A 55880-nucleotide genomic window follows, 5' to 3' on the forward strand; every position below is an offset into this window, starting at 1 on the left:
ATGGTGTGCAGGGTGCGCAGTCGCGTATCGATCTGAACGATGAGCAGGTGGCGAACACGAAGGCGATCATCGCCGCCACGAAGAAGGCCGGCATGGACGAGCGTGCCGCGGTCGTCTCCATCGCCACCGCGTTGCAGGAGTCGAAGTTGGAGAACCTCGGCCACCTGGGTGACCGTAACGACCACGACTCGCAGGGCTTGTTCCAGCAGCGTCCGTCCAGTGGTTGGGGCACGGTGGAGCAGATCACCGATCCCGAGTACTCGACCACCGCGTTCCTGAAGGGTCTGAAGCAGGTTGATGGTTGGCAGGACATGCCGTTGACCAGGGCCGCGCAGACGGTGCAGGTGTCGGCGTACCCGGATCACTACGCCCAGTGGGAGCAGCAGGCCGCTGACCTGGTCGCCAAGTACTGGAACAGCTGACCCCAAAGACATTCCTCCACAGGGGGAGCAAGAAACCATGTGGCCGGCACCCGAACCTGGGTGCCGGCCAAACGGCGTCTACCCACCCACCCCGACAACACCCACGGGGTCCGACGGGATGGACGAAGGTCGACCGGGTCGGGCTGGGGCGACCGTGCCCGGCGTACGGATCAAGCCTGACCGCCCGAAGCCGGGCACAGCCGCCCCAACCCTCCACCGCAACCACCCAAGAACCCGGAAAACCAGTGGGAGTGAGCCGACGGCAAGTGGGAACAAGAACGGGCGTGGGTCGGTTGTACCGAGCGTCGGTGTGATCCAGTGTCCCCGGGCCTCACCTAATTTGCCGTCGCGGAATACCGTCCGGCTGGAGCCGCGTCGCGCCACTCGCCGAGAGGCGACCTGCACACCGACACCCACGCGCCGCCCCCGGCCCCGTCAACGGGCCGGGGGCGGTGTGCTGTTTCCCGAGTTCTGTCGGCCCGGCTGTCCGACTGCGCCCGGCTGCCCTAAGGTCAGAGGCGAAGGATCAAGGGCGGAGGTTGACGAGCGTGGGGCTGCGGGACGTGTTGCTGGGCTGGCCGGTGTACCGGCAGCTCACGGGCACCGATCCGCTGGGCCGGGGCGCGGCGGCGCAGTCCGCTCGTTCGGCCGGGCTCACTGCGCGCACCGAGGACGCCGACCGGGTGGCCCGGTCCGTCTGCCCGTACTGTGCGGTCGGTTGTGGGCAGCGGGTCTTCGTCTCCGACAACCGGGTGACCCAGATCGAGGGCGACCCGGACAGCCCCATCTCCCGTGGTCGGCTCTGCCCGAAGGGGTCGGCGAGCAAGAGTCTGGTTACCAGTCCGCTGCGGCAGACGACGGTGCGGTACCGGCGGCCGTACGCCACCGAGTGGGAGGACCTGGACCTCGACACGGCGCTGGACATGATCGCCGACCGGATTCTCGCCGCGCGTGCCGAGACCTGGGAGGACGTCGACGCCGAGGGTCGTCCGCTGAACCGTACGTTGGGCATCTCCAGCCTCGGCGGGGCGACGCTGGACAACGAGGAGAACTACCTCATCAAGAAGTTGTTCACCGCGATGGGGGCACTTCAGATCGAGAACCAGGCGCGGATTTGACACTCCGCCACCGTCCCCGGTCTGGGGGCCAGCTTCGGTCGCGGCGGCGCGACGGTTTTCCAACAGGACGTGGCGAACGCTGACGTCATCGTCATCCAGGGGTCGAACATGGCCGAGGCCCACCCGGTGGGCTTCCAGTGGGTGATGGAGGCGCGTAAGCGTGGGGCGAAGGTGTTCCATGTCGATCCCCGGTTCACCCGGACCAGCGCGTCGGCTGACACGTACCTGCCGATCCGGGCGGGCTCGGACATCGCGTTGCTCGGTGGGGTGGTCAACTACATCCTGAGCAACGAGTTGGACTTCCGGGAGTACGTGCTGGCGTACACCAACGCGGCGACGATCGTCAGCGAGGATTATGTCGACGCCGAGGACGCCGACGGGCTGTTCTCCGGGTTCGATCCGGCGACCGGCAGCTACGTGCAGGACAGTTGGCAGTACGCCGGGCACGAGCGGGATTCCGGCAGCGGTCACACGGCGATGGAGCGGGAGACGGCCGCCGGGTTGCGGCACGAGTCGCATGGTGCGCCGATCGCCGGGCAGGTCGAGCGGGACGAGACGTTGCAGCATCCGCGCTGCGTGTACCAGATCCTCAAGCGGCACTTCGCCCGCTACACGCCGGAGATGGTGGAGCGGGTCTGTGGTCTGCCGCGGGAGAAGTTCCTGGAGTTGGCCCGCGCGTGGACGCAGAATTCGGGTCGGGAGCGGACCGGTTGCCTGATCTACTCGGTGGGGTGGACGCAGCACAGCGTCGGGGTGCAGTACATCCGTACCGGCGCGATCATCCAGTTGTTGCTGGGTAACGTGGGTCGCCCCGGTGGTGGGGTGTTGGCGCTGCGTGGGCATGCCAGCATCCAGGGGTCCACCGACATTCCGACGCTGTTCAACCTGCTGCCGGGCTATCTGCCGATGCCGCATCACGCCCAGCATCCGACCTTCGACGACTGGGTGGACGCGATCCGGCACCCGGGGCAGAAGGGTTTCTGGGGCAACGCGCGGGCGTACGCGGCGAGTCTGCTCAAGGCGTACTGGGGGGACGCGGCGACCCCGGACAACGACTTCTGTTACGGCTATCTGCCTCGGATGACCGGTGACCACGGGACCTATCAGCAGGTCCTCGACATGATCGACGGGAAGATCAAGGGCTATTTCCTGCTCGGTCAGAACCCGGCGGTCGGTTCGGCGCACGGTCGGGCGCAGCGGCTCGGCATGGCGAACCTGGACTGGCTGGTGGTCCGGGACCTGTTCATGATCGAAAGCGCGACGTTCTGGCAGCGTGGCCCCGAGGTGGCCACCGGGGAGATCGTGCCGCAGGAGTGTCGTACCGAGGTGTTCTTCCTGCCGGCGGCCTCGCATGTGGAGAAGGAGGGCACCTTCACCCAGACGCAGCGGTTGGTGCAGTGGCGGGAGAAGGCCGTCGACCCGCCGGGTGACGCCCGTTCGGAGTTGTGGTTCTTCTACCACCTGGGCCGCAGGCTGCGGGAGAAGTTGGCCGGGTCGTCGTTGCCGCGCGACCGGGCGCTGCTGGACCTGGCCTGGGACTATCCCACGCACGGTCCGCACGACGAGCCGGACGCCGAGGCGGTGCTGCGGGAGATCAACGGGTACGAGGTGGCGACCGGCCGTCCGCTCGCCGGTTTCGCCGAGGCCCGTGACGACGGTACGACCGCGGTGGGCTGTTGGATCTACGCCGGGGTGTACGCCGACGGGGTGAACCAGGCGGCGCGTCGGCGGCCCGGTCGCGAGCAGGACTGGGTGGCGGCCGAGTGGGGTTGGGCGTGGCCGGCGAACCGGCGCATGCTCTACAACCGGGCGTCGGCCGATCCACAGGGCCGGCCGTGGAGCGAACGCAAACGGTACGTGTGGTGGGACGAGTCGGCGGGCCGGTGGACCGGTTACGACGTGCCGGATTTCGAGGTGACGAAGGCGCCGACGTACCGGCCGCCGGAGGGCGCCACGGGTCCGGCCGCGTTGGCCGGCGACGACCCGTTCGTCATGCAGTCCGACGGCAAGGGCTGGTTGTTCGCGCCCAGTGGCGTGGTCGACGGCCCGCTGCCCACGCACTACGAGCCGGCCGAGTCGCCGGTGCGCAACTCGTTCTACGGTCAGCAGGACAACCCGACCCGTAAGACGTACCGGCATCCGGTGAACTCGATCAATCCGAGTCCGCCGCAGGAACACAGCCAGGTGTTCCCGTACGTGTTCACGGTCAGCCGGTTGACCGAGCATCACACCGCCGGCGGGATGAGCCGTACGGTGGCGCCGTTGGCGGAGTTGCAGCCGGAGATGTTCGTCGAGGTGTCCCCGGCGTTGGCGGCGGTGGCCGGGCTGACTCATCTCGGCTGGGCGCACCTGATCAGCGCCCGCGCGGTGATCGAGGCGAAGGTGCTGGTCACCGACCGGCTGGTGCCGTTGCGGGTGGACGGTCGGGTGATTCACCAGCTGTGGTTGCCGTACCACTTCGGATTCGAGGGGTTGGTCACCGGCGACTCGGCCAACGACCTGTTCGGCATCACCCTGGATCCGAACGTGCTGATCCAGGAAAGCAAGATCGGCACCTGTGACGTGCGGCCGGGTCGCCGCCCCACCGGGCCGGCGTTGCGGGACCTGGTGGACGATTACCGCACCCGGGCCGGCATCGTGGCGGGTGCGGTGCCGCCGGCGGTCACCCCCGGTGTGCCGGTCGACCAACCTGGCGAGGCAACGGGCGAGCGGGAGACCGGCGCTGACGAAAGAGGGGACCGGTGATGGTCGACACGGATGACCGGTCGACGCCACGGGACCCGGCGACGGGTGCCGGTTGGGTCGACGCGCCGCCACGGATGGGGTTCTTCACCGACACCAGCGTCTGCATCGGCTGCAAGGCGTGCGAGGTGGCCTGCAAGGAGTGGAACGGGGTACCCACCTCCGGGCTGGACCTGCTCGGCATGTCGTACGACAACACCGGGGCGTTGACCGCGAACTCGTGGCGGCACGTCGCGTTCATCGAGCAACCCCGGCCGGCCGCCGCACCGGAGCAGACCGACACCACCCAGTTCCTGGGGATGCCGCAGTCCGGGCCGCCGGGGCGTACCGGCACGGCCGAGGGGCGCAGCGATTTCCGCTGGCTGATGATGTCGGACGTGTGCAAGCACTGCACCCGGGCCGGTTGCCTGGACGTCTGCCCGACCGGGGCGCTGTTCCGCACCGAGTTCGGCACGGTGGTGGTGCAGGAGGACATCTGCAACGGCTGCGGCTACTGCGTGTCGGCCTGCCCGTACGGGGTCATCGACCGGCGGGTCGACGACGGCCGGGTGTGGAAGTGCACCCTGTGCTACGACCGGATCGGCGCGGGCCTGACGCCGGCCTGCGCGCAGGCCTGCCCCACCGAGTCGATCCAGTACGGCCCCCTCGACGAGTTGCGGGAGCGGGCCGCCGCCCGGGTCGCCACCCTGCACGAGCGGGGGGTGCCCGAGGCCCGGCTCTACGGCCACGACCCCAGCGACGGCGTCGGTGGTGACGGCGCGTTCTTCCTCCTGCTCGACGAGCCGGAGGTGTACGGTCTGCCGCCCGACCCGCAGGTGCCCACCCACGACCTGCCGAAGATGTGGAAACGCGCGGGGGTGGCGGCGCTGGCCATGGCGGCGGGCGCGGTCGTCGCGTTCCTCGGAGGAAAACGGTGAACAGTCAGCAACCGCCGGTGGGGGAGCGGTTCCGCCGGTCCCGCCAGCGGCGGGACGCCGGGTTGACGGTGCCGCCGGCCGAGTTCAGCTCCTACTACGGGCGGCCCATCCTCAAACCGCCGGTGTGGACCTGGGAGATCGCCGCCTACCTGTTCACCGGCGGGGTGGCTGCCGGTTCGTCGCTGCTGGCCGCCGGTGGGCAGTTGACCGGCCGGCCGGCGATGCGGCGCGCCGGGCGGGTCGCCGCGCTGGCTGCCGTCACCGCCAGCGCCGGGCTGCTGGTGAAGGATCTGGGCCGGCCGGAGCGGTTCCACCACATGCTGCGGGTGGCCAAGCCGACCTCCCCGATGTCGGTGGGCACCTGGATCCTCGCCGCCTACGGGCCGGCCGCCGGACTGGCTGCCGTCGCCGAGGCGGCGCCCCTGCTGCCGCGCCGGGGTCCGCTGGGGCTGGCCCGCCGGGTGTTGCCGCCGGTCGGGCGGGTGGCCGGGCTGGCGGCGGCGGTGACCGCACCGGCCCTGGGCACGTACACGGGGGTGCTGCTGGCCGACACGGCCGTGCCGTCGTGGCATGAGGCGTACCCCTATCTGCCTGTGGTGTTCGCGGGCAGCGCGTTGGCCAGCGGCGCCGGGGTGGGTCTGATCGGCGTGCCACCGGCGCAGGCGGGGCCGGCCCGGCGGATGGCGGTGGCGGGTGCCGCGCTGGAGTTGTACGGCGCGCATCAGGTGGAGAGCCGGCTCGGGTTGCTCAGCGAGCCGTACCGGACCGGTCGCGCCGGTCAGTTGTTGCGGGCCGGGCGGGCGTTGACCGCCGTCGGGGTGGCCGGTGCGGTGCTGGGTGGTCGCAGCCGGGTGGTGGCGGCGTTGTCCGGTGCGGCGTTGCTGGCGGCGTCGGTGGCCACCCGGTTCGGGGTGTTCCGCGCCGGGGTCGCGTCCGCCCGTGACCCCCGGTACACGGTGCTGCCGCAGCGGGAGCGGCTCGCGCGGCGGCGTGCCGCCGACATCCCGTAGCGTCAGCGTTCGGCCACCTCCCGGCCTGGTCGCGGCCAGGCTGTGATCAAATGCTGGGTGGAGGCGTTCAGGTGGCTGGTGCCCCTCCCGGTCTTCAAAACCGGTGTGGTCCGGGACCCGGGCCAGGCGGGTTCGATTCCCGTCCGTCTCCGCCAACGCTGCCGAGGAGATGACCCGATGGGCGACGGTTGCGCCGATCCGCGGCGTCGGGTGCCGCGCACCGACGCGCTGCTGGCCGAGCCCCGGTTGGCCGCGGCCGTCGTCGGCCTGGGCCGGGACCGGGTGAAGGCCGCCGTGCGGCAGGCCCAGGACCGGGCCCGCCGCGGCGAGATCGACCCCGATCAGGTACGCGACGCCGCCCTCGCCGCGTTGCCGCCGGCGGCGCCACGTGCCGTGCTCAACGCCACCGGGGTGGTGCTGCACACCAACCTGGGTCGGGCCGCGTTGTCGGACGCGGCGGTGACCGCGATGGTCGCTGCCGCCGGGCACACCGACGTCGAACTGGACCTTCAGACCGGGCGGCGGGCTCGCCGTGGCCGTGACGCGTTGGACGCCCTCGCCGCCGCCGTGCCGCAGGCCGAGGCGGTGCACGTGGTCAACAACGGTGCCGCCGCCCTGGTCCTGGCGGCCACCGCGTTGGCCGCCGGCGCCGAGATCGTGGTCAGCCGAGGTGAACTGGTGGAGATCGGTGACGGGTTCCGGCTACCCGACCTGATCGTCAGCACCGGGGCCCGGCTGCGGGAGGTCGGCACCACCAACCGGAGCACCCTTGCCGACTACGCCGACGCGATCGGCCCGGACACCGGGTTCGTGCTGAAGGTGCATCCGTCGAACTTCCAGGTCAGCGGCTTCACCTCGGCGGTGCCGGTGCGACGGTTGGCCGACCTCGGGGTGCCGGTGGTCGTCGACATCGGCTCCGGGCTGCTTGCTCCCGATGCGTTGCTGCCCGACGAGCCGGACGCGGCGAGCACCCTGACCGCCGGGGCGGCGCTGGTCACCGCCAGCGGCGACAAGCTGCTCGGTGGGCCGCAGGCCGGGCTGCTGCTCGGCCGCGCCGAGCTGGTGGATCGGCTGCGTCGCCATCCGCTGGCCCGGGCGTTGCGGGTGGACAAACTGACCCTGGCCGCGCTGGCGGCGACCCTCGGTGATCCGGCCACACCCACCCGGACCGCGCTGCACACCGACCCGGCGAGTCTGCGGGAGCGCACCGAGCGGCTGCGCGAGGCCATCGCGGCGGACGGGCACAAGGTCGAGGTGGTGCCGTCGGTGGCGGTCGTCGGTGGCGGCGGCGCTCCGGGGGTGGAGTTGGACTCGTGGGCGTTGAGCCTGCCGGAGCACTACGCCCGTCCGCTGCGCACCGGTGAACCGCCGGTGCTGGGTCGGGTCACGCACGGGCGGCTGCTGCTGGATCTGCGGTGCGTGCCGCCGCACGCCGACGACACCGTACGGGCCGCCGTGCTGGCTGTGCCGGGAGAGCACTGATCATGCTGGTGGTGGCCACCGCCGGGCACGTCGACCACGGCAAGTCCACCCTGGTGCGGGCGCTGACCGGAATGGAACCGGACCGGTGGGCGGAGGAACGCCGCCGAGGCATGACCATCGACCTCGGGTTCGCCTGGACGACACTGCCCTCCGGCGCCACTGTCGCGTTCGTCGACGTGCCGGGACACGAACGGTTCGTACCGAACATGCTCGCCGGTGTCGGTCCGGTGCCCGCCGCCATCGTGGTGGTCGCCGCCGACGAGGGGTGGATGCCGCAGTCCGCGGAGCACCTGGCCGCGTTGGACGCGCTGGGGGTCGCGTACGGGCTGCTGGTGGTGACCCGCGCGGACCTGGCCGATCCGGGCCCGGTCCTGGAGCACGCCGGTGCGTACCTGGCGGCGACCTCGCTGCGCGACGTGGAGGCGGTGGCGGTCAGCGCGGTCACCGGCGTCGGGCTGCCGCAGCTGCGGCTCGCGCTGGACCGGCTGGCCGCCCGGCTGCCCACCGCATCGACCGACGGCCCGGTACGGCTCTGGGTGGACCGCAGCTTCACCATGCGCGGCAGCGGCACCGTGGTCACCGGCACCCTGGGCGCCGGTGAACTGCGGGTCGGCACCGAACTGGTGGTGGCCGGCAGCGGCGAGCCGGTGCGGGTACGGGGTCTGCACCGGCTCGGTCAGCCGTGCGAGCAGGTCGGGCCGGTCGCCCGGGTGGCGGTCAACCTGCGCGGGGTGGCCCGGGACCGGATCGCCCGGGGCGACGCTCTGCTCACCCCCGACGGGTTCGCCAGCACCGACCTGATCGACGTGCGGCTGGCCGGTGACCCGGCGGCCGACCTGCCGGCCACACTGACCCTGCACGTCGGGTCGGCGGCGGTGCCGGTGCGGGTACGCCCGCTGGGAGTCGACACCCTCCGGCTGCGGCTGGCCCGGCCGTTGCCGTTGCTCATCGGTGACCGGGCGTTGCTGCGTGACCCCGGACGCCATCACGTCGCCGGTGGGGTCACCGTGCTGGACGTCGCGCCGCCGCCGCTGCGTCGCCGTGGTGCCGCGGCGGCCCGGGCGGCCGTGTTGGCGAGCATGGACGGCCGTCCCGACCTGGCCGGCGAGCTCCGCCGCCGGGGCCTGGTGCGCGCCGCCGACCTGCGTCGGGCGGGGGTGCCGGTGACCGGAGCACCGGTGTGTGGGGACTGGTTGGCCGATCCGGAGCACTGGCGGCAGTTGGGTCGCCGGCTCGCCGACGCGGTCGCCGACCATGCCCGCCGGCATCCGCTGGAGCCCGGGGCGCCGGTGGAGGTGCTGCGTCAGCGTCTGGACCTGCCGGACCGGGCGCTGGTGGAGGCGCTGGTGCGGGCGCCGCTGCGGTTGGCGGCGGGCCGGGTCGGCACCGCCGACGCCGACGCGCTGCCCGAGCCGGTGGCCCGCGCGTTGGCGCTGCTGCGCGAGGAGTTGACGACCCGGCCGTTCCGCGCCCCGGAAGCCGACCGGCTCGCCGCCGTCGGGCTGGGCACCCGTGAGATCGGTGCCGCGGTACGCGCCGGTGTGCTGCTGCGGCTGACCGGCAACGTGCTGCTGCCCTCGGGTGCGCCGCAGCAGGCCGTACGGGTGCTGGCCACCCTGCCGCAACCGTTCACGCTCAGCGCGGCCCGGCAGGCCCTGGACACCACCCGTCGGGTGGCGGTGCCGCTGCTGGAGCTGCTGGACCGGCAGGGCGCCACCCGTCGGCTGCCCGACGACACTCGGATGGTGGTGGGCCGCTGAGTTGGTGGCATCCGTCGGTCGGCGGGCCGGTGCAGCGCCTACCGTGACGGCATGGACCCGAGCGCGGTCTGGCGGGACCGGCAGCACCGGTGGCGGATCGAGGCGTACCGGGCACCGGATCTGCGGTTCGCCATCTTCGCCACCAACGGCACCACCGAGTCGGCGCCGCTGTGGCTGTTCGGCATGTCGGCGTTGGCCCGCTGGCTGATGAGTCACAAGATATCCCTCGATGACCTGGAGACCGACTGAGTTCGTCGCCCGGTCGAGGGATCTGCCGACAAGTGCCGGAAACAGCCCGGTCTGTGCCTTTACCGTGCGAGGCGTGAAGGACCGAGGTATCCGCAAGCTGTTCGCGGTGCTGGCCGGCCTGGCGGTGATCTACTTCGGGACGACCGGCCGCTCCCCGGAGGAGGGAAGTGGGCTCTCCGGCGGGTTGGTGGTGCTGGCGTTGCTCGCGTCGCTGCTGGTGTGGCACCTGACCAAACCCGGCGGCGACGCCGCCAAGTGACGTTGGGCTCAGCCGGCGGCGACGCCGCCACGTGACGGGCTCAGCCGGCGGCGACGCCGCCACGTGACGGGCTCAGCCGGCGGCGACGCTGCGGGTGATCTGCCCCGCCGACTCCTCGCCGAGCGCCACTCGCACCAGGGCCGAGGCCAACCGGCCGAACTCGCCCTCGTCGACCAGACCGGCCAGCCGGTCGGTGGCGGCCGGCAGACCGAGCCGCTTGGCCCCGGCGACCGCGCGCCGGTCGGCGTACGGTCGCAGTTCCGGCCAGACCGTCTGCACCTCGCGCAGGAAGATGTCCGCGCCGGTGGGGCCGATGCCGGGGAACTCGACAAGCAGGCGGCGCAGCTGATCCTGGTCGCCGTCGGCCTGCCGGCGCAGTCGCCGCAGGTCACCGTGCCAGCGGTCCAGGCAGAGCCGGGCGCCGGTGCCGAGCATCGTCGCGGTCCGCTCGTCGTAGCGGCGGTAGTGGCCCCGCCCGAGCGCATCGACCCGCTGCTGCCAGCTCGCCGCCTCCATCGCCGCTGCGGTGCGGTATCCGGCGGCGAACAGTTCCCGGGCGGCGGCCACCGCCACCTGTGCCCTGATCCGGGTACTGAGCAGCGTCACCAGCACCAGCAGCTGGTACAGCGGTGCGGGCCGGTCGGCGAGGGAGATCCCCGCCTCCTCGGCGTACGTGTGGCGGGTCAGCAGGGCCCGCGCGACAGCCCGTTGGTCACCCATCGTCGGGACATACCCGCTGTACGCCCGAGCAGTCCCGGGCCGCAGGCCCGGCTACGGAATGCGGTCGACGGCGATGGGTAAGCCGGTCGTGGACGTGGTCGACTGTCGCGTCCCGCCACTTGGCGAAGGGAGACGACCATGACGAACCCGCAGCAGCAGGAGTTGCGCCGCAACGCCCTGGGCGCCACCAGTCAGGACAGCAAGGGACCGGGTCCGACCGGTCATCCGCGTAACCGTGGCACCTCGCGGGCCGACGCCGGACGCCCGGTGCCTCGGGGACAGGTGTCGCCGTACGGGCCGACCGGGCAGCCGGTCGCGCAGGACGAGAGCGACCGGGACTAACCTCCGGTCACCGTTGACGGCCGCAGCCGGTTCCAGGTGGCTGCGGCCGTCAGCCCGTACGCGAGGTGCGGCAGCAGGTCGGCGAGCCAGTCGCTGCGCCGCCAGGTACGCGGGTCGGTGACACCGAGCAGGGTCAGCGTCCCGTCGGACAGTGTCATCGCCCCGCCGCCGAGCAGCGCCGCGGCCCGCAGCACCGGTTGCCGCCGGCCCCGGGTCAACGCCGCGAAGCCGACGGCGGCGGCCACGCCGAGCCCGTACCCCATCAACGCGCCGAGCCCGGAGAGCCGGTTCTCGGCCCGTTGTGGTGACCCGAGGTCCAGATGGGCCACGTCGGCCACCCGACCGGCGCTCTCCTGCGGGCTATGGCTGGCCGGTCGGGCCCGTACCGTCATGTCCAGGTAGGTGGCGACGTTGAGGGCGGTGGTGCCCACCGCCCCCGCGATCAGCCCGTCGGTGAGCGCGCTGCGCCTCACTTCGGATCACCCGGTTCACGGTTGCCCTTCGGGCCGTAGGTGCGCTCGCCCCGGGCGATGCCCCGCTGACCCCGTTCGTCCTGCAGGATCCGGTTGGCGGCCTCGTCGGCCCGTTCGTCCGTGACGCCCCGACCGGAGTTGTCGAGGGCGTTGCGCAGGCGGGCGCGTTGCTTGTCGTAGGCGTTACTACCAGGCCTCGGTCCAGGCATCGCTGTCTCCTCTGGTGCTCGCCGGTCACGTACGCGCCCCGTCTACCCGCCTGGAGGGGGGCCAACCCCGTCCCCCCGGACCACCGCGACCGGGCAGTGGCTGTGGTGCAGCATCGACCGGCTCACCGACCCCAGCAGCAAACCGGTCAGCTCGCCACGCCCCTGACCGCCCACCACCAGCAGCTGCGCCGTACGGGAGGCCTCGGTGAGCACCTTCGGGGCGCGTCCCCGCACCGATTCACGGCGAATCGTCACCTCCGGGTAGCGGTCGGTCAGCCCGGTGATGGACTCCGCGAGTGCCCGCTCCTCCTCGGCCTGCAGCTGCGACTCGTCGTACACCAGGGGTTGCATGTCGCCCGGGCCGGTCGAGGCGGGATGCCGGTAGGCGTGGGTCGCCACCACCGTGGCGCCGCGGAACGCCGCGGTCTGCACCGCGAACTCCACGGCCCGCCGCGACACGTCGGAGCCGTCGACCCCGACCACGATCGGTCCCTGCGGGTCGGCGGTACCGCGGGCCACCAGGACCGGGCAGCGGGCATGCGCGGCGACGGTCACCGCGACCGAGCCGACCACCAGGGCGGTGAAGCCACCCAGCCCACGGTCGCCGAGGACCACCAGCGCGGCGTCGTCGGAGGCCTGCAGCAGGACGGCTGTCGGCGCACCGTCGACGATCTCACCGGTCACCCGTAGGCCCGGCGCGGTGGTCTGCGCCTCGTCGACGGCGGCGGTGACGAGTTGGTGGGCCTGACCGCGCAGCCCTCCGTCGGCCGGGCCCTCGGTGCCCGGGGTGAAGGGGGAGTGCAGCGACGGCCAGATGAAGGCGTGCACCACCCGCAACGGTCGATGCCTGCGCGCCGCCTCCGCCGCGGCGAGCCGTACCGCGGCGAGTGCCGCCTCGGAGCCGTCCACGCCGACCACCACCGCCGAGTCCACCGCCACCCCCGTCTGCCGGTTTGCGTCAGTATCGCGGGCCGCCGCAGGTCAGCGGGGCTATACCGGCCAGGGGACCGATGTCGGTACGCTGACCCCGACCGCCGGGGGAGGGAGCGTCGTCGATGGTGGAGCCCGACCAGCCGAGTACGGCACGGATGATCGACTTCTGGCTCGGTGGGACGCACCACTACCCGGTCGACGTGGCGGCGGCGCATGCCTTCGAGCAGGCGTACGGGCCGTGCGCGCCGGTTTTCCGGGCGCTGCGGGCCTTCCTCGGCCGGGCCGTCCGCGCGATCGCCGCGACCGGTGTGGACAGCTTCCTGGTCTTCGGCGCCGGGGTGCCGACGATGGGCAACGTGCACGAGGTGGCCCCGGAGGCGACAGTCCTCTACACCGACGTGGACCCGGTCACCATCCGCCTCGGGCAACGCCTGCTGGCCGGCAGCGACCGGGCCGGTTACGGCTACGGTGACGCCACCGACATCGGCACGATCGATCCGGCGTTGCTGCACCGTTTCGTGCCGGGCTGGGGTCGACGGCCGGTGGGTGTGGTGTTCCTCGGTCTGGCCGCCTTCCTCGACGACGAGACCCTCGCCCGCACGCTCGACGAGTTGTACCGGGCGTCTGCTGTGGGCAGTCACCTGGCCATCGACTTCGACACCGAGGAGTTGGCCGGCCACCCCGAGGCGCTGGCCATGATGGGGCCGGCGTTCCGGATGCGCACGCCGGCGGCATTCGCGCCGCTGCTGGGGCGGTGGACGCCCACATCGGAGGGGATCGTCGCGGTGCCGCACTGGCGGCCGGACGGTGCGCCGGAGCAGGTGCCGGACGCCTTCCACGGCGCGGTGGCGGTGCGGTCGGCCGGGTGACCGGGGGTCGCCCCACCTCCGTATGATGCTTGCCCCAGGGCAAGTAATTTTCGGAGGATGGTCATGGCGGATGCGCTCACGGGGATTTCCCGCGCCCTGCGCGAGGCGCCGCCCGACCGGGTGGTCGAGGCCGCCGACCAGGCCATTCGTTCCGTACTCGGTGCCGTGGGCACCGCCGTGTTCGTCGCCGACTACCGGATCAACGGTCTGTGGCCGGTGCTCGACTCCCGCCAGCCGCAGGTCGCCGGTCAGGCGGTGCAGAGCATGGTGCAGCGGTGCTTCAGCAGTCAGCAGTGGGTGCGGGGCGGTGAACCACAGGGCCGCTGCCGGCTCTACCTGCCGCTGACGGTGTGGGGGGAGCGGCTGGGTGTGCTGATGGTCGAGTTGCCGCAGGCGCCGTCGGAGGAGGTCGTCGCCGCGGCAACGGACATCGCCGGCGAGGTGGCCATGGCGTTGCGCGCCGCCGACCGGGAGACCGACAGGTATCGGCGGGCCCGCCGCCGGGAGCGGCTGAGCATGGCGGCCGAGTTGCAGTGGGAGCTGCTGCCCGGGCGCGGCATCAGCCACGAGGCCTTCCAGCTGGCGGGCCAGCTCGAACCGGCGTACACGGTCAGCGGTGACCATTTCGACTGGTCGTTGAATGACGACCGGCTGACCGTCACCGTGCTCAACGGCGACACCATCGGGCTCGCCGCGGCGTTGCTGACCGCGGTGACGGTCAACGCGATGCGCAACGCCCGCCGCTCCGGCGGCGGACTTGTGGAACAGGCCGAACTGGCCTCCGACACGGTCTACTACCAGCATCGGGGGCACCGGCACGTGGCCACCGTGCTGCTCGAACTGGACTGTACGACCGGGCGGGTGCGGGCGGTCGACGCGGGCTCGCCGCATCTGATGCGGTTGCGGGGTGGCGCGGTCACCCGCCTGGTGCTGGAGCAGCAGCTGCCGTTGGGCATGTTCGCCGAGACCCGTTACAACCTGCAGGAGTTCGACCTGGATCCGGGGGACCGATTGTTCGTCGTCTCCGACGGTGTGTGGGGTGCGGACCCGAGCGGCCGGGAGGCGTACGGCCAGCGGGCGATGGCCCGGTCCATGCGGGCCACGCGGTTGCAGCCGCCGAGCGAGGCGGTGGGGACGGTGATGCGCGAGTTGCAGGCCTTCCACGCCGACGCCGACCTGCGCGACGACGCGGTGGTGGTGTGCCTGGACTGGCACGGCGGGGGCGAGCGCGCGGACCGTTGACGAGTACGCACCTGCCCACCCCGACAGCATTCATCCTAGGACGCTTTACGCGTGGTGACCACCGTCACCTCGACACCACGCATCCCACCCGGCACCGCTACAAGGCGAGGCCTGCACCAGGGCCCGATATAGTGGCAGCGCATTCCGCCGGTTCGCGATCTTCGACAGCGGACGGCAGGGCCAGGGACGATCCCGGATCGGGATCACAGGGGGAGTCGGCGTCAGCCGACGGGACAGCACGCACGACCGCCGGCGGACCAGAGGCCCGCGATGGACCGGCGTGCCGCGAAGGAGGTTCGGTGTCGCGTCGGCCCGCTCGAACGGAGCCACCCCAGGCCGCCGACGCCGGTGGAGAGCACCGGGTGCTGACCGTGCCGAACGTGATCAGCTTCGTACGGCTGGCCGGTGTCCCGTTGTTCCTCTACCTGTTCCTGGTCGCGCGCGCGGACGTGGCCGCGGTCGTGGTGCTGGCCGTCGGGGGCACCAGCGACTGGGTCGACGGTTGGATCGCCCGCCGCCTGCGCCAGGTCAGCCGCCTCGGTGAGCTGCTCGACCCGCTCGCCGACCGGCTGTACATCCTCGCCGTCCTGATCGCCTTCACCGCCCGGGACGTGGTGCCCTGGCAGTTCACCGCAGCCCTGCTGGCCCGGGAGGCGCTGCTGCTGGTGTCGTTGGCGGTGCTGCGCCGGCACGGCTACGGTCCGCCGCCGGTGCACTATGTCGGTAAGACCGCCACGTTCCTGCTGCTCGCGGCCTTCCCGCTGCTGCTGCTGGCCGCGACGGTGTCGGCCACCACGGCGGTCGCGCACCCGATGGGCTGGGCCCTGGCCTGGTGGGGTCTGGTGCTCTACTGGGTGGCCGGCGCGTTCTACGTGATCCAGGCCCGCCAGCTGGTGCGGGCGGTACGGGGACGGGGAGAGGCATGAGCGAGCGGGTGGGTGACGACGACGAGCGTCGCGGCGTACGGACCTTCACCCCGGACTTCCTGACCGAGTTGTTCCGTAACCCGTTGGATCCGGGTTACGAAGACGCGGCGCAGGCGCGGGCGCGTCGCGGGGGATCGCCTCGACCCGGCTGGACGGTGAGTCCGGTCAGCCTGGTGTTGATCGTGCTGCTGGGTTTTCTCTGCGCGGTGGCGTACCGGCAGACCACGGCCGAGGAGTCGGGGCGGGCGCAGGCCCGTTCGGGTCTGGTGGCGCAGATCAAGCAGCGGCAGGCCGACACGGACGCGATGTCGGAGCGGGCCGACCAGCTGCGCGATGAGGTGAACCGGCAGCGGGAGGCGCAGCTGAGCGGTTCGCAGGCGTCGCGGCTGCGCAATCTTGCGGCAAGCACCGGTCTCGGTCGGGTGCGTGGCGACGGTGTGGTGGTCCGGTTGGAGGACGGCCCGAGTGGTCAGGATGGCCTCGGTGGGGCCAACGTCGGCCCGTCGCAGGTGCTCTACAGCGACCTTCAGGGGGTGGCCAATGACCTGTGGGGTGCGGGGGCGGAGGCGATCGCGATCAACGGGCAGCGGTTGACGGCGACCTCGACGATCCGGAACGCGGGTCAGGCGATCCTGGTGGACTTCCGGCCGGTGACCGGGCCGTACGAGGTGTCGGCGATCGGTCCGAGGTCGATGCGTGAGCGGTACGAGGCCAGCCGGAGCGCATTGACGATGCGCAAGGTGGCGCAGGACACCGGGTTGTCGTTCGGTGTGCGGCAGGTCGATGACCTCACGTTGCCGGCGGCGCCGGAGCCGCGGCTACGCTACGCGGAGCCTGCGGTGAGTCCGAGTGTGTCGCCGTCGGGTGGCGGGTCCCCCAGTCCCTCCGGAGGTGGTCGATGATCGCGGTGCTGGCTCTGCTGGCCGGTGTGGTGCTCGGTCTGTGGTTGGATCCCACGGTGCCGGCGGCGTTGCAGCCGTACCTGCCGATCGCGGTGGTGGCGGCGCTGGACGCGGTGTTCGGTGGGGTTCGGGCGAAGTTGGACCGCATCTTCGACGACAAGCAGTTCGTGGTGTCGTTCATCTCGAACGTGTTGGTGGCGGCGTTGATCGTGTATCTGGGTGATCAGTTGGGTGTGGGTGGGCAGTTGTCCACCGGTGTGGTGGTCGTGTTGGGTGTGCGCATCTTCGGAAACGTGGCGGCGATCCGCCGGCACCTGTTCCGGGCGTAGGTTTGTGGCGTGACTGACGAGCACACCGAGACGGGTACGGGGTGGCCGCAGCCGGCGGGTCCGGTGCGGCCGGATGGTCCGGCGGGTGAGCCGGATCCGCGGCCGGAGGCGCCGGATCCGGACGAGCTGAGTCCGTTGTCGCCGCAGGGGCGCCCGCCGGAGGACGATGCGCCGGCCAACGGCGGGGACGAGTCGGCGGCGGGGTCGTTCGCGGCGGCGGTGGCGGCGGGTTGGCGGCGGTTCGGTTCCGCGACGGTGATGATCAGCGTGTTGCTGGTGTTGCTGGGGTTCACGCTGGCGGTGCAGTTGAAGACCACGTCGACGGATTCGTCGTTGGCGGCGGCGCGCCAGGAGGACCTGGTGCGGATTCTGTACGACCTGGAGGCGCGGGACGTTCGGCTGCGGCAGGACATCTCGGCGTTGGAGGAGAGTCAGCGGCAGTTGCGTTCGGGTGAGCAGGGGCGTCAGGCGGCGTTGCAGGAGGCGACCCGGCGGGCGGACGAGTTGGGGATTCTGGCGGGTACGTTGCCGGCGCGGGGTCCGGGTCTGGCGGTGCGGTTCCAGGCGGGTGCGAAGCCGATCTCGGCGATCCGGGTGTTGGATGCGGTGCAGGAGTTGCGGGGTGCGGGCGCGGAGGCGATGCAGATTTCCGGTGGTGACCGGGCGTCGGTGCGGATCGTGGCGTCGACGTACTTCCTGGACGGGGAGAACGGCTCGTTGATCGTGGATGGGCGTCCGTTGTCGGGTCCGTTCACGATCACGGTGATCGGTGATCCGGCGACGATGCGTACGGGGCTGAACATTCCCGGTGGGGTGGTGGCGTCGGTTGCGCAGGACGGCGGTAACGTGATCGTTGAGGATCGTGAGGTTGCCGAGGTTTCGGCGCTGCACGTGCCCAGAACACTGGAACACGCCCGTCCGGTCGGTTAGGCCTGGTGGGCCGGCATCGGTGAGGTCCGGTGTCGCGATGGATGAGGACGCTGGTGATTCCTGAGGATCTGCGTTACACCGCTGAGCATGAGTGGGTGGCGGCCGCTGACGGCGGGGCCGTGCGGGTCGGTATCACTCATTTCGCGCAGGATGCTCTCGGCGACATCGTGTACGTGCAGTTGCCGGAGGCCGGTGCGGTGGTGGCGGCCGGTGAGCCGTTGGGTGAGATCGAGTCGACCAAGAGCGTGTCGGAGTTGTACGCCCCGGTGGGGGGTACGGTGTCGGCGCGTAATGAGGTGTTGGCCGACACGCCCGAGGTGATCAACACGGATCCGTACGGGTCGGGTTGGTTGGTGGAGATCGCTGTGGCGGATCCGGCGGCGGTCGACGGGCTGCTCACCGCGGACGCGTATCGCGAGTTGACGGAGAGCTGAGCGTTTTGCTGTGTCGGCGCGTTGGTGTCTGTGCCGCGCGTCCGGTTGCCCTGTTTTTCGGCGCTGGCTAGGCTCGCCCAGTCGACCGAGAACCCATTTGTTGAGCGTCGCGGACAGCCTTTCGGGGCACGGAGAGCCAGCCGCCGGGGGGATGTGCGCCCGGCGGCCAGACCCGCCGTCACCCGACGCCGACCGAAACAGATCCGTGAGGTGGTCCCATGACTCGCCCAGGCGACGAGTTCCCCCCGCTCGACGTCACGTCGACGCTCAATCTCGGTTCGCTCGAAGAAGCGTTGGAGGGGCCGGACACCGATGTGGTGCCGAGCCGGATGTCCGGTTCGTTGCCGCCGGGGATGGCGCTGCTGGTGGTTCGTCGGGGTCCGAACGCGGGTGCGCGGTTCCTGCTGGATCACGATGTGACGACCAGTGGGCGGCACCCGGACAGTGACATTTTTCTCGACGATGTGACGGTGTCGCGTCGGCATGCGGAGTTCCACCGTGATGGTGGGACGTTCACGGTGCGGGACGTGGGCAGTTTGAACGGCACGTACGTGAACCGGGAGCGGGTCGAGGCGGCGACGTTGACCAACGGTGACGAGGTGCAGATCGGCAAGTTCCGGGTGGTGTTCATCGCCGGTCCGCGCCCTGAGGGCGAGGCCGGCCGGGGGTGAACGAGCCTGCGGCCTCGACGCCGTCCGGGGCGGGTCGCGCCCAGCCGTTGATGAGTATCGGCGAGGTGCTGGCCCAGCTGCGGGTGGATTTTCCCGACGTGACCATTTCGAAGTTGCGGTTCCTGGAGGCCGAGGGCCTGGTGGAGCCGCAGCGGACGGCGGCGGGTTACCGGAAGTACGGCTGGGACGATGTTGCGCGGTTGCGGTTCGTGTTGACCGCGCAGCGGGATCAGTATCTGCCGTTGCGGGTGATCCGTGAGCAGTTGGCGGGGTGGGAAGCCACGGGTGAGGTGCCGGAGCGGTCCCGGCCGGCGTTGGTGGCGGTGGGTCCCGATGGTGAGGTTCCGGGGCGGGGTGCTGGTCCGGAGTCGGCTCAGGTGCGGTTGGGCCGCTCGGAGTTGGTGTCGCGCAGCGGGATCGACGAGTCGACGTTGGGGGAGTTGGAGCGGCTGGGGCTGGTGGTGTCGGATCCGCCGGGTTGGTACGACGGCGATGCGTTGATCATCGCGAAGGCGGTGGCGGGGCTTTCGGCGTACGGGTTCCAGCCGCGGCATCTGCGGGGTTATCGGACGGCGGCGGACCGGGAGGTCGGTTTGTTCGCGCAGTTGGTGGCGCCGTTGGTGCGGCAGAGTGATCCGGCGGCGCGGGCTCGGGCGGCGGAGACGGCGCGGGAGCTGGTGGGGTTGTCGCAGCAGTTGCATGCGGCGCTGGTGCGGGTGGGGTTGCGTTCGACGTTGGGGCGCTGAGGCGGCTGTGTGTGGCCGGATCTGCCCGTCGTGCGTGGCGTAGGCTTGCGGGGGTAACCCCTCTTCTGGCGCGGTTGTTGGTGCGGGAAGCGCATGGGACGGCCGTGTCGCGGTCCGTGTACCGTGCAGAGAAGGGCGCGGTGCGGCGTAGGTGACAACGACACGGAGGCGGCGGTGCGCGAGCTGAGCGTGGTCGGGGTTCGGGTGGAGTTGCCCAGTAACCAGCCGATCGTCCTGCTCAGGGAGGTCGAGGGGGACCGCTATCTGCCGATCTGGATCGGCGCGGTGGAGGCGACGGCGATCGCTTACGAGCAGCAGGGTGTCAAGCCGGCCCGGCCGTTGACTCACGATCTTCTGCGGGATGTGTTGGCGGCGTTGAAGGCGCCGTTGCGGGCGGTGGAGATCACTGAGCTGAAGGAGAACGTGTTCTTCGCTGATCTGTTGATCGGTGACGGGGTGCGGGTCTCGGCGCGGCCCAGTGATTCGATCGCTCTGGCGTTGCGGGTCGGTGCGCCGATTCGTTGTGCCGAGCAGGTCCTCAGTGAGGCGGGGATCGTGATCCCTGATGAGCAGGAGGACGAGGTGGAGAAGTTCCGGGAGTTCCTGGAGCAGGTGCGTCCGGAGGATTTCGCCGGCTGAGCTGGTGGACCCGGGTCGCTGCTTGTCCTCACTTCGCCGGTTACTGTCGGTGATGGTGATGCTCGTCGCTGTCGATGCGCGGCGTGTCGCGATGGTTTCTCCGTGGTAACGCGGGCCGGTCGCTATAGGGTTGCCCGTGTCGAGGGGTGCGCGTCTCAGAGACGACGTGTCACCGCACTGACGGGGAGGTTGTCCGGATGCACGAGCCGCGAGATTCCGATCCGGTCACCGGGCTGGACGAGTCGGGTGGGACACCCGGGTCGGCGACTGACGGTGACGGTGCGGTGGGGTACCGGGGTGTGACGGCGTGCCACGCGGTGGGCATCAGTTACCGGCAGTTGGACTACTGGGCGCGTACGGCGTTGGTGGTGCCGAGTGTGCGGGATGCGTCGGGTTCGGGGACGCAGCGGTTGTATTCGTTCCGTGACCTGGTGGTGTTGAAGGTCGTGAAGCGGTTGTTGGACGCCGGGGTGTCGTTGCAGAACATCCGTAAGGCGATCGAGGCGTTGCGGTCGCGTGGTGTGGCGGATCTGGCGGGCATCACGTTGATTTCCGACGGGACGACGGTGTACGAGTGTCGGTCTCCGGAGGAGGTGGTCGACCTGTTGCAGGGCGGCCAGGGGGTGTTCGGCATCGCGATCGGTGGTGCGTTCAAGGAGATCCAGGGGTCGTTGTCGCATCTGCCGGCGGAGCCGGCGGGGGTGGTGGCGGAGCCGGACGAGCCGCAGGAGCCGGCGGTGGGTGACGAGTTGGCGGCGCGTCGGGCGCGGCGTCGGGCCGGCTGACTGCGCGGTCGGTCGGCTGGGTCACGACTGGCATGCTGTGGTGTCACCCGTGGGTGTGCCGGGTGGGGATTGTTTCCATTCTTTGAATTCTTCGCGATCACTTTGAGTGGTCCTCTGGTCGCCGGTGTCGGTCCGGTGTGGTGGGTCGCGGGTCGTCGGATTGGTTGTCGGCGCTGGCCAGTGCCGGTGGTCGGGGTGTGAACTTGTTCGAGGATGACCGCTTTGCGTGTTCGTCCGATGACCGACGGTTTTCGTTCATCACGTTCTGTGACTGGGTGCTGTCGGCCAGCTGACAGGTCGACCCTGACGTGGGCGGCGCGGCACGCTATCGTCCGTCACGGTCTGCATGGCGTCGCTGCCGTAGCGTCGCGGCACTGTCGATGTCCGCAGATCGTCGTCGGCGCGCGTCGACGCGCCCACCCCTGCTGAACGGGAAGGAACGACCTGTGACGGTTACCGAGGAGCCCACGCCGGTTTCGCATTTCGAGCGTATCGGTGGGGCCGGTTCGGTCAAGGCCGCTGTCGAGCTGTTCTACGACCGGGTGCTGGCCGACCCGGAGTTGGCCGGCTACTTCACCGCGGTGGACATGGCCGGGCAGCGTCGGCACATGGCGCAGATGTTGACCGTGGTGCTGGGCGGCCCGAACGAGTACCGGGGTCGTGATCTGGCCACCGCGCATCAGCCGTTGCAGATTCCGGTGGCGCATTACCAGCAGGTGGGCGGGCACCTGACGGCGGTGTTGACGCAGCTGAACGTGCCGGGTGACGTGATCACCGATGTGCAGGCGGTGTTGGCGCAGGTGCAGGACCAGGTGGTGGCCGGCGGGCGTCAGGCGGACGCCTGAGCGTGGACGTCTCCCGACTCAAGCGCAGCTGGTCGGCCGTCGCCGCGCACGGTGACCAGGTGCCGCTGTACTTCTATTCGACGCTGTTCCTGACCCATCCGCAGACCCGGCAGCTGTTTCCGACGAACATGGCGGGTCAGCGGGATCGGCTGGTCGCCGCGCTCGGTCACATCGTGTCGCAGGTGGATCAGGTCGACCGGTTGGCCGGTTACCTGCAAAAGCTGGGTGCCGACCACCGCAAGTTCGCGGTGCGGGCGGAGCACTATCCGGCGGTCGGTCAGGCGTTGCTGGCGACGTTGCGGCATTTCCTCGCCGAGGCGTGGACCGACGAGCTGGCGCAGGACTGGTCGGCGGCGTACGGGCTGGTGGCGAAGGTGATGACGGAGGCCGCGCAGGCCGCCGAGGCGGTGCAGCCACCGTGGTGGGTGGCGGAGGTGGTCGGTCATGAGCGGCGGGGTTTCGACGTGGCGGTGCTGACGGTACGACCGCAGTACCTGTTGCCGTTCACGCCGGGCCAGTCGATCGGGTTGTCGCATCCGGCGTTGCGGTCGTGGCGGTACTACTCGCCGGCGAACGCTCCCCGCGCGGACGGCACGCTGGAGTTGCATGTGCGGGCCGTGCCGGGTGGTGCGGTGTCGTCGCGGCTGGTGTACGGGTGCGCGGTGGGTGACCAGGTGCATCTGGCGGCGCCGGTGGGGGACGGGTTGACGTTGTCCTCGGCCGGGTCGGCGAATCTGCTGCTGTTGGCCGCCGGTACCGGCTGGGCGCCGTTGAAGGCGTTGGTGGAGCAGGTGGCGGCCGAGGAGGCGCCGCGCCGCGTCGACCTGTACGTCGGGTTCCGTTCGCACGGCGAGTGTTACGACGCCGAGGGGCTCGACAAGCTGGCGGCGTCGTATCCGTGGTTGACGGTGACGCAGGTGGCCGGGTTGGACCTGCAGCGGCCGGGTGAGTTCGTGTATCCGGTGGACCGGGCGTTGGCCGACGGTGACTGGCGGTCCCGGCACGTGTACGTGTGTGGTTCCGATGACGTGGTGGCGCGGACGGTGGCGGCGTTGACCCGCGCGGGTTATCACCCCGGGCAGCTGCACCACGAGGATCCGGGTCAGCGGTGGTACGGCCCGGCGTGGCGGTCGGCGACGTCGACCGTCCCTGACGATCGCGGAGGTGCCCGGTGAGTGAGTCTGGCAGTCGGGTCGGGGTGGCGGTGCCCCTCGGCCGGTACGACGGCACCGATGTCGTCGGTGGGGTGCCGGTGCGGATGACCGCAGACCGGGTCCGGCGGTGGGAGTTCGGTTCGTCGTCGTTCGCGCGGCGCGGCTACGACCAGGCCGACGTGGACCGGTTCCGGATGCAGGTGGCCGACGAGTTGGACCTGTTGGCCACCCAGGTGGCGAACCTGCGCGCCGAGAACGAGCGGTTGGGTGACCATGTGGAGTTGCACCGGCACGGGGTGATTCCGAGCGCGGAGCCGACGGCGTCGTTGCCGGCGACCAAGGAGGTGAATCTACTGTCGGCGGCGCAGCGGGAGGCCGAGCAGATCATCGCGCAGGCGCACGACTATGCGCGGCGGGTCGCCGAGTACGCCCGCACCCAGTACGAGAGTTACGTGCGGGCGGCGGTGGAGCAGGCCCGTCAGGAGGCGGAGCGTGCGGTGCAGGATTACCGGGCGTCGGCCGGGGCGTCGTTCGACGACGGGGTGGCGGCGCGGGAGGCGCTGCGGATCTACGGCGAGATGATGATCTCGCACATGCGGGCGGCGGCGCGGCATCTCGACGACGGCAGTGCCCAGTTGGCGCGCACGATGGAGCGCATCGGCGCGCCGGCGGTGCCGGCGGGTGCGGCGCCACGTCACCACCAGCCCTGACGGGCACGGCCCCCGGGCTCGTCGGCGGGAGGCCAGCTGGCGGGTGCGGCGGCTGGTCGTGGGCGTGGCGGCTGGGGCAGCATGGGTCGGGTGGAGGATGTGATCGCGCCGGTGGCGGGGCTGGTGGCCGGTGGTGAGGTGGTGGTGCTCAGCGGCGCCGGGCTGTCCACCGAGTCGGGCATTCCGGACTATCGGGGGCCGAGTGGGGTGGCCCGCCGGCACACCCCGATGACGTATCAGATGTTCGTGGGTGACGCGCAGGCCCGCCGCCGCTACTGGGCCCGTAGTCACCTGGGGTGGCGGTTGATGGCGCAGGCGGCGCCGAACGACGGTCACCGGGCGGTGGCCCGGCTGCAGCACGGCGGCCTGGTGAGCGGGGTGATCACCCAGAACGTCGACGGGCTGCACACCGCCGCGGGCAGCCGTGACGTGGTGGAGTTGCACGGGCGGCTCGACCAGGTGATCTGCCTGGGCTGTGGGCAGCGGACGTCGCGGCAGGAGCTGGACGGGCGGCTGCGCCGGCTGAACCCGGACTTCACCGCCCGGGCCGCCGCGATCAACCCGGACGGTGACGTGGAACTCGACGACACCGAGGTGGCCGGGTTCCGTACCGTCGACTGCCGCAGCTGTGGCGGGATGCTCAAGCCCGACGTGGTGTTCTTCGGTGAGACGGTGCCCGCCGGGCGGGTGCGGGACTGCTTCGCGATGGTGGCCGCCGCCCGGTTGCTGCTGGTGCTCGGGTCGTCGTTGACGGTGTTGTCGGGGCGCCGGTTCGTCACCGCGGCGGCCCGGCACGGGGTGCCGGTGGTGATCGTCAACCAGGGGGCGACGCGGGGCGACGCCCATGCCCTGCTGCGGGTCGACGCGCCGTTGGGGCAGGTGTTGCCGGCCCTGGTGCAGCGGCTGCTGACCGCCGGCACAGAGCCGACGGCAGTCGACGCGGTGGCGCCGGTCGGCGGCTGCTGAGCGGGGCACCCGACGGCACCTGCGACGCGGGTCGGCCGGGGGTTCGGTGTGGGCCGGCGGGGGCGCTGGTAGCGTTGATCGTGCCGGTAGCACCCACGTGGGAGAGACCGTCCTGGCGTAGCCGGGTCGGCGCCGAAGGGGCAAATCCTCCCCGGAACCTCTCAGGCAAAAGGACCGCGTGGCGTCAGGCACTGTGGAGCGCCCGTGGGTGTGACAGAGGGGGAGGGCCGACCTGTCGACCCCCACCTTCGCGGGAGCGCCACCCATGACCGCAGAGCTGTTCGCCGACCGTCACATCGGTCCCGGCCCGGACGACGAGCGCCGGATGTTGGAAACCGTCGGGTACGCCTCGATCGACGAGTTGATGGACGCGGCGATCCCGGAGGTGATCCGCTGGCACGGCCGGTTGGATCTGCCGGAGCCGGCCAGCGAGCACGACGCCCTGGCCGAGTTACGGGCCCTGGCCGCCGAGAACACAGTCGCCGTGTCGATGATCGGGTTGGGTTATCACGGTACGCACACCCCGGCGGTGATCCGCCGCAACGTGCTGGAGAACCCGGCCTGGTACACCGCGTACACGCCGTACCAGCCGGAGATCAGTCAGGGCCGGTTGGAGGCGCTGCTGAACTTCCAGACCATGGTGTCGGATCTGACCGGCCTGGCGACCGCCAACGCGTCGATGCTGGATGAGGGCACCGCGGCGGCGGAGGCGATGACCCTGGCCCGGCGGGCGTCGAAGAGCAGCAGCCCGGTGTACGTGGTCGACGCCGACACCCTGCCGCAGACCCTCGCGGTGATCACCGGCCGGGCGCAGCCGCTCGGCATCGAGGTACGGGTCGTCGACGTCGACCGTGACGAGTTGCCGGCGGAGTTCTTCGGCCTGCACCTGCAGTATCCGGGCGCCTCCGGAACCGTACGTGATCATGCCCGGCTGGTGGAGGCCGCGCATGCCGTCGGGGCGTTGGTGACCGTCGCGGCGGACCTGCTGGCGTTGACGCTGCTGCGCCCGCCGGGGGAGATCGGTGTCGACATCGCCGCGGGCACCACCCAACGCTTCGGGGTGCCGATGGGCTTCGGTGGCCCGCACGCCGGATATCTGGCGGTCCGGCGGGGTCTGGAACGGATGCTGCCGGGCCGGCTGGTCGGGGTGTCGCGGGACACGGCCGGGCAGGCGGCGTACCGGTTGGCGTTGCAGACCCGGGAGCAGCACATCCGGCGGGAGAAGGCGACAAGCAACATCTGCACCGCGCAGGTGCTGCTGGCGGTGATGGCCAGCATGTACGCCGTCTACCACGGCCCGGACGGGCTGCGGCGCATCGCGAGGCGTACCCATGCGTCGGCGGCCCGGTTGGCGGCCGGCCTGCGGGCCGGTGGCGTCGAGGTGGCCGACGTGCCGTTCTTCGACACGGTCACCGCGACCGTGCCGGGGCGGGCCGTCGAGGTGGTGGCCGCGGCGGCGGCCCGCAACGTCAACCTGCGGCTGGTCGACGCCGACCGGGTGGGGATCTCCTGCGACGAGACCACCACGGGCGCGCACCTGGCGGCGGTGTGGGCGGCGTTCGGCGTCGACGGCGTCGACGGTGACACCGATGTGGCTCTGCCGGGCGCGTTGGCCCGCACGTCGGACTTCCTGACCCACCCGGTGTTCCGCAGCCACCATTCGGAGACGGCGATGCTGCGGTACCTGCGTCGGCTCGCCGACCTGGACTACGCCCTGGACCGGGGCATGATCCCGTTGGGTTCGTGCACCATGAAACTCAACGCGACCACCGAGATGGAACCGATCAGCTGGGCGCAGTTCGCGCACCTGCATCCGTTCGCGCCGGCCGAGCAGACCACCGGCTACCGCACGATGATCAGCCAGCTGGAGGGGTGGCTGGCGGAGGTCACCGGCTACGACGCGGTCAGCGTGCAGCCCAACGCCGGCTCGCAGGGGGAGTTGGCGGGTCTGCTGGCGATCCGCGCCTACCACCGCTCCCGCGGTGAGGGGCACCGCACCGTGTGTCTGATCCCGTCGTCGGCGCACGGCACCAACGCCGCCAGCGCGGTGATGGCCGGCATGCGGGTGGTGGTGGTCGGCTGTGACGCCGACGGCAACGTCGACCTGGTCGACCTGGACGCGAAGATCGAGGCGCACGCCGACACCCTGGCGGCGATCATGGTGACGTATCCGTCGACGCACGGGGTGTACGAGACGGGCATCGCGCAGTTGTGCGCGAAGGTCCACGACGCCGGCGGTCAGGTGTACGTCGACGGGGCGAACCTCAACGCGCTTGTCGGCTTCGCCAAGCCGGGCCGGTTCGGGGCGGACGTGTCGCACCTGAACCTGCACAAGACGTTCTGCATTCCGCACGGCGGTGGTGGGCCGGGGGTCGGTCCGGTGGCGGTACGCGCGCATCTGGCGCCGTTCCTGCCCGGTGACCCGGTCGGCGAGCCGGTGGATGGTCGGCCGGCGATCTCGGCGGCCCGGTACGGGTCGGCGGGCATCCTGCCGATCCCGTGGGTGTACCTGCGGATGATGGGCGCGCACGGGCTGGCCCGGGCGACCGGGGTGGCGGTGCTGGCGGCCAACTACGTGGCGGCGCGGCTGCGTGGACACTTCCCGGTGCTGTACGCCGGCAACAAGGGGCTGGTGGCCCACGAGTGCATCCTGGATCTGCGGCCGTTGACGAAGGCGACCGGGGTCAGTGTCGACGACGTGGCCAAGCGGCTCATCGACTACGGGTTCCACGCGCCGACCATGTCGTTCCCGGTGGCCGGGACGTTGATGGTGGAGCCGACGGAGAGTGAGGATCTGGCCGAGCTGGACCGGTTCTGCGACGCGATGATCGCCATCCGGGCGGAGATCGACGCGGTGGCGGCGGGGCAGTGGCCGGCCGATGACAATCCGCTGGTCAACGCGCCGCACACCGCGGCGATGGTGTCCGGCGACGAGTGGCCGCACGCGTATCCGCGGTCGGTGGGCGGCTATCCGGCCGGGGTGGACCGGGTGGCGAAGTACTGGCCGCCGGTGCGGCGGGTCGACGGCGGCTACGGCGATCGGAATCTGGTGTGTTCGTGCCCGGCACCGCAGGCGTACGAGGACTGAGCGGCAGGGTGTGCGCCGGGGCGTCGCAGTGCCGCCCCGGTGGTACGCCGACCTGCGGTGACCAGTGCCGCGGCGGGGGGCTAGCCTGAGGCGGCGCGGGAAAGGTCGGGACGGATCGTGGTCGGGTCAGGCGGCGAGGGCGTGGCGGGCGGGTCCGCGGTGGGGTGCGATGCTGCTGCCGTCGGGCAGCAGTTCGCCGGTGTCCTCGAAAACGATGACGCCGTTGCAGAGCAGGCTCCAGCCCTGTTCCGGAAAACAGGCGATGGCCTTGGCGGCTTCCCGGTCGGTGGCGTCGGCGGAGGGGCAGGTGGGTTGGTGCTGGCACATCGGGTTCTCCGGACTGTGGGGGCACTGTGTCATGGTTCACATGACCAGTGACGCACAGTACCAAGCGGAAGCGCGCGGCATCGAGCAGATGTCCGCGCGGCGCGTGGGAAATCCACTGAACGGATGAGCATCCATCGCCCAGACGTCATGGAAGCGCTCCCACGAATGGTGGTCGCGCCACCCGCCGCCCCCACCGCCTGCCGCGGCCGCCTCGTCGAACGCGCCCGCTGGCAGTGGCGACCCACCGACGGCGGTGACCCCGCCACCGCAATCCAGGACTTCCTCACCGCCCACGACCTGCACCTGCACGACCTCACCCGCCCCGCACCCCGCCACGACCACGACCACGAGCAGCTCTGCGGCGCCGCCCTCTACGTCTCCGCCGCCGCCGGCGCCCTGATGGTCGGCGGCGACCCCGGCCCACCCAGCCCCGCCGACCTGCCCGACGTCGCCGTCGTCGTCTACGGCCACACCGACACCCCACCACCCCCACCACCGGCCACCAGCTGGTCGCGGGGACCCTGGACCGAAAGCTGGAGCCCCCCGCAACACGCCGCCGCCGTCGAAGCCGTCCGCCACGCCATCAGCCGCGGCCAGGTCTACCAGGTCAACCTCGTCGGCCACGCCGCCGCCCCGTACACCGGCAACCCGCTGCCCGCCCTGGCCCGCCTCGGTCGACTCCCCGGCGCCCGCTACGGCGGCGTCCTGTCCGGCCCCGACTGGGCCATCGGCTGCGCCAGCCCGGAAACCCTCATCGAAGTCCGCGACGGCACCCTCACCACCCGCCCCATCAAAGGCACCCGCCCCGCCACCGCCACCGGCCGCGCCGACCTGCTCGCCTCCCGCAAGGAACGCGCCGAACACATCATGATCGTCGACCTGGAACGCAACGACCTGGCCCGCATCGCCGCCACCGGCAGCGTCCGCGTCGACGACCTGTTCGCCGTACGCCGATGGTGTGACCTGTGGCAGGCCGAATCCACCATCCGCGCCCAGGCCGCCGACGGCCTCGGCCTGGCCGACCTGCTACGCGCCGTATGCCCCGGCGGCTCCGTCACCGGCGCCCCGAAACTCGCCGCCCTGCACCACATCGCCGCCCTGGAACCTGTCGGCCGCGGCGCCAGCATGGGCGGCCTCGGCTGGGTCGCCCCCGGCCACATCGACCTCGGCCTGACCATCCGCACCGCCGCCGTCGACCACCACACCGTGCACGTGTGGGCCGGCGGCGGCATCACCTGGGACAGCGACCCCGACGCCGAAGTCGCCGAAGCAGCAGCCAAAACCCGCCCCGTACGCGCCGCCCTGCGATGATCCGCAACCAGACACACCTGGCACACCGACCACCGACTAGCCTTTCCGACATGACCATGCGGGACATCCGAATCATCGGCGACCCGGTGCTACGCACCCCCAGCGAACCGATCACCAGCTTCGACGCCGAACTACGCTCCCTGGTCACCGACCTGATGGACACCCTGCTCGGCAAACCCGGCCGCGCCGGCGTCGCCGCCCCGCAGATCGGCGTCAACGCCCAGGTCTTCGTCTACGACGCCGACGGCCACCGCGGCCACATGATCAACCCCACCCTCGACCTGTCCGACGAACTCCAGGACGACGACGAAGGCTGCCTGTCCATCCCCGGCCTCTACTTCCCGACCCCCCGCGCCCTGCACGCCACCGCCCACGGCTTCGACCAACACGGCGAACCCCTCACCATCGCCGGCAGCGGCTTCCTCGCCCGCGCCCTGCAACACGAAACCGACCACCTGCACGGCCGCCTCTACGTCGACACCCTGCGCGGCGACATCCGCCGCCGCGCACTACGAGAAATCCGCGCCGGACGCTTCGACTCACCCCGCCGCTGACACCACCCACTGCTCCCGGGTGATCTCGTACTCCACCTCACCCTGCTCCGCACCCGGCAACGGATCCGACCACGACTGGTGGAACGTGCGCACATAGCGCATCCCCACCGCCGCCATCGTCGCCCGCGACGCCACATTCACCGCCATCGTCTCGGCGAAGATCCGCCGCAACCCCAGATCCACGAAACCGTGCCGGATCAACTCCCGGGCCCCCTCACTGGCCAACCCCCGCCGCCACCACCGGCGCACCAACCGATAACCCAACTCCGCCTGCCCGGCCACCGGCCCCTGATCGGCACGCTGCGGCGGCTCCAACAGCCACCAGCCGACGAACTCACCCTCCACCAGACCCGCCCAGAACCCCAACCCCGGCGCCTGCCCGGCCACCGCCAACCGCCGCCGATGCAGCCCCCGCACCTCCTCGGCCGACCGCACCGGCCCCAGAAACCGCATCACCTGCGCATCCGCGTCCAACGCGATCTCACCGGCCAGATGCTCATCCGCCAACGGCACCAACACCAACCGGGCGGTACGCAACGTCGCCTGAGTCATCCGCGCATTCTGCCCACCAGCCACCCACCGAAGCGACCCGAAAACCCGCCTCAGCAGCCGACCGCGGCCAGATCGAACTCCCCGTACTGCGCCGACCGGCGAAAACCCAACCGCTCGTACAACCGCACCGCCACACCGTTGTCGGCCTTCACGTTCAACGTCACCTGCTCCACCTCGGCCCGCAGCAACCCACACAACCGGGCCACCACCGCCGAGGCCAACCCCCGACCACGCCACGCCGGATGAGTGGTCACATTGCCCAACGCCGCCACCCCGAACGCGGGGGAGTACACATGCACCCCCGCCACCGCCACCAACACACCACCGGCCCACACACCCACATACCGGCCCGTGTCCACCATCCGGGCATCGAACCAGTTACCCGGATACGCCACCGCGTACAACTCCCGCAACGCCGGCACATGCTCACGACCCAGCACCTCCCCGGCCGCCGCCACCGCCGCCAACCGGTCCGGCTCCGTCAACGCCATCTTCAGATGCGCACCCGCCGACACCACCCGAAACGCCCCCGCCAACCCCACCTCCACACCGGGGGACAGGTGCGCCCACAACCGCGCCGGCAACACCGGCGCCAACTCACCCACCAACGCCGCCAACTCCTCGACCCCCTCCGGCCGCGTCAACGCCAGCAACGTCGGCGGCCGCATCCCGTGATACAGCAACGCCACCGACCCACCCCGCCGATACCACGACGTGTACGGCCAGAAGAAATCGTCCAGATCACCCAACTCGTAGGCGTGCAGTTGAGGATCCCGACCCAACAGCCCCGCCAACACCGACCGATCATGTTCCGCGCGCACCGGCATCAGCCGATGATCACACGACAGCCGCGGCCCACCCTCAACCGGCCAGCCACTGGTCGTAACCCAGCTTCGCCACCAACGCCAACACCACCACCAGCAACACCACCCGCACGAACCCGGCACCCCGCCGCAACGCCATCCGCGCCCCGGCCATCGCCCCCACGATGTTGCACACCGCCATCGCCGCACCGAGCAACCACCACACGTTCCCCGTCACCGCGAACACCGCCAACGCCCCCGCGTTCGTACCCGCGTTCACCACCTTCGCCATCGCCGAACCGTGCAGGAAATCCGCACCCACCAACGCGGTGAACGCCAACACCAGAAACGTGCCCGTACCCGGCCCGATCAACCCGTCATAGGCGGCGATCCCCACCCCCGCCACCAGCACCGCCACCACGACCCGAGCCCGCGTCCGCCGATGCGGCGCCGCCGCCACCCCCAACCGCGGCCGCAACACCACGAACAACGCCACCACCAGCAACACCACAAGCACCACCGGCCGGTACGCCGACGGCGGCACCGCACCCGCCAACGCCGCACCCACCCCGGCACACACCACCGCCAACGCCGCCGCCGGCCCCGCCACCGCCCAATCGATCTTCGTACGACGGGCGAACGTCAACGCCGCCGTCGACGTACCCGCGATCGCCGCCAACTTGTTCGTCCCCAACGCCGTGGCCGGCGGCATACCCGGCACCGCCACCAGCAGCGCCGGCAACAACAACAAACCCCCACCACCGACCACCGCATCAACCCACCCGGCCATCGCGGCAGCCGTCAACAGGATCGCGACGGTCGAAGGATCAAGCTCCACGCGCCGCATTCTGCCCACCACGACCCCGCTGACGTGGGCATCTGTGGTCAGCCTCACCGGCCCCGCAACCGCCGCACCCAGATCCCCACCCCACCCACGGCCAGGAAAAGCAGCATCGAACAGAACAGACCCCGCATCATCCACGAAACTGTGCCACCACCGTCGCTAAGGTGACAGCGTGCGCCTGGCCACGTTCAACCTGCTGCACGGACGATCACTGACCGACGGACTGGTCGACCCCCACCGCCTCGCCGCAGCCGTCACCGCCCTCGACGCCGACGTACTCGCCCTGCAGGAAGTCGACCGCGACCAGTCCCGCAGCGGCAACCTGGACCTCACCGCCATCGCCGCCCAAGCCCTCCACGCCGACGAACACCGCTTCGCCGCCGCCGTCGTCGGCACCCCCGGCGAAGCCTTCCGACCCCTCACCCACGACGACGACGGACACGGCGAACCCTGCTACGGCGTCGGCCTGATCTCCCGCCACCCCGTCACCACCTGGCAGGTCACCCGCCTGAAACCCGCACCCGTACGCTCACCGGTCTACGCGCCCGGCGCAGGCGGCGGCGGACTCATCCTGCTCCGCGACGAACCCCGCGTCGTCCTCGCCGCCGTCCTGGACACCCCCCACGGCCACCTCACCGTCGCCGCCACCCACCTGTCCTTCGTCCCCGGCTGGAACGTCCTCCAACTCCGCCAGGTCATCCGCGCCCTGCGCACCCTGCCGGCACCACGGATCCTGCTGGGCGACCTCAACCTGCCCGCCTGGGCCACCCGCCTCACCACCGGCTGGCACCTGCTCGGCCGCCGACCCACCTACCCGGCCGCAGCGCCCCGCGTGCAACTCGACCACGCCATCGCCGACCGGCGCGGGTTCACTCAGCTGCCCCCGGTCACCGCGGTACGCACCCCACTGTCGACCATCTCCGACCACCGGCCCCTGCTCGTCGACCTTGGCCCACACCGGTCTTGACTGCACCCACCGCGTCATCGACAGTGGGCAATCCGACAAGGATTCGACCGACTCGACAGCGGGGTGAGGACGCATGGAACTGGCCCAGGTCGTACACACGGCCGTGGCAGCCGCAGCAGACCGGATCGCCGCCACCGGCACCGGCCACCTCACCGACACCACCGCCGACCACCTCTACCGCAGCATCGCCGACAGACTCCACACCACAGTCATCGGCACCTACCTGCTGCGGGAACTGGAAAACCAGCCGACGGACCCCACCGCCCGCCGAGACACCACCCGGGCCGTCACCGCCGAAGCGGAAGCCGACCCGCAGTTCGCCGCCGAACTCCACCACCTCGTCGACCAACTCACCCGCGACCTGCCACCCGCCTACCGCCCCCACCACACCCCGCCGGCACCCGACACCCACCACGAACCACCACCACACCGCCAGCCCAACGCCGTCGTCATCCTCCTGATCGCCGCCGTCGCCGCCGTCCTGCTGACAATCAACGGCATCATCCTGGTCAACCTGGTCCTGCCCCACGCCGGCCTCACCGAAAACGCCCGACTCAACAAACTCGCCGGCACCTGGACCAGCGGCGAACCACCCCACGACGACCGCATCACCATCCGCCGTAACGGCACCTTCGCCATCACCGACCCCAACTGGTCCTGCCCCGGCCGAGTCACCTCACCGGCCCGCTCCCGCTACGTCCTGGAAATGGACTGCGGGATCTTCCGCACCTCCTTCGACGGCAAGCTCAACCTGCTCGGCGACAAACTCACCCTCACCGCACCCGGATCACCCGAGACCACCGTCCTCACCCGCGAATAGGCCCCCGCTCAACCCACCGCCGCACGCAGCAAGCCGACAAGCGCCCGGTTCGTGCGGTTGGCGCGCACCGCCTCCCGCTGCGCACCCGCCGTCACCTCGATGTACGTCTGCGACGACGCCAACGACGCGTGCCCCAACAACCGCATGATCTCCGCCGCCCCCGCGCCGTCCTCCGCCAACCGTGTCGCGAAGGTGTGCCGCAACGCGTGCAACCTTGCGCCCCGCGGCACCCGATCACCGATCCCGGCCCGCCGGTAACAGGACTCCACCAGATACTGCAATCCACCCCGGCGCAGCGGCTCACCCCGCCGATCCACCAGCAACGGCGAGTCCGGTCGCACCGTACGCGTACCGAAGCGACGCACCCGACTGTCCAGGTAGGCCGACAACACCTCGTCCAGACCCGGCTCCACCGGCAACACCCGAGGCCGCCCACCCTTGCCGGCCACCTCCACCCGACGCTCACCGGGCCGCCCCGACAGCGAACCGACCCGCAGCGCCAACAACTCCGACAACCGCAACCCCGCACACAGCGCCAACGCCAGCACCGCCACGTCCCGCTCCGGCCACGGATCGCGCTGCCGGCCCTCGCCCCGCGCCGCCGAGGCCAGCAGCTGCTCCGGGGTGTCCTCACCGCGCAGCGGCTTGGGCTGGGGGAGCGGCGTGCGCGGGCGACCGACCGCCGGCATCGGATTGCCCGGCACCACCTGCTCGGCCACCAGGAACGTGAAGAAGCTGTTCCAGGTGGACCAGGCGCGACCGACCGACGCGGCGGCCCGGTCGGCGGCGAAGCGGGCGAACGCCGTGCGCAGCAAGCCGGGGGAGAGCGCACCGATCCTGAGGTCGGCGAGGGGGAGGGGAGGGGTGGTCAACTCCGCGGCAAGTGTGGCCACCCCGATCAGATCCCGGCGGTACGCCGCCTGGGTGTGCGGAGAAGGCTTACGGGTGGCCCGCGCGGTCAGGAACCCTTCGATCAACTTGATGACCAGAACACCCGATTTGTCATGCATAAGGCATATTATGCATGTTTTTCGGGTTGTCGCCAGCCCCAGGGGGAGCGCGCTTGACGATCACGCATGACCGGAGCTTCCTGTCAGACCACGCATACCGCGCATCAGCCATGTCCTTCCGGCGGCCGCAGAGGGCGGACGGCGGGGGCTCGCACCGTTTCGCCGAAACGGCGGGGTCCGGCTCGATGGGATACAGCCACTTCGCCGAAACGGTGTCGATCATCGCGCGCGGTATGTGCGGGGTGTAGGTCCGGCCGGGGCGGCACCGAGGCCGCTTGCCCGCGGAGGAGCCCTCTTCTCGCTCAACTTTACATAATGTCAATTATCGAATCTCGGTCTGGCGCTCCGGTGGGTGCTCCCGCTGCGCAGGATCCGCGAAGAAGGGCCTCATTGTCACCTCGACGCCTGCTGTTCCGGTGAGCCGCGTTCCACAGGCGCGGGCACGGCAGTCGAACACGCCCGCCGGTGCCAAGCGTCGTGACGGCCGTGCCCGTCGGCGTACGCGGGTCGATCCCTGGTGGGTCCGGCCCCTTCCCCGGACCCACCAGGGGTTGTTCAGGTGCTAACCGGTGACTCGGGTGTTCCGGGAGGTGCCGGGTAGGCCGCCGGTGTTGGCGTCGAAGCCCGGGACGGGTGTGCTGATGAAAGGGGTCCCGTCGGCGGTGCTGGCGGTGACGGTCGCGGGCATGTTCGGCGGGATGGTGGTGCTGCCGAAGCCGGATGGGTCCAGGACGACCGGGGTCCGGGTGCCGTCCCGGGCGGTGATGGTTGCGGTGACTGCTTGCGGCGGCGCCACCAGCATGACGCGGTCCGTCCGGGTGTCCCCACCCTCGGCGCGCATCCGCCATGCGATGGGGCGTTGCTCGGCGCCGTCTGCGGGCAGCAGCAGCCGTAGGTCGGTTCGCCAGCTGGTGATGTCGCCGTGGACGGCGTAGGCGATGACTCCGCCGTCCGTGGGTTGAATGGTGAACAGTGTGGCGGGTTTGTCGTTGACGGTGCCGCACCAGCGCACGCGGATGGTGACGTCCTGGGCCGACAGTCGGCTGTCTCGCAGCGCGTGATCGATGAACCGTGCGAGGACGTCTCGGTCTATGACGGATCCTCGGGTGTCGCGGACGGCGGCAGTGAGCATCTCGTCGGTCGGCTCCTGCCGGTCGGTGTCCGACCCGCTCCACAAGCCGTACACGGGGCCTTCGTAGATGAGAGTGTCGCCGTTGGTGACCCGGGCGGTGAGTGCGGGCCCACCGACCATATCGGTGGGTGGCAGCGAGGTGACACCGATGCCCGTACCGACAGATGAGGAGAGCTGGTGGCTTTCGACGACGCCCGTTGAGGAATAGCCGGAGAACCCGTTGATCGTCACAGTGGAACCCGCGGGGCCGATGACCACTGCGGCGCCCCCGTTCGTCGGGTCGCTTTCCATCCAGATCGCCACCGGGGTGTCGGCGGGTTCGTTGCCGCCCTTTCGCATCTGTTCCGGTTCGGCTCCGGGTGGGCCGCTGAACCAGACAAGCGTTGCGTCGGTGAGCAGGCCCAGGCGCAGCGGGACGAGGAGCAGCGCGATTCGGCGACCGGGTATGTCGTCGGCGTACACGATCCGGATGTCGTCGCGGTCGGTGACCCGCCACCACCCTCCCGGTTCTTGTAGGTCGGCAACCTGCCTGAGCAGGCCGTCCGTCCAGTTGTGGTCGGCGGCGAGGTCGCCCCGTGCGGGTCCGTCCGTGAGCGGTGACGGCGACGAGGCGACGGCGATGCCGGGCACCCAACCGGGCAGGGGAATCAGGTTGGTCTGAATGGCGACGGCGGCGGCCAGGAAAGCGGCGATCGCACCGGTACGGACCCGACGTGCGCGGCGGTGACCTGCCTCCCGCCGGGTGAATCGGGGCCAGGGATCCGCCGTCACTGCCAGGGTGTCAGCCTCGGTGCGGAGGGCTTCCCGGAGTTCCGTTTCCATGTTCCTGGTCATGCTGGGTCCTCCTGGAGGCTGGTCTCGGTGATCGTGGGCGGCGGCTCCAGGTCGGCTCGTAGCCGGGCCAGTCCTCGTGACGCCTGGCTCTTGACCGTTCCCGGTGAGCAGTCGAGCAGTCGGGCGATGTCAGCCTCGCTGAGATCCTCGAAGTACCGCAGGACGAGCACGGCGCGCATTCGTGGCGGGAGGCGGCGCAGCGCCCCCAGCAACTGATGCCGGTTTTCCGCGTGCTGGTAGGCGTCGGGGGTGGCGATGGTGTCGGCGTCGAGTAGCGGTACCTCGACTGTTCGGCGGCGCCGTCGCCACGACACCGCGGTGTTGATCATTGCCCGGCGGACGTATGCCCCGGGCGCGTCCTTGCGCAGGATCCGACCCCATTGCCGGTGGGTCTTCTCCAGCGCCGACTGCACCAGGTCTTCGGCGACGCCCCGGTCACCGGTGAGCAGGTATGCCGTTCGGGTCAACGGCCCCCACTGCTGCGACACGAACTCGCGGAATTGTTCCTCGTCGTCATCCGGCATGACGTGCCCATGTCGTCCACCGTTTTCCTGTTCGCATGGAAGGTAGACGCTTCTTGCCGGAGGCAGGTTGAGCGGTGGCGGCGAATTGCTGAGCCGAGTTATGGGTGGTGGCCGTTGACTGCCGCGAGCAGTTCGCTGAACATGACCGCGTACGTGTCGCTGAGGTGTGCGGCCAGCGAGTGCGGCAGGATGTCGGTGGTCCACAGCAGTGTTGCCGTGCCGTTGTCGTCGGTGAGCACCCGCATTTCGGCCTGGTGGTGCTCTGCGCCGGGGAAACCGGGTATCGCGTAGACGGCCCGTCTCCGTTGCGGATCGACGGTCACGTTTCGTTCCCAGAGTTCGGTGCCGTCGATCAGGGTGACCACCCGGTGGTCGTCCTGCTGGCGTTCGCCGACGCAGGCGGAGAAGATGTGGACCTCGGCGCGGGTGTAGCGGTCGAGGAAGTCCCATGCCACGTCTGCCGGCACCGTCAGCGTCGCTTCGTGGTGAATGGTGCCCATGCGCGTCCCACCTGTTCTGTCGGTTACGCCGTCACTCTGGCAGTTGTGGTGCGGGACAGGCAACGATGTCGATGGGTGCAGCTGTTCCACCACTCCCCTCGCCTGTCGGCTTTGAGCGGTGTGAGCTGGTCGGTGTTTTCGTCGGGTGCGGTGGGAGCGGTGGACGGGTGCAAGATCGTGGGACCCGTAGACTCGGGTCATGTCCGAGACCCCGCCGACTCCGCGGTTTCGTCAGCGTGCGGCGAAGATGGGCGAGCTGGTGGCCCGGCAGATTCTGGAGGACATCGTCGAGCAGGGGCTCTCCCCCGGTGCGGCGTTGCCGACCGAGGCGCAGATGTTGCAGGCGTACGGGGTCAGTCGTGGCACGTTGCGGGAGGCGCTGCGGATTCTGGAGCACAACGGTCTGTTGCGGGTGCGGCCGGGTCGTGGTGGTGGTCCGATCGTCGGGGCGGTGGATCCGCACACGTTCGGTCGGACGATGGCGTTGTTCATGCAGATGGGCCGGACCCGCTTCGGTGAGCTGGTCGAGGCGCGGGTGATCATGGAGCCGTTGATGGCGCGGCTGGCCGCGGAGCGTCGTGATGCGGCGCGGTTGCGGGAGTTGGCCGAGTCGATGCGGGAGCACAGCACGTTGGAGGAGCGTGACGAGGCCAGTTATCTGGCGGTCATGCAGCGGTTCCATGGTGTGGTGGCGGGGTTGTCGGGCAACGGGGTGCTGGATCTGTTCGGTCGGGCGTTGAAGGAGATCTACACCGAGCGGGTGGTGGCGGCGGAGCGTCGTCCGGAGCGGTGGGAGGATGTGCGGCGCGAGCATCAGGCGGTGGCCGCGGCGATCGCCGACGGGGATGGGGCGGAGGCGGAGCGGCTGATGCGGGCGCACATGCTGGCCCTGGCCGACCACCTCGAGCGTGACTATGCGGGGTTGCACGACGAGGTGGTCGGCTGGTGGTGAGGTCGGGTCAGGACAGGGCGCTGGAGAGTACGGGTCGTACCGGTGTCTGGTCGTGGTCGACGCGCCAGGTGGTGTCCTGGTCGCGCCAGTCGGTGCCGATGGTGGAGACCTCGGGCATGACCTCGCGGGCGAACAGGGTGAGGTGGTCGCGTACCTCGTTGCTTGTCATGTCGCCGGCGTGGTTCATCAGGATGAGGTGTCCGGCGCCGGTCTCTTTGTAGAGTCGGTGGATTTGTGCGGTGACCTGGTCGGGGGTGCCGACGAGGAGGATGCCGGCGTCGATGAGGTCTTCGTAGCTCATGCGGCGGACGGCGCCGAGGCGGCCGCGGAGGGCGGCGACTGCGGCGGCGGGTGGGAAGTAGCCGGGTGGGCTGGCGGCGCCGAGGCGCAGTTTGCCGGGCTTGAGGTAGTACATGAGTTTGCGGCCGATCTCGCGGGCCTTGGCTTCGGTGGGGGCGACGTGGCACAGGGCCATGTAGGCGAAGCGGTCGGGGCCGGGTTCGGGTTGGCCGTCGGCGACGGCGGTGCGGCGGTAGAGCCGGAACGAGGTTGCGGTGTCCTCGTAGGTGCCGAGCAGGTTGCACAGGGTGTAGCCGTGTCGGGCGGTCCATTCGACCAGGCGGGTGGAGGTGCCGCTGATCCAGATCGGCGGGTGTGGTTGCTGGTAGGGGCGGGGCCAGACGCTGACGTACCGGTAGTGGTAGTGGCGGCCTTCCCAGGAGAAGACGTCGCCGTGGGTCCACGCCTTCTTGATGAGGTCGTGGGCTTCGATGAACATGTCCAGGTTGTGGACGGGGTTCTGGTTGGAGGGGAAGGTTTCGCCTTGGACGCCGCGCACGAAGCCGCAGTCGATGCGTCCGCCGCTGACCGAGTCGAGGTAGGCGATCTCCTCGGCGACGCGGATGGGGCTTTCCCGGTGCGGTAGTGGGGTGCCCAGGACCAGGACGCGGCCGCGTCGGGTGCGGTGCAGTACGGAGGCGGCGCTGAGGGTGGCGGACACCTGCAGGGTGGAGGCGGACTGGTGGTGTTCGTTGACCATGAGGTCGAAGCCGAGTTCGTCGGCGAGTTCGTACTCGTCGAGGTAGCGCTGGTAGAGCTGGTGGCCGATTTTGGGGTCGTAGTACTGGTTGGGCATGAAGTACTTGAGTCCCCGGTTCGCCTCTTCCGCCTCGGGTGGCACGTTGGGGTAGGGCATTTCGGTGAAGTGGTAGAGCCTCACGGGGTCTCTCCGTTCAGGAAGGACCGGACGATCCGGTGGAACTCGTCGGGACGTTCCAGGTACGGGTAGTGGCCGGCGTCGGGGATTTCGACGTAGTGGGCTGCGGGCAGCAGGTCGGCCAGGGCGGCGCTGTGTCGGGGTGGTACGAGTCGGTTGTGGCTGCCGGCGAGGACCAGGGTGGGCATGGTGGCCAGGTGCAGCCAGCGGCGGAGGCGTGGGTCGTGCAGGAAGGGTTTCCAGGCGTAGCGGGACAGGGCGGCCCGGTCGGTGAAGGCCCGTTCGTATTCGTTGTCGGTCAGGCCGGTGGGGAATCCGGGCATCCGCAGGTCGTGGCAGGCGGTGGGGTCGGCCCAGCCGAGTTCGACGATTTCGGTGGGGTCGAGCAGGAGGATGTCGGCGAAGTCGGGTTCGGTGGGTCCGCCGAGTTTGACGCCGTACGGGGAGACGAGCAGCAGTGAGGTGAAGCGGTGGGGTGCGCGTACCGCCATCTCCAGGGCGATCCAGCCGCCGAATCCGGCGCCGGCCAGGTGTACGGGGTCGGGTGGCAGGTTGGTGAGGGTGTCGGTGAGGTGGTGTTGGGCGAGGTCGGCGACGCTGTCCCAGTCTTCGGTGGTGGTGTCGATCGGGGTGCCGAAGCCGGGGTGGCGGGGTACGACGACGGTGTGGTGGTCGGCGAGTCGGCTGAGGGCGCCGACGGGTCCGGGGAGCACGTCGGCGTCGTGCAGGAACAGCAGGGTGCTCATGGTGTGCTCCCCTGGTCGAAGAAGGTCAGCAGCAGGTCGGCGACGGCGTCGGGTTGGTCGAGGTTGGGTGCGTGGCGGGCGTCCATGCGGTGGACGTGGATGTGTGGTGACAGGTTGTCGAAGTGTTGGCCCCAGTCGGGTTCGAGCAGGTCGTCGCGGGTGGCTTCGACGACGAGTACGGGCACGGGGCTGTCGCGCAGTGGGGTGGGCCAGTCGTCGCGGACGTCTGGTTTGGTCAGGGTGGGGTGGCGTAGGCGGGGGGCCAGGCAGGCGGTGACGTGGCCGGGTTTGCGGGTGTTGGCGTAGCGCAGGGCGATGGTGTCGTCGAAGCCGGGGTAGTCGTCGGTCATGAGGGCGACCAGGCGGCGCATGTCGTCTTCGGTGCCGTCGAAGCGGCCGAGTTCGGTGATGCCTTTGCTGGTGCGCCAGGGGCCGCCGGTGCCGCAGATGCTGACCGCGGACAGGGCGGGTAGTTCGGGGGTGGGGGTGGCGAGGGCGCGCAGCAGCAGGGAGCCGCCGAAGGACTGGCCGGCGAAGTGTGCGGCGTCGATGTCGAGGGCGGCGCAGAAGGCGGCGAGGTGGGCGGTGCGGAAGGCGTACGGTGAGCGGTCGAGGTAGACGACCTTGTCGGTGTCGCCGTAGCCGAGCAGGTCGGGTGCGAGGACCCGGTAGTGCTGGGCGAGCAGGGGCATGACGGTCGACCAGCTGCCGATGGCGTCGCCGCCGAAGGCGCCGTCGTGGATGAGCACGACGGTGCCTCTCGGTTGTCCGGGTGGGGTGCTTTCCCAGTAGCGGGTGGTGAATCCGCTGGCGTTGACGGTGTACGGGCGTGGTGGGGCCATCGTTGCGCTCTCCGGGTGCGGTCAGTGGGGGGTGGGTTGGAAGCTGCCGTAGCGGCCGCCGAGGTAGAGCAGGGGCGGGGCGTCGGTCTGTGCGCGGGTGTGCAGGACTTCGCCGCACAGGATGACGTGGTCTCCGCCGGGGTGGACGGTGGTGGTGCGGCATTCGAGGACGGCGGTGGTGCCGGTGGCGAGGGTGGGCACGGTGGTGTGTCCGGCGATCACGGCGGCGGCGAGTTCGTCGAGGTGGCGGCCGCGGGCGGCGAAGGCCTGGGCCCAGGTGGCGCGGTCGGCGGCGAGGTAGTTGATGCTGAATCGGCCGGCTTGTTCGGCCAGTGCGGCGAGGCCGGTTTTCTGGTCGATGCCGACCATGGCCATGGGGGGTTCGCCGGACAGTGAGGTGGCGGAGGTGCAGGTGAGGCCGGTGACGCCGGCGGGGCCGCCGGGCACGAGGATGATCGCCACCGGTGCGGGTACCTGCCGGAAGGCGGCCCGGAAGCGGGCGGTTTCGACGAGGCGGTCTGAGCCGGTGTGGGTCATCGGGGTGCTCCGGTCTGGTTGAGCCAGAGGTGGTGCACGTCGGCTCGGTGGGTGAGGTGGTCGGCGGCTGCCTGGCCGCCGATGACGGCTGCGGAGGCGACCCAGTCGGCGGTGGCGCCGGTGGCGGCGTGCACGGTGGCCTGGGTGATTTCGGAGGTGGCGGGACGTCCGGTGCGGGGGTCGATCAGGTGGTGGGCGTCGGTGCCCCAGCGGCGTTTGCCGGTGCCGCTGGTGGCGACGCCGCCGTCGCGCACGTGCAGGGTTTCGCCGTGGGGTAGTTCGACGGGCCAGCCGTCGCCGTCGGGGCCGGGTCCGCGGCAGGCCACGTCTCCCCCGATGCTGGCGGCGCTGTTGGGGCCGAGCCAGGTGACGATGTCGTCGGCCCAGGCGCCTTTGGCGAGGGCGCCGATGTCGACGCTGTGGCCGGGGGCCAGGCGGGCGGTGTGGCCGCGTAGTTCCAGGATGTCGGCCAGGGGTGCCACGGGGGTGGGTGCGACCGGTGTCGGGGTGGGTCGGGGGGTTCCGGTGGCCCAGGATCGGCGGTAGCCGGCGGCGAGGAGTTGGGGCAGTACGGCGATGTTGACCAGGCCGGTGCTGGCGCTGGCGACGGTGAGGGCGTGCCGCAGCATGGCGTGCAGTGGGTCGGAGACGGGGTGCCAGTGCCCGGCGGCGGCGTTGAGTGTGCTCAGTTCGCTGTCGGGGCGGAAGCGGGAGAAGCGGCGGTCCAGGGCGTGGAGTCGTCGTTGGACCTCGGTGAACGGGGTGACCGGTGGTCCGTAGCTGGCCAGGGTCACCTGGCAGGTGAACATCTGGCTGGTGTGCTGGTGCACGGTGGGTCGCTGTCGGGCGGGTGCGAGGTTCATGCCGTCTCCCTTCACCACCAGGTTTAACATGCTAAACATGATGATGTTTTAGCGGCAAGGGTCTGACCGTACCCGGTTCACCCGCCCGACAAGCCGACTGGCCTGGGCCTTCAGCCGCCCGTGACGGCCCGGCCCAGCACCTCCCGGGCGCTACGGGCGACCGCCGCGTCGATCATCCGACCGTCGGCGGAGAGCGCCACCCCGGCACCGTCGCGTTCCGCGGCGGTCAACCGGTCGACGATGTCCCGGGCCGCGGCGACCTCCTCGGCCGTCGGCGAGAACACCCGGTTGATTACGGGCACCTGGGCGGGATGGATCGCGGTGCGACTGCGGTAACCCTGCCGCAGCAGCAACCGGCTGGTGGCCTCCAGCCGCTCCGGGTCCCGCAGGGCCGTCTCCGTCGGGCCCACCGGCGGGGCGATCCGGGCCACCGCGCAGGCCAGCACGACCCGGGAGCGCAGCGGCCACAGTTCCATCTTGTCCGGGCCGGGTTGCAGGCACAGTTCGGCCGCCAGGTCGGCCTCGCCGAGGCCGAGGCGTACCACCCGGGGGGCGGCGGCCACGGCCTCGGCGCGCAGGACACCTTCTGCCGTCTCCAGCAGGGCGAACACCGCCAGGCGGCCGGCCGGCAGGCCGTGCTGTCGTTCGGCGTCGCCGAGCAGCCGGTGCACCTCGGTCACCGACTCGACGTCGGCCTTCGGCACGACCACACCGGTCAGGTGCGGCCCGGCCACCGCGGCGATGTCGGCGGCCGGGGTGTCGGCGTTGAGGCGTACCCACCACTGGGGGCCGGTGGCCGGGTCGGTGAGGAACGTGCCGAGCGTGCTGCGGGCGGCGGCCTTGCTGGTCGGCGCGACCGCGTCTTCGAGGTCGAGGATGCAGGCGTCGGCCCCCCGGGCCGCGGCCCGCGCCAACTTGTCCGGCTGGTCCGCCGGCACGTACAGGTAGCTGCGGGCCGCGGCCGGGGTGGGTCCGAGGGCGGTCACGGTCGGGTCGGCCGGGCCAGGTAGCGGCCGCGGGGCTGGCCGACCACGGTGCCGGCGCGCAGGATCTGCTCACCGCGCAGGAAGGTGTCGGTGACCTTCGCGGTCAACTCCATGCCCTCGAACGGGGTGTACTCCTGGGTCGACAGCGACTCTTCGGCCCGCACCGTCCAGGTGTGGTTCGGGTCGACGAGGCAGAAGTCGGCGTCCAGCCCCTCGGCGATGGCGCCCTTGGTGGCCAGCCCGAAACGCCGCGCGGGCGCCCACGAGGTCAGCTCGGCGACCCGACCGTAGGACAGGCCCCGCTTGACGCCTTCGCTGATCAGGCCGGGCAGCAGGTACTCGGCGCCACCGAAGCCGGACTTGGCGACGAAGATGTCGTCCTTCGGCTCACCGAACTTGACCTCGGCGCGGCAGCAGGCGTGGTCGCTGACCACCCAGTCGATCGTGCCGTCGAGCATGTGACCCCACAGGGCCTCCACGTCCTCGCGGGGCCGAAGCGGCGGGTTGACCTTGCCGCCGAGGCCGTAGGCGGTGTCGATGTCGGCCAGCAGGTGACCGATGGTCACCTCGCGGCGGAAGTCGACGTGCGGGAACGCCTGCGCCATCCGCAGCGCCGCGTCGACCGCCTTGGCGGAGGTCAGGTGCAGCAGGTTGATGGTGGGCAGGCCGGTCTCGTGGGCCAGGTAGGCGGCGATGGTGACCGCCAGACCCTCGGAGTGCGGCGGCCGGGAGGCGCTGTAGGCGGCGAGCCCCTTGAGGCTGCCGTCCTCCTCGACCAGCCGGGTGTACGCCCGCATGATCTCCGCGGTCTCGCAGTGCAGGGACAGCGAGATCTCGTCGGCCAGCTCCGGGAACTGTTCCCGGGCGGCCTGCACGCCACGCATGACGAACTCGAAGTGGGCGTAGTCGTACCGGGCGTCCGGCGGGATCATCAGGAAGGAACTCTGGTCGGCCGAGCGGCCGTGCAGCCCGTGGCCACCGTAGAACATGAAGATCTTGAACGAGGTGACGCCGTGGTCGCGGATCAGCTCGGGGATCTCGTCGATGTGCTCGGTGGTCATCGGGGCCACGTGGAAGGCGAAGTCGACGTAGGACTTCTGGTCGGTGGCGCGGTGCACCTCGGGGAAGAACTCGCGGTACGGTCCGCCGCGGTTGAGGTAGTACTGCCCGGTACGGATGTAGTTGAGCGCGGAGGTGACACCGCCCTGCGCGCAGGCGCGGCTCTCGGTGGCGGCGTCCTCGGCCAGCGGGTGGTAGATGCCCCAGTGCTGGTGGGCGTCGACGACGCCGGGGAAGGCGAGCTTGCCGCCGGCGTCCACGACGGACTTCGCGCCGGTGACGTCGAGGTGGGGCGCGAGAGCGGCGATCCGGCCGTCGCGGACACCGATGTCCAGCGCCGCCGGCTCGGCCTGGTCGTGCCGCACCACTCGGACGTTTGTCACTACGAGATCGAAGGGTTCCACGATGTGCTCCTGAGGTTGGCGGGCCGCGAGGCCGGTGTCAGTCGACGTCGGTGCGGAGGTGGGTCAGGGGGCGCAGCAGGTCGTTGACGTCGCTGACGTCGGCGAGGCCGAGCACGGTGGACACCACCTGGTCGGCGGTCTCCGGGGCGATGCGCCCGGCGACGTTGTCCCGGAACTTCATCGCCAGTTCGGCGTCGGACAGCGGTCGTTGCGGGCCGCCACGGTTGGCCAGGACCTCCTCGCGCCAGGTACGGCCGTCGTCGGTGCGTACGGTCACGATGGCCGGGAACTGGTACGGGAAGATCTTGTTGCACTCGTCGTCGGGGACCACGTCGACGTGGGCCATCAGCGCCCGGCGCTGCGGGTCACGGGCCAGCTCGTCGGTGAAATCACCCAGCCCGAGGCCCAGTCCCCCACCACCGAGCAGCCCGGCGACGATCGCGTACGGCCCGCTGAACTGCGCCTGGTAGCCGGTGTCGGGGGCCCGCTTGGTGGCGATCGGTTCCCCGATGGTGCGGATCACCGCGGCGGGTACCCGCAGCTCGATGTGAGTGATCCGGTCCACCGGCACACCCTGGGCGCGCAGCGCCAGACCGGCGTCGATGGCCGCGTGGGTGAAGTGGTTGGCCGGGTACGGCTTGAAGAAGATGTCCGGCACCGCCCACCGTTCACCGAGCCCGTCGGTGATCTGCTCGTAGTCGGCTTCGCCGCGCAGGAAGGCGGTGTAGAAACCGAACCGGCCCTCCAGCACGGTCGGTGGCCCGGTGAAGCCGCGGCGGACCAGGTCGGCGGCGGTGACGGCGCTGTGCGCGGCCCAGCCGCAGTGCAGCCGCTTGACCGTGCCGCCGGTGCGGTTGGCCTCGATCAGCCCGGCGGCCATCGAGGCGGTCACCCCGAGCACGTCGGTGAGCTGGTTCTCGTCGAGTCCGAGCAGCATGCCGGCGGCGACGGCGCCGCCCATCGCCCCGCAGATGGAGGTGGCGTGCTGGCCGTGTTCGAAGAACACCGAGTTGTTGAGGACCGGGTCGAAACCGGCCATGCCGAGCCGTACGGTCGTCTCGATGCCGACCGCGACGGCGTTGGTCAGGGCGGTGCCGTCGGCGCCGGCGGCCTGCGCGGCGGCCAGCGCCGCGGGGACCACCGCGGCGCTGGGGTGCAGCACCGAGGGCAGGTGGGTGTCGTCGTAGTCCAACGAGTGGGCGAGCACGCCGTTGCCGAACGCGGCCTGCGCGGCGGGCACCGCATCGGGGAGGCCGACGACGTGTGCCTGGCCGCGTCCACCCTGGTCGGCGACGTAGTCCAGGGCGGCGCGGCTGGTGGGCAGCCGGTGCGCGGCCACGCACAGCCCGAGGATGTCCAGGACGCGTTGGCGCACACTGGCGGCGAGCCGGTCGGGCAGAGCGATGGCGCCCGTGCCGGCGGCGAAGGCGGCGAGGTGCTGGGCGAGGGTCTGCTCAGCCATTGGCGATCACCGCCAGCGGGCGCACCGGCGAGCCGGTGGCGCCGAAGATGGCCAGCGGCGAGAGCACGAACAAAAACTCGTGGACGGCGTCGGCGGCCAGTTCCTCCAGCGCCATCGTCTCGATGATGTAGACCCCGCGTTCGACGAGCAGCACGCGGTGCGCGGGGAGGACGCTGTGCCCGGCGCCCGGGCGCAGGCATTCGAAGGCGATGGTGTCGGCGCCGACGGCGTGTGCGCCGGCGTCGGCGAGCCAGGTGGCGCCGGCCGCACCGACACCCGGCACGCCGCTGGCGTGACCGACGTAGCGGGTGCGGTCCTCGTGGTCGAACAGGCGTCCCCAGCCGCTGCGGATCAGCACCACGTCACCGGGGCGGATCGGGGTGCCCTGCCGTTGCGCCGCGGCCGACAGGTCCTGCGGGGTGATCTCGTAGCCGGGCGGGCAGCCGTCGGGCTGGCCCAGGGCGGCCGGGACGTCGAGCAGCACACCCCGGCGGACCATCGGGGCGATGGTGTGCGCGCCGAGTTCGGCGAAGCGTCCACCGCGGCCGGCGACGGCGGCGTCGGAGCCGTCGACCAGCCGGCCGTCCTGGGAGACGTGGGCGAAGGCGTCGATGTGGGTGCCGACGTGGGTGCCCATGGTGATGATGTCGTTGGCGGCGGACCCGCCGTCGGCGCGCACGTTGTCGCCGTGCCGGCGGGGCAGGGCGTGCCAGAACGGCGGGTGGTTCGGCGACTGCGGCATACCGATGGTCAGACGGCGGCCCAGGTCGTAGGTCCGCACTCCGGCGCCGACGGCGGCCAGGAGCGCCTGCGTCCCGGTCACCGGGCTGGTTGCGGCGGTGGTGCTCGTTGTGGTCACGACAATCCTTACCTTGTGTGGTGGCGGCCGTCAGGCCACGATCTCCCGGGCGCGCAGCTCGGCGACGGTCTCGGGGGTGCAGCCGAGTTCGTTGACGAGGAGGTCGTCGGTGTCGGCCCCGAGGGGTCGACCGGTGAAGCGGATCCGGCCCGGGTTCTCCGACATGCGCCACATCACGTTGTGCATCAGGACCTCGCCGAGGTCGGCGTCGGGCACCTTGACCACCATCTCGGCGGCCTGGACGTGTTCGTCGGTGACGATGTCGCGGGCGGTGTAGACGGGTGCGACGGCCGCGCCGGCCTCTTCGAAGGCGCGCATGACCTCGTCGCGGGTGCGTTCGGCGATCCATCCGCCCACGTAGTCGTCGAGCAGGTCGGCGTGCGCGGCGCGCTCGCGTCCGGAGGCGAACCACGGTTCGTCGATGACCTCGGGGTGTCCGACGAGCCGCAGCACCCGTTCGGCGATGGTCTGGGCGCTTGTGGACACCGCGACCCAGTCGCCGTCCTTGGTGCGGTAGGTGTTGCGGGGGGCGTTGTTGGTGGACCGGTTGCCGTGCCGGTGGCCGATGACACCGAGCTGGTCGTAGACGGTGGGGCCGGGGCCGACCGCCGTCATGATCGGTTCGAGGAGGCTGAGGTCGACGACCTGGCCCTTGCCGCCGTTGCGGGTGCGGGCCCACAGCGCCACCATGGTGGCCGAGGAGGCGGCGATGCCGCAGATGCTGTCGGCCAGGCCGAACGCCGGCAGGGTGGGTGGGCCGTCGGCCTCGCCGGTCAGGTGGGCGAAGCCGCTCATCGCCTCGGCGAGGGTGCCGAAACCGGGCCGGTGCGCGTAGGGGCCCTTCTGGCCGAAGCCGGAGATGCGCACGACGACCAGGCCGGGGTTGAGCTCCTGGAGCTGTTGCGGGCTGATCCCCCACCGTTCCAGAGTGCCCGGGCGGAAGTTCTCGACCAGCACGTCGGCGGTGGCGGCGAGGCGACGCAGCAGGTCGGCGCCTTCCGGAGTGGACAGCTTCAGGCCGATCGTCCGCTTGTTGCGGGAGATCTCCTTCCACCACAGCGGAATGCCGTCCTTGGCGTGGCCGTGGCCGCGCATGCTGTCCCCCGCGACGGGGTGTTCGACCTTGATGACGTCGGCACCGAAGTCGCCGAGGATCTGGCAGCACAGCGGGCCGGCCAGGATCGTCGAGGCGTCGATGACGCGGAGTCCGGTCAGCGGTCCGTCGTGCACTGGGCCTCCCCTATCCATTTCGTTCGCTTCAAGCGAACGGCGTTTCGCTCAGCAGAATAGTCCGGGATCAGGTGTGGGGTCAACGCAGACAACCCCTCACCTCGACTGATGCCGGGTCAGCCGAGGCCGCAGCACCACCGCCGCCGCGATCGCCGCCGCCGCCGCGACGAACGCCCCGGTACGGGCCGAGAAGGTGTCCCCCAGCCAGCCGTGCAGCATCGCCGCCCCCGGCCGGATGCCGAGGAAGCACATCGACCACAGGGCCATCACCCGGCCACGTACCTCGTCGGCCAGGCCGTGCTGCATGGTGGCGTTGACATCGCTGACGGCCAGCAGGTAGCCGGCTCCGCCGAGGGCGATGCCGACCGTGGCCATCACCGGGCCGGGACTGACCGCCAGCAGCACCATCCCGGCGCCCAGGGCGAACACCCCCACCGCCCCGGTGCGGCCACTGCCCATCGTGCGGCGCAGCCGCCCCACCCAGCCGGCGATCAACGCCGAACCGATGCCGAAGAAGGTGATGAAGACACCGACCAGCAGTTCACCGCCGCCGAACCCCTCGGCGAACAGGGGCGACAAGGTGTTGATCGGCTCCATCGCCAACCCGATCAGCGCCACCGCCACCAGGCAACGCAGCAGTTCGGGACGGCCACGCACATAGGTCAGACCGCCGAGGACCCCCAACCGGCCCCGCGGGCGGGTACCCGCGGCGGGCCGGGGCAGCCGTACGCGACTCAACGCCGCGGCGAACACCAGGAAGCTGGCGGCGTTGACGGCGAACGCCGTACCGGCCCCGGCCAGCGCATAGGTGGCCGCACCGGCGACCGGGCCGATGGCCCGGGACAGGTTGAAGGTCAACGAGTGCAGGGCGATCGCCTGGGGGACGTCGGCACGGCCGACGATGTTGGGCACCAGCGCCTGCGCGGCCGGACCGGTGACCGCCTGACCCACCCCGGACAGTCCGACGAAGGTGAGCAGCAGCCACGGATTCAACGCGTCCAGGAACGCCAGCACCGCGAGCACGGCGGCGGCGGTGCCGCCCAACGTCTGCCCCACGATGATCAGCAGCCGCCGGTCGACCCGGTCGGCCACCGCCCCGATCACCGGGGCGAGGACCAACTGCATGGCGAACTGCAGGGCGGTGACCAGACCCACCATGAACGCCGAACGGGTCAGCGCGAAGATGGTCAGGATCGCCGCGACGTTCTGGAACCACGTACCGGTGTTGGACGCCAGCGACCCGAAGAAGTACGGGCCGAAGCGGCGGTCCCGCAGCAACGCGAGACCGCCACGTCCCTCTTCATCGGCTGGCCTGTCGGCCGGCGGATCGGCCGGGCGATCAGCCTGCCGCACCCGCGCCTCCCATGCCGTACCCCTGGGGGATGCCACCGGCCAGGGAGGTCCACACCGACTTGGGGCGCAGGTAGAGCCGGGCCGCCTCGGTGCCGTTCTCCCGGCCGTAGCCGGACAGCCCGACACCACCGAACGGCACCAGGTCCGACAGCACCCGGTACGTGTTGATCCACACCGTGCCGGCGCGTACCTGCCCGGCGAAGCGGTGCGCCCGGGCGATGTCGGCGGTCCAGACACCGGCGGCGAGACCGAACTGGGTGTCGTCGGCCAGCCGCAGCGCCTCGGCGTCGTCGCGGAACGACGACACCGCCAGCACCGGCCCGAAGACCTCCTCGCGCAACACGCGAGCGCCCTCGTCGAGCCGGTCGAACACCGTCGGCGGCACGTAGAAGCCGTCCCGCAGCCGCTCGTCGTCGGGCAGCGCGGCCTGCGCGACCAGCCGGCCGGCGCTGCGGGTCTCGGCGATGAACGCCACCGTCTTGTCCCGCTGCGCCGCGGTGATCTGCGGGCCGAGGTCGGTCCGCTCGTCGAACGGGTCACCCACCTGCAACGTGCGTACCCGCGCGGCCACCCGGTCGAGGACCTCGTCGTAGATGGACTCGTGCAGCACCAGCCGCGAACCGGCGATGCACATCTGACCGCAGGAGGCGAAGACCCCCAGCACCACGGCGTCGACCGCCCGGTCCAGGTCGGCGTCGGGGAAGACGACCTGCGGCGACTTGCCGCCCAACTCCAACGCGATCGGGGTCAGGTTGGCCGCCGCCGCGCGGGCGATGGCCTTGCCGGTGTCGTGGTGCCCGGTGAACACGATCAGGTCGACGCCCGGATGCGACACCAGTGCCGCGCCGGTCTCCCGGCCGCCCGGCAGCACCTGCACCAGCCCTTGCGGAATGCCCGCCTCGGCCAGCAGCTCGCCCAACCGCAGGGCGGTCAACGGTGTCTCCTCGGCCGGCTTGAGCAGGCAGGCGTTGCCGAAGGCGAGCGCCGGGGCGATCTTCTTGGCGGCGAAGAAGAACGGCACGTTCCACGGGATGACCCCGGCGACCACGCCGTGCGGCTCCGGCACCGTGTACGTGTGGTACTCGGGCCCGACCGGGATGGTCTCCCCGCGTACCTGCTCCGCCCAGCCCGCGTAGTAGCGGAAGCTGCCGGCCGCCCGGCGTACCTCACGGCGGGTGTCGCTGAGGATCTTGCCGGTGTTGCGGGTCTCGGTCTCGGCCAGGTCCTCGACCTGGGCCTCGATGAGGTCGGCGATCGCGTGCAGGACCCGCGCCCGCTCGCTGCCGGTACGCCGCGCCCAGGCCGGCTGGGCGGCGCGGGCCGCCCGGACGGCGGCGTCCACGTCGGCCGGCGCGGTGGGTGCGACGCGGGCCAGGACCTGCGCGTCGATGGGCGAGACGACATCAACCATCGGTGTTCCCTTCATCGGCCGGGGTGCGCGCCCGGCGTCCCGGGTCCATCGACCCGGTGAGGTGTTCGGGCACCCAGACGTCCAGCACGGCCGGCACCCGGTCCCGCTCGACGGCGGTGCGGGCCCGGTCCAGGGCGGCGGCCAGGTCGGCCGCGGCGACCACCCGTTCGCCGTAGCAGCCCTGGGATCGGGCGTGGGCAGCGAAGTCCGGCGACGGGGTGAGGTGGCCGCCGAGCACTGTGGGTTCGGTGACCGCCAGGCCGCCCGGGTAGTGCGCGGCAAGCGTGGTGGTGCCGGTGCGGTAGCCGCCGTTGTTGACCACCACGGTGACCACCGGGGCGTCGCACTGCTGCTGCAACCACAGACACGAGTCGGGCGAACCGAACAGGTACGAGCCGTCCCCGGTCACCGCCACCGCGTGCGCGCCACCGGCGGCGATGCTGGCGCCGGTGGCCGCCGCCACGGACCAGCCGAGGCTGGACCCGCCCTTCTCGAACAGGGTGCCCGGCTTCGTCCGGCTGACCGTGGTGGTGTCGAACACCTCCCAGGTCAGCAGGTCGTCGGGGCGCAGGTGCCGGTCCAGCGCCGCGGCGATCAGCGCCGGAGTGGGTACGCCGCTCGCCGGCGCCCCGCCGTCGGTGCTGCGCCGCGCCCGGCCGGCGGCCGGCGGGTGTTGCCGGCGTCGCCGGATGCTGTCGGCGTCACCCGGCCCGGCCGAGCCCACCTCGGCGAGCACCGCGGCCAGGAAGGCCGCCGGATCGGCGGTGGTACGGGCGTCGGCGCGCAGTTCGTACAGCGGCACCCGGCTCTCGATCGGGTCGGGTCCCACCCAGCCGATCCAGGCGTCGTCGCGCGGCCGTTCCACGGCCGGCATCCACGGCACCGGGTGGTCCAGCACGACGATGACGTCGAACTGGTCCAGCGCATCGGTGGTGTGCCACGGGTTGTCGTCCGGCAGGTTCATCCGGTAGCGGGAGGCGCGCACCTGCACACCGAGGGTGTCGGCCAGTTCGGCCAGCAACGCGACGGCCTGCGGGTTCACGCCGACCCGGTCGGTGACGACGACCGGCCGTCGGGCGGTGGTCAACCGGCGGGCCACCTCGCTGACCACGTCGGGGTCGCCGGGGCCGAGCCGTGGAATGCCGAGCATCTGCGCGCTGGGAGTCGGGCCGTCGGCCGGCACCGGGTACCGGCCCACTTCCTCGGGCATCGCCAGGTAGACGGGGCCGGGTCGGGGGGCGAGCGCGACCTGCAGGCCGCGCGCCACGACCAGGCCGGCGTCGTCGAGGGCGGACAGCTTGTAGTCCCACTTGACGTACTGCCGCACGATCGAGCCCTGGTCCCAGCGCTGCTGCTTCCAGAACACCGGTGAGGTGCGTGCCTCGGCGCGGGTGGGCGGATAACCCGACATGATCATGATGGGGTGGTCGCCCCACATGGCGTTGTGGATGGCGCCGCCGTGGTGCAGCAGACCGAGGTCGGCGTGGGCCGCGGTCATGGCGGGCCGTCCGGTGACCATGGTTTCGCCCATCGCGGCGGTGAGCGCCACGTGCTCGTGCGGGCAGGTGATGAGTTCCGGGGTCGGCCGGCCGTGGTGGCGGGCCTGCGCGTGGGCTTCCTGGAACGACGTCAGCTCGGAGCCGCTGTTGAACCACAGCCGCTGCACGCCGCTGGCCGCCGCCGCTGCCAGCACCGCCGCCGCGGCGCTGGCAGCGGCCGGGCCGCTGGTCACAGGTTCCTCGCGCGATCGAGGTAGTCCTTGTAGATCAGCTTCTCGATCGGGGCCGCGGACTTGACCAGGCCGGCCTTGATCAGGCTCTCCTGGCCGGACAGCCAGGTCTGCTCGTTCATCTGCAGGACCTTGTCCGGGCCGGCGGCCAGCCAGCTCTCCACCAGCAGCGGCAGCTCGGCGCGGGCCTGGGCCGGGTTGGCCTCCGGGTTGTACTTGCGCAGGTCTTCGATGACCTGGTCCCAGTTCTCTTCCTTGCTGGCGTACTCGATGGCCTTGAGCACACCGGCGAGGAACTTCACCGGCATCTCGCTGTCCGACTCGATCATCTTGAGGCTGGTGTTGTACGAGTCCGACGGCATCGGGGCGAACTCGTCGGTGCTGAAGAAGACGACCTCGCCGATGTCCTTCTGGATGGTGGCGCGGTCGGTGTTGACGCAGATCCAGGCGTCGACCTCGCCCTTGCGGGCCAGCTCGTACGCGGCGGTGCCGACACCGGTGACCGGACGCTTCACCGTCTTCGGGTCGACCCCGGCGTTGATCAGCATGACGTCGAGCAGGTTCTCGGTGGCACCGCCGGTGGAGACGATGCCGCAGGTGCGCCCGGCCAGCTGGGCCGGGTTGCGGATCGCCTTGTCGGGCATGGAGACGACCTCGAACTGCGACTTCTGCCGCAGGCTGGCGATGCTGACCAGCGGGGCCTGCTCGTTGGCCACCGCGATGACCGCGTTGATGCCGTTGGCTCGGGTCAGGTCGGCCGAGCCACCGAGCACCGCCTGGATGGCGGTGGCGGTGCCCTGGCCACCCTTGATCTCCATGTCCAGGCCGTACTCGGCGAAGTAGCCGCGCTCCTTGGCGACCATGGTCTCCACGTAGCTCAGCGTCAGGCTGGACGCGGCCATGTACGTGCCGGAGATGCTGCCGTCGGCGTTTACCTTGTTGTCGTCGCTGCCGCAGCCGCTGAGCAGCAGGGTCATGCCGCCGGCGCTGGGCAGCAGCAGCCCTGCGGTGGCGCCGAGCCGGAGGAACGAGCGCCGCGAGACCGGCGCGCCGATGGAACGGTCATTTTTCACGAGAAGCTCCCGGTGCCGAGGAAGTTGCTGGATGGGGGTGAAGGGGGATGAAGGCAAGGAGAGGTCCGCCCGCGCCGCGTCGCGGCGCCGACCGTGGATCTGCGTGGGGGTTGAGAGGGGGGTGCGGCCCGTCAGGGCGTGCGTCGCGGCTGCACCGACTCGTGCCAGGGAATCAGCAGGCGTCGGGCGCCGGTGACGATGCTGTAGAGGGTGAAGCCGAACAGTGCCATGATCAGGATCGCGCCGAACAGTTTGTCGACCTGGAGGCCGTTCTGCAGGTTGACCGCGTACCGGCCGAGGCCCTTGTCGCCGCCGAGGTACTCACCGACGATCGCGCCGATGGTGGCCTGCACGACCGCCAGTTCCATGCCGGCCAGGATGAAGGGCATCGTGTACGGCAGGTCGGCGCGCCAGAACCGCTCCCAGCGCGACGCCTTCAACGTCGTCATCAGGTCGTGCATGGAGCCGGGCACCGAGCGGATGCCGAACGAGGTGTTGATCAGCAGCGGGAAGAAGGCCAGCAGAGCCGCCATGACCACCTTGGACGACGGGCCGAAGCCGAGCCAGAGGATGAACAGCGGCACCAGCGCGACCTTCGGCACCACCTGGGTGCCGACGATGAACGGCCGGGCGATTCGGTCGAACAGCGGCGACTTGCCGATCAGCAGGCCGAGTCCGACGCCCAGCACGATCGCCAGCGCCAGGCCCATCATGACCTCGTAGAAGGTCGTCCAGATGTGGGTCTGCCACACGAACGGGTCGGTGATCTGCTCGATGAACGAGGTGAACACCGCCTCCGGTGGCGGCAGCACGAACCGGGACAGGTCCGTGATCTCGACGTAGAGCTTCCAGGCCAGCAGGAACAACGCGATCAGCAGAGGGCTGGTGTAGAAGGACAGCCAGCGGTTGTTGCGCAGTCGCTGCGACCAGGTCGGTGGCGGGGGCCGCAGGAGCTGTCCGGAGGGCGATGTCGGCGCCGAGGGGCGCTGGTCTGTAGTGGTCACGTGCGACACCTCGAGTACGGGTCAGGCCGAGACGGCGGGGCGGGCTTCGGTGTCCTGCACCTCGCCGATCTGACGGCGCAGTTCGGCGGTGAGGTGGCGGAACT

General features: G+C 70.9%; 57 protein-coding genes, 1 tRNA gene, 1 pseudogene and 1 riboswitch (1 of these 60 running past the window's edge). Of the genes and pseudogenes, 31 read left to right on the plus strand and 28 right to left on the minus strand.

Annotation, left to right across the window (positions count from 1 at the left end):
- The 9 genes and pseudogenes from EG812_RS24335 to EG812_RS24375 all read left to right on the plus strand — a co-directional run.
- The coding region (locus EG812_RS24335) for a hypothetical protein (RefSeq protein ID WP_126712876.1) at positions 1-422 on the plus strand (422 nt) is incomplete at its 5' end.
- Between the two features lie 548 nt (positions 423-970).
- Positions 971-4178, plus strand: a pseudogene (gene fdh / locus EG812_RS24345) (formate dehydrogenase); the annotation flags it as partial.
- 106 nt (positions 4179-4284) lie between these two features.
- Complete coding sequence (locus EG812_RS24350; RefSeq protein WP_126712878.1) at positions 4285-5199, plus strand: 4Fe-4S dicluster domain-containing protein; 915 nt, start codon at positions 4285-4287, stop codon at positions 5197-5199.
- Entirely contained in the window at positions 5196-6209 is a 1014-nt protein-coding gene (gene nrfD / locus EG812_RS24355) for an NrfD/PsrC family molybdoenzyme membrane anchor subunit (RefSeq protein WP_126712879.1), read from the plus strand. The genes EG812_RS24350 and nrfD overlap by 4 nt, the downstream gene beginning before the upstream one ends.
- 59 nt (positions 6210-6268) lie before the next feature.
- Positions 6269-6364: transfer RNA gene (locus EG812_RS29130), tRNA-Sec, on the plus strand.
- Positions 6365-6386: 22 nt separating this feature from the next.
- Positions 6387-7691: an L-seryl-tRNA(Sec) selenium transferase gene (selA, locus tag EG812_RS24360; RefSeq protein WP_126712880.1), complete on the plus strand. Its 1305-nt coding sequence runs from the start codon at positions 6387-6389 to the stop codon at positions 7689-7691.
- Positions 7692-7693: 2 nt separating this feature from the next.
- Complete coding sequence (gene selB, locus EG812_RS24365) at positions 7694-9451, plus strand: selenocysteine-specific translation elongation factor (protein ID WP_126712881.1); 1758 nt, start codon at positions 7694-7696, stop codon at positions 9449-9451.
- Between the two features lie 51 nt (positions 9452-9502).
- Complete coding sequence (locus EG812_RS24370; protein WP_013733930.1) at positions 9503-9700, plus strand: hypothetical protein; 198 nt, start codon at positions 9503-9505, stop codon at positions 9698-9700.
- Between the two features lie 73 nt (positions 9701-9773).
- Positions 9774-9959 (plus strand): hypothetical protein, encoded by a 186-nt coding sequence (locus EG812_RS24375; protein ID WP_013733929.1) that lies wholly within the window; start codon positions 9774-9776, stop codon positions 9957-9959.
- Between the two features lie 72 nt (positions 9960-10031).
- Here EG812_RS24375 and EG812_RS24380 read toward each other — a convergent pair whose 3' ends face one another.
- Positions 10032-10679 carry a hypothetical protein gene (locus EG812_RS24380; protein ID WP_013733928.1) on the minus strand — a complete coding sequence of 216 codons (648 nt, stop codon included), beginning with the start codon at positions 10677-10679 and terminating at the stop codon, positions 10032-10034.
- Positions 10680-10817: 138 nt separating this feature from the next.
- On the opposite strand from EG812_RS24380, the gene EG812_RS24385 reads away from it, so the two are divergent.
- Positions 10818-11021 (plus strand): hypothetical protein, encoded by a 204-nt coding sequence (locus tag EG812_RS24385; RefSeq protein ID WP_013733927.1) that lies wholly within the window; start codon positions 10818-10820, stop codon positions 11019-11021.
- Here EG812_RS24385 and EG812_RS24390 read toward each other — a convergent pair.
- The 3 genes from EG812_RS24390 to EG812_RS24400 are packed head-to-tail and all read right to left on the minus strand — an operon-like array spanning position 11018 to position 12636.
- On the minus strand, positions 11018-11494 hold the full coding sequence (locus tag EG812_RS24390; protein WP_126712882.1) for a hypothetical protein: 477 nt from the start codon (positions 11492-11494) through the stop codon (positions 11018-11020). The genes EG812_RS24385 and EG812_RS24390 overlap by 4 nt on opposite strands.
- Positions 11491-11703 carry a hypothetical protein gene (locus EG812_RS24395; RefSeq protein ID WP_013733925.1) on the minus strand — a complete coding sequence of 71 codons (213 nt, stop codon included), beginning with the start codon at positions 11701-11703 and terminating at the stop codon, positions 11491-11493. The genes EG812_RS24390 and EG812_RS24395 overlap by 4 nt, the downstream gene beginning before the upstream one ends.
- 42 nt (positions 11704-11745) lie before the next feature.
- A complete protein-coding gene (locus EG812_RS24400) occupies positions 11746-12636 on the minus strand; it encodes a universal stress protein (protein WP_013733924.1) in 891 nt (296 codons plus the stop codon).
- Positions 12637-12758: 122 nt separating this feature from the next.
- On the opposite strand from EG812_RS24400, the gene EG812_RS24405 reads away from it, so the two are divergent.
- The 16 genes from EG812_RS24405 to gcvP all read left to right on the plus strand — a co-directional run bounded on the left by EG812_RS24405 (position 12759) and on the right by gcvP (position 27872).
- On the plus strand, positions 12759-13505 hold the full coding sequence (locus EG812_RS24405) for an SAM-dependent methyltransferase (RefSeq protein ID WP_013733923.1): 747 nt from the start codon (positions 12759-12761) through the stop codon (positions 13503-13505).
- 63 nt (positions 13506-13568) lie between these two features.
- Complete coding sequence (locus EG812_RS24410; RefSeq protein WP_013733922.1) at positions 13569-14747, plus strand: PP2C family protein-serine/threonine phosphatase; 1179 nt, start codon at positions 13569-13571, stop codon at positions 14745-14747.
- A gap of 299 nt (positions 14748-15046) precedes the next feature.
- Entirely contained in the window at positions 15047-15673 is a 627-nt protein-coding gene (clsA, locus tag EG812_RS24415; RefSeq protein ID WP_013733921.1) for a cardiolipin synthase ClsA, read from the plus strand.
- Positions 15670-16575: a DUF881 domain-containing protein gene (locus EG812_RS24420; RefSeq protein ID WP_013733920.1), complete on the plus strand. Its 906-nt coding sequence runs from the start codon at positions 15670-15672 to the stop codon at positions 16573-16575. Before clsA ends, EG812_RS24420 begins: the two co-directional genes overlap by 4 nt.
- Positions 16572-16904 carry a small basic family protein gene (locus EG812_RS24425; protein WP_013733919.1) on the plus strand — a complete coding sequence of 111 codons (333 nt, stop codon included), beginning with the start codon at positions 16572-16574 and terminating at the stop codon, positions 16902-16904. The genes EG812_RS24420 and EG812_RS24425 overlap by 4 nt, the downstream gene beginning before the upstream one ends.
- 9 nt (positions 16905-16913) lie before the next feature.
- On the plus strand, positions 16914-17834 hold the full coding sequence (locus EG812_RS24430) for a DUF881 domain-containing protein (protein ID WP_013733918.1): 921 nt from the start codon (positions 16914-16916) through the stop codon (positions 17832-17834).
- A 53-nt stretch (positions 17835-17887) separates the two neighbouring features.
- Positions 17888-18268, plus strand: a complete 381-nt coding sequence (gene gcvH, locus EG812_RS24435; RefSeq protein WP_013733917.1) for a glycine cleavage system protein GcvH — start codon at positions 17888-17890, stop codon at positions 18266-18268.
- A 218-nt stretch (positions 18269-18486) separates the two neighbouring features.
- Positions 18487-18939 (plus strand): oxoglutarate dehydrogenase inhibitor Odhl, encoded by a 453-nt coding sequence (gene odhI, locus EG812_RS24440; RefSeq protein ID WP_013733916.1) that lies wholly within the window; start codon positions 18487-18489, stop codon positions 18937-18939.
- Between the two features lie 50 nt (positions 18940-18989).
- Positions 18990-19685: a transcriptional regulator FtsR gene (gene ftsR, locus EG812_RS24445; protein WP_199180050.1), complete on the plus strand. Its 696-nt coding sequence runs from the start codon at positions 18990-18992 to the stop codon at positions 19683-19685.
- A gap of 174 nt (positions 19686-19859) precedes the next feature.
- A complete protein-coding gene (locus EG812_RS24450; RefSeq protein ID WP_013733914.1) occupies positions 19860-20324 on the plus strand; it encodes a bifunctional nuclease family protein in 465 nt (154 codons plus the stop codon).
- Positions 20325-20521: 197 nt separating this feature from the next.
- Positions 20522-21109: a MerR family transcriptional regulator gene (locus tag EG812_RS24455; protein ID WP_013733913.1), complete on the plus strand. Its 588-nt coding sequence runs from the start codon at positions 20522-20524 to the stop codon at positions 21107-21109.
- A 446-nt stretch (positions 21110-21555) separates the two neighbouring features.
- A complete protein-coding gene (locus EG812_RS24460; RefSeq protein ID WP_126712883.1) occupies positions 21556-21954 on the plus strand; it encodes a group I truncated hemoglobin in 399 nt (132 codons plus the stop codon).
- Between the two features lie 2 nt (positions 21955-21956).
- Positions 21957-23129 carry a globin domain-containing protein gene (locus tag EG812_RS24465; protein ID WP_126712884.1) on the plus strand — a complete coding sequence of 391 codons (1173 nt, stop codon included), beginning with the start codon at positions 21957-21959 and terminating at the stop codon, positions 23127-23129.
- The gene (locus EG812_RS24470; protein WP_013733910.1) at positions 23126-23818 is read left to right on the plus strand and encodes a DivIVA domain-containing protein; all 693 of its coding nucleotides are present in this window, start codon (positions 23126-23128) and stop codon (positions 23816-23818) included. Before EG812_RS24465 ends, EG812_RS24470 begins: the two co-directional genes overlap by 4 nt.
- A gap of 81 nt (positions 23819-23899) precedes the next feature.
- Positions 23900-24784: an NAD-dependent protein deacetylase gene (locus EG812_RS24475; protein ID WP_126712885.1), complete on the plus strand. Its 885-nt coding sequence runs from the start codon at positions 23900-23902 to the stop codon at positions 24782-24784.
- An 88-nt stretch (positions 24785-24872) separates the two neighbouring features.
- Positions 24873-24971: riboswitch (glycine riboswitch) on the plus strand.
- Positions 24972-25049: 78 nt separating this feature from the next.
- Positions 25050-27872 carry an aminomethyl-transferring glycine dehydrogenase gene (gene gcvP, locus EG812_RS24480; protein ID WP_126712886.1) on the plus strand — a complete coding sequence of 941 codons (2823 nt, stop codon included), beginning with the start codon at positions 25050-25052 and terminating at the stop codon, positions 27870-27872.
- 126 nt (positions 27873-27998) lie between these two features.
- Here gcvP and EG812_RS24485 read toward each other — a convergent pair whose 3' ends face one another.
- On the minus strand, positions 27999-28199 hold the full coding sequence (locus EG812_RS24485; protein WP_013733907.1) for a DUF5999 family protein: 201 nt from the start codon (positions 28197-28199) through the stop codon (positions 27999-28001).
- Positions 28200-28322: 123 nt separating this feature from the next.
- Here EG812_RS24485 and EG812_RS24490 point away from each other — a divergent pair, with 123 nt between their 5' ends.
- Together EG812_RS24490 and def are read left to right on the plus strand one after the other, a co-directional pair.
- Positions 28323-29510 carry a chorismate-binding protein gene (locus tag EG812_RS24490; protein WP_043720938.1) on the plus strand — a complete coding sequence of 396 codons (1188 nt, stop codon included), beginning with the start codon at positions 28323-28325 and terminating at the stop codon, positions 29508-29510.
- 50 nt (positions 29511-29560) lie between these two features.
- Positions 29561-30064 carry a peptide deformylase gene (def, locus tag EG812_RS24495; protein WP_043720933.1) on the plus strand — a complete coding sequence of 168 codons (504 nt, stop codon included), beginning with the start codon at positions 29561-29563 and terminating at the stop codon, positions 30062-30064.
- Here the strand turns inward: def and EG812_RS24500 are convergent.
- Genes EG812_RS24500 through EG812_RS24510 form a run of 3 tightly spaced genes read right to left on the minus strand, consistent with a single transcriptional unit; the run spans position 30050 to position 32257 of the window.
- Positions 30050-30616 carry a GNAT family N-acetyltransferase gene (locus EG812_RS24500; RefSeq protein ID WP_013733904.1) on the minus strand — a complete coding sequence of 189 codons (567 nt, stop codon included), beginning with the start codon at positions 30614-30616 and terminating at the stop codon, positions 30050-30052. The genes def and EG812_RS24500 overlap by 15 nt on opposite strands.
- 50 nt (positions 30617-30666) lie before the next feature.
- Positions 30667-31443: a GNAT family N-acetyltransferase gene (locus EG812_RS29990; protein WP_126712887.1), complete on the minus strand. Its 777-nt coding sequence runs from the start codon at positions 31441-31443 to the stop codon at positions 30667-30669.
- A 34-nt stretch (positions 31444-31477) separates the two neighbouring features.
- Positions 31478-32257 (minus strand): TSUP family transporter, encoded by a 780-nt coding sequence (locus tag EG812_RS24510; protein WP_286047870.1) that lies wholly within the window; start codon positions 32255-32257, stop codon positions 31478-31480.
- Positions 32258-32435: 178 nt separating this feature from the next.
- Between EG812_RS24510 and EG812_RS24515 the strand changes: the two genes are divergently transcribed.
- The gene (locus EG812_RS24515) at positions 32436-33230 is read left to right on the plus strand and encodes an endonuclease/exonuclease/phosphatase family protein (RefSeq protein ID WP_126712888.1); all 795 of its coding nucleotides are present in this window, start codon (positions 32436-32438) and stop codon (positions 33228-33230) included.
- Between the two features lie 73 nt (positions 33231-33303).
- Entirely contained in the window at positions 33304-34050 is a 747-nt protein-coding gene (locus EG812_RS24520) for a hypothetical protein (RefSeq protein ID WP_126712889.1), read from the plus strand.
- A gap of 8 nt (positions 34051-34058) precedes the next feature.
- Here EG812_RS24520 and EG812_RS24525 read toward each other — a convergent pair whose 3' ends face one another.
- The 4 genes from EG812_RS24525 to EG812_RS24540 all read right to left on the minus strand — a co-directional run bounded on the left by EG812_RS24525 (position 34059) and on the right by EG812_RS24540 (position 38050).
- Positions 34059-35060, minus strand: coding sequence for a tyrosine-type recombinase/integrase (locus EG812_RS24525; RefSeq protein ID WP_126712890.1), 1002 nt, complete (start codon positions 35058-35060; stop codon positions 34059-34061).
- A 562-nt stretch (positions 35061-35622) separates the two neighbouring features.
- The gene (locus EG812_RS24530) at positions 35623-37026 is read right to left on the minus strand and encodes a hypothetical protein (protein ID WP_126712891.1); all 1404 of its coding nucleotides are present in this window, start codon (positions 37024-37026) and stop codon (positions 35623-35625) included.
- Positions 37023-37550: a SigE family RNA polymerase sigma factor gene (locus tag EG812_RS24535; RefSeq protein ID WP_013733897.1), complete on the minus strand. Its 528-nt coding sequence runs from the start codon at positions 37548-37550 to the stop codon at positions 37023-37025. The genes EG812_RS24530 and EG812_RS24535 overlap by 4 nt, the downstream gene beginning before the upstream one ends.
- A gap of 98 nt (positions 37551-37648) precedes the next feature.
- Positions 37649-38050, minus strand: a complete 402-nt coding sequence (locus EG812_RS24540; protein WP_013733896.1) for an SRPBCC family protein — start codon at positions 38048-38050, stop codon at positions 37649-37651.
- Positions 38051-38249: 199 nt separating this feature from the next.
- Between EG812_RS24540 and EG812_RS24545 the strand changes: the two genes are divergently transcribed.
- Positions 38250-39002 (plus strand): FadR/GntR family transcriptional regulator, encoded by a 753-nt coding sequence (locus tag EG812_RS24545; protein ID WP_043720925.1) that lies wholly within the window; start codon positions 38250-38252, stop codon positions 39000-39002.
- A gap of 7 nt (positions 39003-39009) precedes the next feature.
- Here EG812_RS24545 and EG812_RS24550 read toward each other — a convergent pair whose 3' ends face one another.
- The 16 genes from EG812_RS24550 to EG812_RS24625 all read right to left on the minus strand — a co-directional run.
- Positions 39010-40221, minus strand: a complete 1212-nt coding sequence (locus EG812_RS24550; protein WP_126712892.1) for an LLM class flavin-dependent oxidoreductase — start codon at positions 40219-40221, stop codon at positions 39010-39012.
- Entirely contained in the window at positions 40218-40964 is a 747-nt protein-coding gene (locus EG812_RS24555; protein WP_126712893.1) for an alpha/beta fold hydrolase, read from the minus strand. The genes EG812_RS24550 and EG812_RS24555 overlap by 4 nt, the downstream gene beginning before the upstream one ends.
- Positions 40961-41806, minus strand: coding sequence for an alpha/beta fold hydrolase (locus tag EG812_RS24560; protein WP_126712894.1), 846 nt, complete (start codon positions 41804-41806; stop codon positions 40961-40963). The genes EG812_RS24555 and EG812_RS24560 overlap by 4 nt, the downstream gene beginning before the upstream one ends.
- A 21-nt stretch (positions 41807-41827) precedes the next feature.
- Positions 41828-42343 carry a flavin reductase family protein gene (locus EG812_RS24565; protein ID WP_126712895.1) on the minus strand — a complete coding sequence of 172 codons (516 nt, stop codon included), beginning with the start codon at positions 42341-42343 and terminating at the stop codon, positions 41828-41830.
- Positions 42340-43236 (minus strand): FAD:protein FMN transferase, encoded by an 897-nt coding sequence (locus EG812_RS24570; protein ID WP_158632534.1) that lies wholly within the window; start codon positions 43234-43236, stop codon positions 42340-42342. Before EG812_RS24570 ends, EG812_RS24565 begins: the two co-directional genes overlap by 4 nt.
- Positions 43237-43316: 80 nt before the next feature.
- Entirely contained in the window at positions 43317-44192 is an 876-nt protein-coding gene (locus EG812_RS24575; RefSeq protein ID WP_126712897.1) for an HpcH/HpaI aldolase/citrate lyase family protein, read from the minus strand.
- Positions 44189-45655, minus strand: a complete 1467-nt coding sequence (locus EG812_RS24580; RefSeq protein ID WP_126712898.1) for a dihydroorotase — start codon at positions 45653-45655, stop codon at positions 44189-44191. Before EG812_RS24580 ends, EG812_RS24575 begins: the two co-directional genes overlap by 4 nt.
- Positions 45656-45692: 37 nt before the next feature.
- A complete protein-coding gene (locus EG812_RS24585; protein WP_126712899.1) occupies positions 45693-47117 on the minus strand; it encodes an MmgE/PrpD family protein in 1425 nt (474 codons plus the stop codon).
- Positions 47110-47976, minus strand: coding sequence for a cyclase family protein (locus tag EG812_RS24590; RefSeq protein ID WP_013733886.1), 867 nt, complete (start codon positions 47974-47976; stop codon positions 47110-47112). The genes EG812_RS24585 and EG812_RS24590 overlap by 8 nt, the downstream gene beginning before the upstream one ends.
- A gap of 30 nt (positions 47977-48006) precedes the next feature.
- Positions 48007-49206 carry a CaiB/BaiF CoA transferase family protein gene (locus tag EG812_RS24595; RefSeq protein ID WP_013733885.1) on the minus strand — a complete coding sequence of 400 codons (1200 nt, stop codon included), beginning with the start codon at positions 49204-49206 and terminating at the stop codon, positions 48007-48009.
- A 96-nt stretch (positions 49207-49302) separates the two neighbouring features.
- Positions 49303-50559, minus strand: a complete 1257-nt coding sequence (locus tag EG812_RS24600) for an MFS transporter (RefSeq protein ID WP_158632535.1) — start codon at positions 50557-50559, stop codon at positions 49303-49305.
- The gene (locus EG812_RS24605; RefSeq protein WP_126712901.1) at positions 50546-51970 is read right to left on the minus strand and encodes an aldehyde dehydrogenase family protein; all 1425 of its coding nucleotides are present in this window, start codon (positions 51968-51970) and stop codon (positions 50546-50548) included. The genes EG812_RS24600 and EG812_RS24605 overlap by 14 nt, the downstream gene beginning before the upstream one ends.
- Positions 51963-53702: a thiamine pyrophosphate-dependent enzyme gene (locus tag EG812_RS24610; RefSeq protein ID WP_126712902.1), complete on the minus strand. Its 1740-nt coding sequence runs from the start codon at positions 53700-53702 to the stop codon at positions 51963-51965. The genes EG812_RS24605 and EG812_RS24610 overlap by 8 nt, the downstream gene beginning before the upstream one ends.
- A complete protein-coding gene (locus tag EG812_RS24615) occupies positions 53699-54772 on the minus strand; it encodes an ABC transporter substrate-binding protein (RefSeq protein WP_126712903.1) in 1074 nt (357 codons plus the stop codon). Before EG812_RS24615 ends, EG812_RS24610 begins: the two co-directional genes overlap by 4 nt.
- A 131-nt stretch (positions 54773-54903) precedes the next feature.
- Positions 54904-55776, minus strand: coding sequence for an ABC transporter permease (locus tag EG812_RS24620; RefSeq protein WP_126712904.1), 873 nt, complete (start codon positions 55774-55776; stop codon positions 54904-54906).
- 21 nt (positions 55777-55797) lie between these two features.
- Positions 55798-55880: the final stretch of an ABC transporter ATP-binding protein gene (locus EG812_RS24625; protein WP_013733879.1), read on the minus strand. Its footprint extends 712 nt past the window's final position; only the last 83 of its 795 coding nucleotides appear in the window; its start codon lies beyond the right edge, outside the window — the gene reads right to left on this strand; it ends in the stop codon at positions 55798-55800.

The sequence above is a fragment of the Verrucosispora sp. FIM060022 genome (assembly GCF_003977705.1).
Taxonomy (GTDB): domain Bacteria; phylum Actinomycetota; class Actinomycetes; order Mycobacteriales; family Micromonosporaceae; genus Micromonospora; species Micromonospora gifhornensis.

What these genes read in the sequence shown, in the direction of transcription:
- EG812_RS24350 (WP_126712878.1), top strand. Translation starts at nt 4,285, where the DNA reads ATGGTCGACACGGATGACCGGTCGACGCCACGGGACCCGGCGACGGGT.
- selA (WP_126712880.1), top strand. Translation starts at nt 6,387, where the DNA reads ATGGGCGACGGTTGCGCCGATCCGCGGCGTCGGGTGCCGCGCACCGAC.
- selB (WP_126712881.1), top strand. Translation starts at nt 7,694, where the DNA reads ATGCTGGTGGTGGCCACCGCCGGGCACGTCGACCACGGCAAGTCCACC.
- EG812_RS24370 (WP_013733930.1), top strand. Translation starts at nt 9,503, where the DNA reads ATGGACCCGAGCGCGGTCTGGCGGGACCGGCAGCACCGGTGGCGGATC.
- EG812_RS24380 (WP_013733928.1), bottom strand. Translation starts at nt 10,679, where the DNA reads ATGGGTGACCAACGGGCTGTCGCGCGGGCCCTGCTGACCCGCCACACG.
- EG812_RS24385 (WP_013733927.1), top strand. Translation starts at nt 10,818, where the DNA reads ATGACGAACCCGCAGCAGCAGGAGTTGCGCCGCAACGCCCTGGGCGCC.
- EG812_RS24395 (WP_013733925.1), bottom strand. Translation starts at nt 11,703, where the DNA reads ATGCCTGGACCGAGGCCTGGTAGTAACGCCTACGACAAGCAACGCGCC.
- EG812_RS24405 (WP_013733923.1), top strand. Translation starts at nt 12,759, where the DNA reads ATGGTGGAGCCCGACCAGCCGAGTACGGCACGGATGATCGACTTCTGG.
- EG812_RS24410 (WP_013733922.1), top strand. Translation starts at nt 13,569, where the DNA reads ATGGCGGATGCGCTCACGGGGATTTCCCGCGCCCTGCGCGAGGCGCCG.
- EG812_RS24420 (WP_013733920.1), top strand. Translation starts at nt 15,670, where the DNA reads ATGAGCGAGCGGGTGGGTGACGACGACGAGCGTCGCGGCGTACGGACC.
- EG812_RS24425 (WP_013733919.1), top strand. Translation starts at nt 16,572, where the DNA reads ATGATCGCGGTGCTGGCTCTGCTGGCCGGTGTGGTGCTCGGTCTGTGG.
- odhI (WP_013733916.1), top strand. Translation starts at nt 18,487, where the DNA reads ATGACTCGCCCAGGCGACGAGTTCCCCCCGCTCGACGTCACGTCGACG.
- ftsR (WP_199180050.1), top strand. Translation starts at nt 18,990, where the DNA reads ATGAGTATCGGCGAGGTGCTGGCCCAGCTGCGGGTGGATTTTCCCGAC.
- EG812_RS24455 (WP_013733913.1), top strand. Translation starts at nt 20,522, where the DNA reads ATGCACGAGCCGCGAGATTCCGATCCGGTCACCGGGCTGGACGAGTCG.
- EG812_RS24475 (WP_126712885.1), top strand. Translation starts at nt 23,900, where the DNA reads ATGGGTCGGGTGGAGGATGTGATCGCGCCGGTGGCGGGGCTGGTGGCC.
- gcvP (WP_126712886.1), top strand. Translation starts at nt 25,050, where the DNA reads ATGACCGCAGAGCTGTTCGCCGACCGTCACATCGGTCCCGGCCCGGAC.
- EG812_RS24485 (WP_013733907.1), bottom strand. Translation starts at nt 28,199, where the DNA reads ATGTGCCAGCACCAACCCACCTGCCCCTCCGCCGACGCCACCGACCGG.
- EG812_RS24490 (WP_043720938.1), top strand. Translation starts at nt 28,323, where the DNA reads ATGAGCATCCATCGCCCAGACGTCATGGAAGCGCTCCCACGAATGGTG.
- def (WP_043720933.1), top strand. Translation starts at nt 29,561, where the DNA reads ATGACCATGCGGGACATCCGAATCATCGGCGACCCGGTGCTACGCACC.
- EG812_RS24500 (WP_013733904.1), bottom strand. Translation starts at nt 30,616, where the DNA reads ATGACTCAGGCGACGTTGCGTACCGCCCGGTTGGTGTTGGTGCCGTTG.
- EG812_RS29990 (WP_126712887.1), bottom strand. Translation starts at nt 31,443, where the DNA reads ATGCCGGTGCGCGCGGAACATGATCGGTCGGTGTTGGCGGGGCTGTTG.
- EG812_RS24520 (WP_126712889.1), top strand. Translation starts at nt 33,304, where the DNA reads ATGGAACTGGCCCAGGTCGTACACACGGCCGTGGCAGCCGCAGCAGAC.
- EG812_RS24525 (WP_126712890.1), bottom strand. Translation starts at nt 35,060, where the DNA reads ATGCATGACAAATCGGGTGTTCTGGTCATCAAGTTGATCGAAGGGTTC.
- EG812_RS24530 (WP_126712891.1), bottom strand. Translation starts at nt 37,026, where the DNA reads ATGACCAGGAACATGGAAACGGAACTCCGGGAAGCCCTCCGCACCGAG.
- EG812_RS24535 (WP_013733897.1), bottom strand. Translation starts at nt 37,550, where the DNA reads ATGCCGGATGACGACGAGGAACAATTCCGCGAGTTCGTGTCGCAGCAG.
- EG812_RS24540 (WP_013733896.1), bottom strand. Translation starts at nt 38,050, where the DNA reads ATGGGCACCATTCACCACGAAGCGACGCTGACGGTGCCGGCAGACGTG.
- EG812_RS24545 (WP_043720925.1), top strand. Translation starts at nt 38,250, where the DNA reads ATGTCCGAGACCCCGCCGACTCCGCGGTTTCGTCAGCGTGCGGCGAAG.
- EG812_RS24555 (WP_126712893.1), bottom strand. Translation starts at nt 40,964, where the DNA reads ATGAGCACCCTGCTGTTCCTGCACGACGCCGACGTGCTCCCCGGACCC.
- EG812_RS24560 (WP_126712894.1), bottom strand. Translation starts at nt 41,806, where the DNA reads ATGGCCCCACCACGCCCGTACACCGTCAACGCCAGCGGATTCACCACC.
- EG812_RS24565 (WP_126712895.1), bottom strand. Translation starts at nt 42,343, where the DNA reads ATGACCCACACCGGCTCAGACCGCCTCGTCGAAACCGCCCGCTTCCGG.
- EG812_RS24570 (WP_158632534.1), bottom strand. Translation starts at nt 43,236, where the DNA reads ATGTTAAACCTGGTGGTGAAGGGAGACGGCATGAACCTCGCACCCGCC.
- EG812_RS24585 (WP_126712899.1), bottom strand. Translation starts at nt 47,117, where the DNA reads ATGGCTGAGCAGACCCTCGCCCAGCACCTCGCCGCCTTCGCCGCCGGC.
- EG812_RS24605 (WP_126712901.1), bottom strand. Translation starts at nt 51,970, where the DNA reads ATGGTTGATGTCGTCTCGCCCATCGACGCGCAGGTCCTGGCCCGCGTC.